General features: G+C 69.9%; 50 protein-coding genes and 2 tRNA genes. 27 read left to right on the top strand and 25 right to left on the bottom strand.

The genetic code is table 11. The features are described 5' to 3' along the window. Positions 1-50: 50 nt before the first annotated feature. The 5 genes from clpX to ACFT7S_RS09740 form a co-directional block, all read right to left on the bottom strand. A complete protein-coding gene (gene clpX / locus ACFT7S_RS09720; RefSeq protein ID WP_382729242.1) occupies positions 51-1,349 on the bottom strand; it encodes an ATP-dependent Clp protease ATP-binding subunit ClpX in 1,299 nt (432 codons plus the stop codon). Positions 1,350-1,504: 155 nt separating this feature from the next. Then, positions 1,505-2,188 (bottom strand): ATP-dependent Clp protease proteolytic subunit, encoded by a 684-nt coding sequence (locus tag ACFT7S_RS09725; RefSeq protein WP_382729244.1) that lies wholly within the window; start codon positions 2,186-2,188, stop codon positions 1,505-1,507. Between the two features lie 76 nt (positions 2,189-2,264). Beyond that, positions 2,265-2,870 carry an ATP-dependent Clp protease proteolytic subunit gene (locus ACFT7S_RS09730; protein WP_382729705.1) on the bottom strand — a complete coding sequence of 202 codons (606 nt, stop codon included), beginning with the start codon at positions 2,868-2,870 and terminating at the stop codon, positions 2,265-2,267. Positions 2,871-3,131: 261 nt separating this feature from the next. Continuing rightward, positions 3,132-4,520, bottom strand: coding sequence for a trigger factor (gene tig, locus ACFT7S_RS09735; RefSeq protein ID WP_382729246.1), 1,389 nt, complete (start codon positions 4,518-4,520; stop codon positions 3,132-3,134). 149 nt (positions 4,521-4,669) lie between these two features. Further along, positions 4,670-4,746: transfer RNA gene (locus tag ACFT7S_RS09740), tRNA-Pro, on the bottom strand. A 192-nt stretch (positions 4,747-4,938) separates the two neighbouring features. Here ACFT7S_RS09740 and ACFT7S_RS09745 point away from each other — a divergent pair. Continuing rightward, positions 4,939-5,012, top strand: a tRNA-Gly gene (locus tag ACFT7S_RS09745). An 88-nt stretch (positions 5,013-5,100) separates the two neighbouring features. Here the strand turns inward: ACFT7S_RS09745 and ACFT7S_RS09750 are convergent. Further along, positions 5,101-5,295, bottom strand: a complete 195-nt coding sequence (locus tag ACFT7S_RS09750; RefSeq protein ID WP_173313276.1) for a hypothetical protein — start codon at positions 5,293-5,295, stop codon at positions 5,101-5,103. 500 nt (positions 5,296-5,795) lie between these two features. Between ACFT7S_RS09750 and ACFT7S_RS09755 the strand changes: the two genes are divergently transcribed. Further along, positions 5,796-6,950, top strand: a complete 1,155-nt coding sequence (locus tag ACFT7S_RS09755) for an acyltransferase family protein (protein WP_382729248.1) — start codon at positions 5,796-5,798, stop codon at positions 6,948-6,950. A 43-nt stretch (positions 6,951-6,993) separates the two neighbouring features. On the opposite strand, the gene ACFT7S_RS09760 is transcribed toward ACFT7S_RS09755, so the two are convergent. After that, on the bottom strand, positions 6,994-7,452 hold the full coding sequence (locus ACFT7S_RS09760; protein WP_382729250.1) for an HD domain-containing protein: 459 nt from the start codon (positions 7,450-7,452) through the stop codon (positions 6,994-6,996). A gap of 177 nt (positions 7,453-7,629) precedes the next feature. Here ACFT7S_RS09760 and ACFT7S_RS09765 point away from each other — a divergent pair, with 177 nt between their 5' ends. Further along, positions 7,630-8,796 (top strand): cation:proton antiporter, encoded by a 1,167-nt coding sequence (locus tag ACFT7S_RS09765; RefSeq protein WP_382729252.1) that lies wholly within the window; start codon positions 7,630-7,632, stop codon positions 8,794-8,796. Positions 8,797-8,840: 44 nt separating this feature from the next. Here ACFT7S_RS09765 and ACFT7S_RS09770 read toward each other — a convergent pair whose 3' ends face one another. After that, complete coding sequence (locus ACFT7S_RS09770; RefSeq protein ID WP_382729254.1) at positions 8,841-9,986, bottom strand: PP2C family protein-serine/threonine phosphatase; 1,146 nt, start codon at positions 9,984-9,986, stop codon at positions 8,841-8,843. A 105-nt stretch (positions 9,987-10,091) separates the two neighbouring features. On the opposite strand from ACFT7S_RS09770, the gene ACFT7S_RS09775 reads away from it, so the two are divergent. Further along, positions 10,092-11,324, top strand: coding sequence for a GNAT family N-acetyltransferase (locus ACFT7S_RS09775; protein WP_382729256.1), 1,233 nt, complete (start codon positions 10,092-10,094; stop codon positions 11,322-11,324). Between the two features lie 108 nt (positions 11,325-11,432). Here ACFT7S_RS09775 and ACFT7S_RS09780 read toward each other — a convergent pair whose 3' ends face one another. Continuing rightward, on the bottom strand, positions 11,433-12,242 hold the full coding sequence (locus tag ACFT7S_RS09780) for an Fpg/Nei family DNA glycosylase (protein ID WP_382729258.1): 810 nt from the start codon (positions 12,240-12,242) through the stop codon (positions 11,433-11,435). 99 nt (positions 12,243-12,341) lie between these two features. Further along, on the bottom strand, positions 12,342-12,830 hold the full coding sequence (locus ACFT7S_RS09785; protein WP_382729260.1) for a ribose-5-phosphate isomerase: 489 nt from the start codon (positions 12,828-12,830) through the stop codon (positions 12,342-12,344). A 240-nt stretch (positions 12,831-13,070) separates the two neighbouring features. Here ACFT7S_RS09785 and ACFT7S_RS09790 point away from each other — a divergent pair, with 240 nt between their 5' ends. Continuing rightward, positions 13,071-14,558, top strand: a complete 1,488-nt coding sequence (locus ACFT7S_RS09790; protein WP_382729262.1) for an amino acid permease — start codon at positions 13,071-13,073, stop codon at positions 14,556-14,558. An 81-nt stretch (positions 14,559-14,639) separates the two neighbouring features. Continuing rightward, on the top strand, positions 14,640-15,977 hold the full coding sequence (locus ACFT7S_RS09795) for an FAD-binding oxidoreductase (protein ID WP_382729264.1): 1,338 nt from the start codon (positions 14,640-14,642) through the stop codon (positions 15,975-15,977). Here the strand turns inward: ACFT7S_RS09795 and ACFT7S_RS09800 are convergent. Next, positions 15,958-16,545: a biotin transporter BioY gene (locus ACFT7S_RS09800; RefSeq protein ID WP_382729266.1), complete on the bottom strand. Its 588-nt coding sequence runs from the start codon at positions 16,543-16,545 to the stop codon at positions 15,958-15,960. The two genes, ACFT7S_RS09795 and ACFT7S_RS09800, sit on opposite strands and share 20 nt — an antisense overlap. 259 nt (positions 16,546-16,804) lie before the next feature. Here ACFT7S_RS09800 and ACFT7S_RS09805 point away from each other — a divergent pair, with 259 nt between their 5' ends. Together ACFT7S_RS09805 and ACFT7S_RS09810 are read left to right on the top strand one after the other, a co-directional pair. Further along, entirely contained in the window at positions 16,805-18,256 is a 1,452-nt protein-coding gene (locus tag ACFT7S_RS09805) for an amino acid permease (protein ID WP_382729268.1), read from the top strand. A gap of 117 nt (positions 18,257-18,373) precedes the next feature. Then, positions 18,374-19,789, top strand: coding sequence for an amino acid permease (locus ACFT7S_RS09810; RefSeq protein WP_382729270.1), 1,416 nt, complete (start codon positions 18,374-18,376; stop codon positions 19,787-19,789). A 12-nt stretch (positions 19,790-19,801) separates the two neighbouring features. Here the strand turns inward: ACFT7S_RS09810 and ACFT7S_RS09815 are convergent, their stop codons facing one another. Beyond that, positions 19,802-20,470, bottom strand: coding sequence for a histidine phosphatase family protein (locus tag ACFT7S_RS09815; protein ID WP_382729271.1), 669 nt, complete (start codon positions 20,468-20,470; stop codon positions 19,802-19,804). Then, positions 20,467-21,891 (bottom strand): FGGY-family carbohydrate kinase, encoded by a 1,425-nt coding sequence (locus ACFT7S_RS09820; protein WP_382729273.1) that lies wholly within the window; start codon positions 21,889-21,891, stop codon positions 20,467-20,469. Before ACFT7S_RS09820 ends, ACFT7S_RS09815 begins: the two co-directional genes overlap by 4 nt. A 149-nt stretch (positions 21,892-22,040) precedes the next feature. On the opposite strand from ACFT7S_RS09820, the gene ACFT7S_RS09825 reads away from it, so the two are divergent. The 12 genes from ACFT7S_RS09825 (at position 22,041) to ACFT7S_RS09880 (ending at position 32,881) form a co-directional block, all read left to right on the top strand. Continuing rightward, complete coding sequence (locus ACFT7S_RS09825) at positions 22,041-23,471, top strand: ABC transporter substrate-binding protein (RefSeq protein ID WP_382729275.1); 1,431 nt, start codon at positions 22,041-22,043, stop codon at positions 23,469-23,471. Between the two features lie 15 nt (positions 23,472-23,486). Next, entirely contained in the window at positions 23,487-24,446 is a 960-nt protein-coding gene (locus ACFT7S_RS09830; protein ID WP_382729277.1) for a carbohydrate ABC transporter permease, read from the top strand. Beyond that, a complete protein-coding gene (locus tag ACFT7S_RS09835) occupies positions 24,443-25,273 on the top strand; it encodes a carbohydrate ABC transporter permease (protein WP_382729279.1) in 831 nt (276 codons plus the stop codon). The genes ACFT7S_RS09830 and ACFT7S_RS09835 overlap by 4 nt, the downstream gene beginning before the upstream one ends. Further along, a complete protein-coding gene (locus ACFT7S_RS09840; RefSeq protein WP_382729281.1) occupies positions 25,270-26,370 on the top strand; it encodes an ABC transporter ATP-binding protein in 1,101 nt (366 codons plus the stop codon). Before ACFT7S_RS09835 ends, ACFT7S_RS09840 begins: the two co-directional genes overlap by 4 nt. Beyond that, complete coding sequence (locus tag ACFT7S_RS09845; protein ID WP_382729283.1) at positions 26,367-27,179, top strand: DeoR/GlpR family DNA-binding transcription regulator; 813 nt, start codon at positions 26,367-26,369, stop codon at positions 27,177-27,179. Before ACFT7S_RS09840 ends, ACFT7S_RS09845 begins: the two co-directional genes overlap by 4 nt. Next, positions 27,176-28,249 (top strand): ABC transporter ATP-binding protein, encoded by a 1,074-nt coding sequence (locus tag ACFT7S_RS09850; protein ID WP_382729285.1) that lies wholly within the window; start codon positions 27,176-27,178, stop codon positions 28,247-28,249. Before ACFT7S_RS09845 ends, ACFT7S_RS09850 begins: the two co-directional genes overlap by 4 nt. Next, positions 28,246-29,253, top strand: a complete 1,008-nt coding sequence (locus ACFT7S_RS09855) for a 2-hydroxyacid dehydrogenase (protein ID WP_382729287.1) — start codon at positions 28,246-28,248, stop codon at positions 29,251-29,253. Before ACFT7S_RS09850 ends, ACFT7S_RS09855 begins: the two co-directional genes overlap by 4 nt. Positions 29,254-29,269: 16 nt before the next feature. Beyond that, complete coding sequence (locus ACFT7S_RS09860) at positions 29,270-30,673, top strand: FGGY family carbohydrate kinase (RefSeq protein ID WP_382729289.1); 1,404 nt, start codon at positions 29,270-29,272, stop codon at positions 30,671-30,673. A gap of 77 nt (positions 30,674-30,750) precedes the next feature. After that, the gene (locus tag ACFT7S_RS09865) at positions 30,751-31,818 is read left to right on the top strand and encodes a glycerophosphodiester phosphodiesterase family protein (protein WP_382729291.1); all 1,068 of its coding nucleotides are present in this window, start codon (positions 30,751-30,753) and stop codon (positions 31,816-31,818) included. Between the two features lie 102 nt (positions 31,819-31,920). Beyond that, the gene (locus ACFT7S_RS09870) at positions 31,921-32,577 is read left to right on the top strand and encodes a CatB-related O-acetyltransferase (protein ID WP_382729293.1); all 657 of its coding nucleotides are present in this window, start codon (positions 31,921-31,923) and stop codon (positions 32,575-32,577) included. After that, positions 32,574-32,723 (top strand): hypothetical protein, encoded by a 150-nt coding sequence (locus ACFT7S_RS09875; RefSeq protein ID WP_382729295.1) that lies wholly within the window; start codon positions 32,574-32,576, stop codon positions 32,721-32,723. The genes ACFT7S_RS09870 and ACFT7S_RS09875 overlap by 4 nt, the downstream gene beginning before the upstream one ends. Then, positions 32,717-32,881 (top strand): hypothetical protein, encoded by a 165-nt coding sequence (locus tag ACFT7S_RS09880; protein ID WP_382729297.1) that lies wholly within the window; start codon positions 32,717-32,719, stop codon positions 32,879-32,881. The genes ACFT7S_RS09875 and ACFT7S_RS09880 overlap by 7 nt, the downstream gene beginning before the upstream one ends. Here the strand turns inward: ACFT7S_RS09880 and ACFT7S_RS09885 are convergent. After that, on the bottom strand, positions 32,866-33,525 hold the full coding sequence (locus ACFT7S_RS09885) for a TetR/AcrR family transcriptional regulator (RefSeq protein WP_382729299.1): 660 nt from the start codon (positions 33,523-33,525) through the stop codon (positions 32,866-32,868). The two genes, ACFT7S_RS09880 and ACFT7S_RS09885, sit on opposite strands and share 16 nt — an antisense overlap. 102 nt (positions 33,526-33,627) lie before the next feature. Here ACFT7S_RS09885 and ACFT7S_RS09890 point away from each other — a divergent pair, with 102 nt between their 5' ends. Next, on the top strand, positions 33,628-34,017 hold the full coding sequence (locus tag ACFT7S_RS09890; RefSeq protein ID WP_382729301.1) for a VOC family protein: 390 nt from the start codon (positions 33,628-33,630) through the stop codon (positions 34,015-34,017). A gap of 31 nt (positions 34,018-34,048) precedes the next feature. Here ACFT7S_RS09890 and ACFT7S_RS09895 read toward each other — a convergent pair whose 3' ends face one another. Next, positions 34,049-35,023, bottom strand: coding sequence for an ArsR/SmtB family transcription factor (locus tag ACFT7S_RS09895; protein WP_382729303.1), 975 nt, complete (start codon positions 35,021-35,023; stop codon positions 34,049-34,051). A gap of 59 nt (positions 35,024-35,082) precedes the next feature. On the opposite strand from ACFT7S_RS09895, the gene ACFT7S_RS09900 reads away from it, so the two are divergent. Further along, positions 35,083-36,273, top strand: a complete 1,191-nt coding sequence (locus tag ACFT7S_RS09900) for an MFS transporter (protein ID WP_382729305.1) — start codon at positions 35,083-35,085, stop codon at positions 36,271-36,273. Positions 36,274-36,327: 54 nt separating this feature from the next. Here ACFT7S_RS09900 and ACFT7S_RS09905 read toward each other — a convergent pair whose 3' ends face one another. Beyond that, positions 36,328-36,978 carry a DsbA family protein gene (locus tag ACFT7S_RS09905; protein WP_382729306.1) on the bottom strand — a complete coding sequence of 217 codons (651 nt, stop codon included), beginning with the start codon at positions 36,976-36,978 and terminating at the stop codon, positions 36,328-36,330. Positions 36,979-37,108: 130 nt separating this feature from the next. On the opposite strand from ACFT7S_RS09905, the gene pepN (ACFT7S_RS09910) reads away from it, so the two are divergent. The 3 genes from pepN (ACFT7S_RS09910) (at position 37,109) to ACFT7S_RS09920 (ending at position 44,835) form a co-directional block, all read left to right on the top strand. Further along, positions 37,109-39,688, top strand: a complete 2,580-nt coding sequence (gene pepN / locus ACFT7S_RS09910) for an aminopeptidase N (protein ID WP_382729308.1) — start codon at positions 37,109-37,111, stop codon at positions 39,686-39,688. Between the two features lie 646 nt (positions 39,689-40,334). Further along, positions 40,335-41,366, top strand: coding sequence for a hypothetical protein (locus ACFT7S_RS09915; protein ID WP_382729310.1), 1,032 nt, complete (start codon positions 40,335-40,337; stop codon positions 41,364-41,366). Between the two features lie 166 nt (positions 41,367-41,532). Further along, a complete protein-coding gene (locus ACFT7S_RS09920) occupies positions 41,533-44,835 on the top strand; it encodes a S8 family serine peptidase (RefSeq protein WP_382729312.1) in 3,303 nt (1,100 codons plus the stop codon). A gap of 62 nt (positions 44,836-44,897) precedes the next feature. On the opposite strand, the gene ACFT7S_RS09925 is transcribed toward ACFT7S_RS09920, so the two are convergent. Together ACFT7S_RS09925 and ACFT7S_RS09930 are read right to left on the bottom strand one after the other, a co-directional pair. Then, positions 44,898-45,545 carry a hypothetical protein gene (locus ACFT7S_RS09925; RefSeq protein ID WP_382729314.1) on the bottom strand — a complete coding sequence of 216 codons (648 nt, stop codon included), beginning with the start codon at positions 45,543-45,545 and terminating at the stop codon, positions 44,898-44,900. A 2-nt stretch (positions 45,546-45,547) separates the two neighbouring features. Beyond that, positions 45,548-46,078 carry an RNA polymerase sigma factor gene (locus ACFT7S_RS09930; RefSeq protein WP_382729316.1) on the bottom strand — a complete coding sequence of 177 codons (531 nt, stop codon included), beginning with the start codon at positions 46,076-46,078 and terminating at the stop codon, positions 45,548-45,550. Between the two features lie 169 nt (positions 46,079-46,247). Here ACFT7S_RS09930 and ACFT7S_RS09935 point away from each other — a divergent pair, with 169 nt between their 5' ends. Next, positions 46,248-47,276 carry an aspartate-semialdehyde dehydrogenase gene (locus tag ACFT7S_RS09935; protein ID WP_382729318.1) on the top strand — a complete coding sequence of 343 codons (1,029 nt, stop codon included), beginning with the start codon at positions 46,248-46,250 and terminating at the stop codon, positions 47,274-47,276. A gap of 100 nt (positions 47,277-47,376) precedes the next feature. On the opposite strand, the gene ACFT7S_RS09940 is transcribed toward ACFT7S_RS09935, so the two are convergent. After that, entirely contained in the window at positions 47,377-47,877 is a 501-nt protein-coding gene (locus ACFT7S_RS09940) for a DUF1203 domain-containing protein (RefSeq protein WP_382729320.1), read from the bottom strand. Positions 47,878-47,989: 112 nt separating this feature from the next. Here ACFT7S_RS09940 and pepN (ACFT7S_RS09945) point away from each other — a divergent pair, with 112 nt between their 5' ends. Then, positions 47,990-50,566 (top strand): aminopeptidase N, encoded by a 2,577-nt coding sequence (pepN, locus tag ACFT7S_RS09945; protein WP_382729322.1) that lies wholly within the window; start codon positions 47,990-47,992, stop codon positions 50,564-50,566. 65 nt (positions 50,567-50,631) lie between these two features. On the opposite strand, the gene ACFT7S_RS09950 is transcribed toward pepN (ACFT7S_RS09945), so the two are convergent. From ACFT7S_RS09950 to ACFT7S_RS09975, 6 genes are all read right to left on the bottom strand, one after another. Next, positions 50,632-51,021 (bottom strand): VOC family protein, encoded by a 390-nt coding sequence (locus tag ACFT7S_RS09950; RefSeq protein ID WP_382729324.1) that lies wholly within the window; start codon positions 51,019-51,021, stop codon positions 50,632-50,634. A 159-nt stretch (positions 51,022-51,180) separates the two neighbouring features. Beyond that, positions 51,181-52,329, bottom strand: coding sequence for an allantoicase (gene alc, locus ACFT7S_RS09955; RefSeq protein ID WP_382729326.1), 1,149 nt, complete (start codon positions 52,327-52,329; stop codon positions 51,181-51,183). 65 nt (positions 52,330-52,394) lie between these two features. Next, complete coding sequence (locus tag ACFT7S_RS09960) at positions 52,395-53,315, bottom strand: LysR substrate-binding domain-containing protein (RefSeq protein WP_382729328.1); 921 nt, start codon at positions 53,313-53,315, stop codon at positions 52,395-52,397. A 91-nt stretch (positions 53,316-53,406) separates the two neighbouring features. Further along, entirely contained in the window at positions 53,407-53,637 is a 231-nt protein-coding gene (locus ACFT7S_RS09965) for a hypothetical protein (RefSeq protein WP_185300855.1), read from the bottom strand. A 20-nt stretch (positions 53,638-53,657) separates the two neighbouring features. Then, positions 53,658-55,838: a 4-alpha-glucanotransferase gene (gene malQ, locus ACFT7S_RS09970; protein ID WP_382729330.1), complete on the bottom strand. Its 2,181-nt coding sequence runs from the start codon at positions 55,836-55,838 to the stop codon at positions 53,658-53,660. Further along, positions 55,839-56,153 carry a hypothetical protein gene (locus tag ACFT7S_RS09975; protein ID WP_382729332.1) on the bottom strand — a complete coding sequence of 105 codons (315 nt, stop codon included), beginning with the start codon at positions 56,151-56,153 and terminating at the stop codon, positions 55,839-55,841. Between the last annotated feature and the right edge of the window lie 166 nt (positions 56,154-56,319).

A 56,319-nucleotide genomic window follows, 5' to 3' on the forward strand; every position in this document is an offset into this window, starting at 1 on the left:
GCCGTTCAACCCGGCTGGGCGCCCCTTCGGCGTATCTGGAATGCGTGCCGCTACGCGGACTTCTCGTGCCGGCCGCCGTCGTTCTTGCCGATCGTGCGCGGCTCGCGCGGGACCAGCGTCGGGTTGACGTTGTTGCGGACGACGTCCGGTGTGATGACGACGCGGGCGACGTCCTTGCGGGACGGCACCTCGTACATCACGGACTGGAGGACTTCCTCCATGATGGCGCGCAGACCGCGCGCGCCCGTCTGGCGCAGGATCGCCTGGTCGGCGATGGCCTCCAGTGCCTCGCGCTCGAACTCCAGCTCCACACCGTCGAGTTCGAACAGCTTCTGGTACTGCTTCACCAGCGCGTTGCGCGGCTCGACCAGGATCTGGAGCAGTGCCTCGCGGTCCAGGTTGTGGACCGAGGTCAGCACGGGGAGGCGGCCGATGAACTCGGGGATCATCCCGAACTTCACCAGGTCCTCCGGCATGACCTCCTGGAACTGGTCGCTCGCCTGGATCTCCAGCTTGGACCGGATCGTCGCGCCGAAGCCGATGCCCTTGGCGCCGGCCCGCGACTCGATGATCTTCTCCAGACCGGAGAAGGCACCGCCCACGATGAACAGCACGTTCGTCGTGTCGATCTGGATGAACTCCTGGTGCGGGTGCTTCCGGCCGCCCTGCGGCGGTACGGAGGCGGTGGTGCCCTCCAGGATCTTCAGCAGGGCCTGCTGGACGCCCTCGCCCGAGACATCGCGGGTGATCGACGGGTTTTCGCTCTTACGGGCGACCTTGTCGATCTCGTCGATGTAGATGATCCCCGTCTCGGCCTTCTTGACGTCGTAGTCAGCGGCCTGGATCAGCTTCAGCAGGATGTTCTCGACGTCCTCGCCGACATAGCCGGCCTCCGTCAGCGCCGTCGCGTCTGCGATGGCGAACGGGACGTTGAGCATGCGGGCCAGCGTCTGCGCCAGCAGCGTCTTGCCCGAGCCCGTGGGGCCCAGCAGCAAAATGTTGGACTTGGCGAGCTCGATCGCGTCGTCGCGGCTGGCCCCGCTGCTGTTCTCGCCCGCCTGGACCCGCTTGTAGTGGTTGTACACAGCGACCGAGAGGGCCTTCTTCGCGGGCTCCTGCCCTACGACGTACCCCTCGAGGAACTCGTAGATCTCGCGCGGTTTGGGAAGCTCCTCCCACCGCACCTCGGAGGTCTCCGCGAGCTCCTCCTCGATGATCTCGTTGCAGAGATCGATGCACTCATCGCAGATGTACACACCGGGTCCCGCGATGAGCTTCTTCACCTGCTTCTGGCTCTTTCCGCAGAACGAGCACTTGAGCAAGTCGCCGCCATCACCGATGCGTGCCACGAGGTGCTTCCCCTTCGCCTGGGAGACGCCTGGTTCAGCGGCTCCTGGTGCCTCTATCCGACGGTACCTTGCCTGACCCCCCGTACGGGCCCCCCTTGGCACGGTTCACATGGCCGAGACCGTGCAAACGGAATGTGCCAAGGGGAAAGACCGGCTCAGACGGAAGCGCCTGCGGTGGTCTTACGGGTGGAGACGATCTGGTCCACCAGACCGTACGCGAGGGCGTCCTCCGCGGTAAGGATCTTGTCGCGCTCGATGTCCTCGCTGATCTTCTCCAGCGGGGTGGTGGAGTGCCTGGCCAGCATCTCCTCGAGCTGGGTGCGCATCCGGAGGATCTCGTTGGCCGCGATCTCCAGGTCGGAGAGCTGCTCACGGCCGGTCTGCGAGGACGGCTGGTGGATCAGCACACGGGCGTGGGGGAGCGCCATGCGCTTGCCCGGCGTGCCCGCCGCCAGCAGGACGGCGGCGGCGGAGGCCGCCTGGCCCATGCAGACCGTCTGGATGTCCGGCTTCACGAACTGCATCGTGTCGTAGATCGCGGTGAGCGCGGTGAACGAGCCGCCGGGGCTGTTGATGTAGATCGAGATGTCGCGGTCCGGGTCCATCGACTCCAGGCACAGGAGCTGCGCCATGACGTCGTTGGCCGAGGCGTCGTCGATCTGGACGCCGAGGAAGATCACGCGCTCCTCGAAGAGCTTCGCGTACGGGTCGTACTCACGCACACCCTGCGAGGTGCGCTCCACGAAGCGCGGGATGACGTAGCGGTTGTCCACCTGCGGGCCGGTGTAGAGGCCGCTCGCGGAGGCGCCGGGGAAGTTGTTCATGTGGGTCTTCACCATCCTGGTGGCGTTCTGTGGGCTGGGTTCTCGGCGTACGAGAGGTGCGGAAGGTGGTGCCGGTCCGGTGGAAGCCGGATCAGGCGCCGGTACCGCCGCCGCCCGGGATGCCCGACGCGACCGTGATGATCTCGTCGATGAGGCCGTACTCCTTGGCCTCTTCCGCCGTGTACCAACGGTCACGGTCGCCGTCGCGGATGATCGTTTCCACGGTCTGGCCGGAGTGCTGGGCGGTGATCTCCGCCATCCGCCGCTTCGTCCGGAGCAGGTACTGGGCCTGGATCTTGATGTCCGAGGCGGTACCGCCGATGCCGGCCGAACCCTGGTGCATGAGGATGTCGGTGTTCGGGAGCGCGAAGCGCTTGCCGGCCGCACCACCGGTCAGCAGGAACTGGCCCATCGAGGCCGCCATGCCCATACCGATGGTGACGACGTCGTTCGGGATGTACTGCATGGTGTCGTAGACCGCCATACCTGCGGTCACCGAGCCACCGGGGCTGTTGATGTAGAGGTAGATGTCCTTGTCCGGATCGGCGGCAAGGAGCAGCAGCTGTGCGGTGATCTTGTTGGCGATGTCATCGTCGACCTGCTGACCGAGGAAGATGATGCGCTCACCGAGCAGTCGGCTGTAGACCTGGTCGCCGAGGCCACCACCGAGGGACGGCTCTCCGGCGGCGTAGGGCATCAGATTCGTCACGTATCCACCTGCTCGTCTCTGACGGCTCCGGCCGTCTCAGCGTCTTCGTACCGGGTGGGCGGGGACTCCTCCACCCTTCCTTCATGGACCCTAACGCGCAGGTAGGACAACGCCATCCCGGTTCCTCAACTGTTCGCTGGGAGCGCAAGGTAAGCAGTCCGCACAAGGTTCCGACAGTCGCACGCCGATACGACGACGGGCCCCGGACGCACACGCGTCCGGGGCCCGTCGAACGGATCGTTACGAGGCTCAGGCCTCGGGCTTCTCCTCGGCAACAGCCTCGGTGTCACCCTCGGCGGCCTCGACGGCCTCCGTGGTCTCTTCCTCGTCGTCCTCGAGGTCGACGATCTCACCGTTGGTGTCGACGACCTTGGCGGCCTCGACGACAACGGCGAGCGCCTTGCCGCGGGCGACCTCGCCGACGAGCATCGGCACCTGGCCACCCTCGACGACGGCCTGGGCGAACTGGTCGGGGCTCATGCCGGAGGAAGCAGCGCGCCGCATGAGGTGCTCGGTGAGCTCCTCCTGGTTGACGTTCAGCTTCTCCTTGTTGACGAGCTCGTCGAGGATGAACTGGGTCTTGATGCCCTTGATCGCCTGCTCGGCGGTCTCGGCCTCGAACTCCTCGAGCGTCTTGCCCTGGATCTCCAGGTACTTCTCGAGGTCGATGCCCATCTGGCCGAGCTGGTGGTGCTCGAGGTTGTGCTTGCGGGTCTGGACCTCGTCCGCGAGAAGCTTCTCGGGGATCGGGACCTCGGCCAGCTTCAGCAGCTCGTCGAGGACGCGCTCCTGGGCCTGGGTGGCCTGGTCGTACTGCTTGGTGTTCTCGAGGCGCTTGCGGCTGTCCGCCTTCAGCTCGTCGAGCGTGTCGAACTCGCTCGCCATCTGGGCGAACTCGTCGTCCAGCTCGGGAAGCTCACGGGCGGCGACGGTGGTGACCTTGACGGTGACCTCCGCATCCTTGCCCTCGGCGGAGCCGCCCTTCAGCTGAGAGGTGAAGGTGGCCTCGCCACCGGCCTCCAGGCCGGTCACGGCCTCGTCGATGCCTTCGAGGAGCTCGCCGGAACCGATGGTGTACGAGACACCGGCGGCCACGCCGTCCTCAAGGACCTCTCCCTCGACCTTGGCCTCCAGGTCGATCGTGACGACGTCGCCTTCGGCGGCGGCACGCTCGACCGGGTTGGTGGAGGCGAAGCGCTCGCGGAGCTGCTCCACGGCCTTCTCGACGTCCTCGTCGGTGACCTCGAGGGCGTCCACGGTGACCTCGATGCCGGAGTAGTCCGGAATCACGATCTCGGGGCGCACGTCAACCTCGGCAGTGAAGGACAGCAGCTCGCCGTCCTTCAGCTCGGTGATGTCGACCTCGGGCTGGCCCAGAACGTTGAGCTCACCCTCGTTGACAGCCTCGGTGTAGAACTTCGGGAGGGCGTCGTTGACGGCCTCCTCCAGCACAGCACCACGGCCGAACCGCTGGTCGATGACCCGGTTGGGGATCTTGCCCTTACGGAAGCCCTTCACCGTGACCTGCTGGTTGATCTTCTTGTACGCCGCGTCGAGGCTGTCCTTGAGCTCCTCGAAGGGCACCTCAATGCTGAGCCGAACCCGGGTCGGGTTCAGGGTCTCCACGGCGCTCTTCACGGTTCGGTCTCCTTGGGGGCTGACTTCTTGGGGTTCTGCTGGACCGCCGGGGGCGGCTTCGCGGATCGGGCCCGGTTCATGGGACACACGGGCACGCAATTTGCATAGTAACGGCAAGGGGGAGGACTACCCCAATGCGATCTTGCCTGTGGTCGGGGTGGCCGGATTCGAACCGACGACCTTCCGCTCCCAAAGCGGACGCGCTACCAAGCTGCGCCACACCCCGTCGGTGCGACACGTAGGGTACATGCCGTCGGGCGGTGCAGCGCACGCTTTGCACCAGGCGCCTCACAGGGCGTGTCCGGCAGCGGGTGCCGGGCAGCCGGCCGGCCGGTCCCGCAACGGGTGTGCGGAGCACACCGCGGACCCGCTACGATGCTGTTCGTGCCGAGGTCCACGGACCTGCGGTGCGGTGCATGCGGGCGTAGCTCAATGGTAGAGCCCTAGTCTTCCAAACTAGCTACGCGGGTTCGATTCCCGTCGCCCGCTCCACGCCTGGGCCCGGTTCGGCAGTCACTGCCGAACCGGGCCCTTTGCGTTTTCAGCCTGTGCAGGTCTGTACAGAGCAGAGCCGTACAGGTCAGAAGCTGATCTGGTTGATGGTGTCCGCGAGCGAGTTCATGAACCTGTTGATCGACGGCGCCATGCCGGTCGATGCCAGGAAGAAGCCGAAGAGCACTGCGACGATCGCGGGCCCGGCCTTGATGGACCCACCGCGGATCAGCACCACCAGGATGATCGCCAACAGAAGCACCACAGACAGTGAAATGGCCACGACTGATCACACCCTTGGTCGGTCCGCCTTGCCGGCCCGGCAGCGTGCGCTCCAGCACGCCCCGTCGCGTCCATCGTGCCACCAACTCCCGTGCAGTTGCTGCCAGGTGACGAATCGACCTGTCCGAATCGCGCCATACTCGCGCCCGCGCACACCCCGGGGCGGACGACTCCGGGCGGGCGCCCCGACAGCCCCGGCCGTGCGGCGTACGGGCTGCGGGCCGAGCTGTGAGGCAGCTGTGAAGTAACTGTGCGCCGGGTAAGGGGAATTTAAATGAATGTGACCGTTTCCATATCCCCACACTTCGTTCACAGCCCATTCCCTGGGGCCAGTGGGATGAAATTCACATCCCCCAACCACCCTCCGCTATGCACCATTTAAGGGGGATTAAATGGTGCATAGCGGGCGGATGTCGGTGGTTTCGCTTCCGAATGAGCGGGAACACGCGATATCCGTCGAGGGTTTTACGAATTGCAATCGGCGGGTCTAGGGTGCCTTAGATGTTCCAAGCTCCGAGCGTATTTCAGAGGGCCCCACTCCCCCCTGCGACCCGGGAGTCGGAGCCCAGACACGAGCAGACCCTGACGGCCCCCGGCACTCCCCCCACCACCGTGCCGACCGGTCCCGCCGCCTCCACACCGGCCAAAAAGCGTGATGCCTACTTCGACAACGTGAAGTTCCTCGCGATCGTGCTCGTCGCGGTCGCGCACGCCTGGGAACCGGTGATGGACGGCAGCCGGGCCGCCCGGGCGCTGTACATGGTCGTGTACGCGTTCCACATGCCCGCGTTCATCCTCATCTCGGGCTACTTCTCGCGCTCGTTCGAGATGACCCCGGGCAAGGTGAAGCGCCTGCTCACCAGTGTCGCCGTGCCCTACGTGCTGTTCGAGACCGCGTATTCGCTGTTCAAGCGGTACGCCGGCGGGGATCCCGAGCAGGAGATCAGCCTGCTCGACCCGTGGTACCTCACCTGGTTCCTGATCGCGCTGTGCGTCTGGCGGGTCACCACTCCGGTGTGGAAGGCCCTGCGCCACCCGATGCCAGTGGCACTCGGGATCGCTGTGCTCGCCTCGGTGACACCGGCGATCGGCGACGACCTCGATCTCCAGCGCGTGCTGCAGTTCCTGCCCTTCTTCGTGCTCGGCCTGGTCCTGAAGCCCGAGCACTTCCAGCTGGTGCGGCGGCGCGAAGTCAGGCTGCTGAGCCTGCCGTTGCTCGCCGGGACCCTGCTGTTCGCCTACTGGGCCGCGCCGCGGATGCAGCTCGGCTGGTTCTACCGCAGCAACAGTGCGCAGGAGATGGGCGCGCCCTGGTGGTCCGGGGCCGTGATGTCGCTTGCGATGTTCGGCTGCGCGCTGGTCCTGACCGCCGTATTCCTGGCCTGGGTGCCGCGTCGGCACATGTGGTTCACGGTGCTGGGCGCCGGGACGATCTGCGGCTATCTGCTGCACGGCTTCCTGGTGAAGGGCGCCGGGTTCGCCGGGGTGTTCGACCGGTTCGAGTGGCTGGGTTCGCCCGGCGGGCTCGTGTTCGTCTCGCTGGCCGCGGCGGCCGCGGTGACCCTGTTCTGCACTCCGCCGGTCCGTCGCGTCCTGCGGTTCGCCACGGAGCCGGACATGAACTGGGCGTTCCGGCGGGACGCCACCAAGCTCTGAGTCAGCGCGACGACGGGTTGGCTTGAACCCGTCGTTCGGTGGGCTATTCGCCCTCCGTGAGCCCCAAAAGCCTTCGTACCTGCGCATATTTCGCGGTCAGACGGGTACGCGTGGCCAGTTCCAGCACCGCGAGCCGCGCCGGATCGGCGTTGTGGGCGAGATCCGACTCCTTGACGAGCAGGGCGCCGGGGGTCGCGAGAATCCGCGCGGTGTACGAGGAGAGGTCCTCGCCGTCCCGTTTGGTGACGGCGAGGACCATGTCTTTGACGGGCTGCGGCAGGGCCGCCCCGTCCAGCCACTGCCGGGTGAGCGCGTCGTCCTCGACGGCGTCGTGCAGCCAGGCCGCGGCGATCTGTTCATCGCTCCCGCCCCGCTTCCGTACGCCATCGGCGACCGCCGCCAGATGTTCCGCGTAGGGGCGTCCCGCCTTGTCGGTCTGGTCCGCATGGGCCTCGCGGGCGATCGCCTCTACTTCGGCCAGGGTCAGTCGGGGAGTCGTCACGGTGCCGACTCTATGGGCGGGCACGCGGGTACGGCAGGGCGCGGCAGGGGTCCGAACCGGGTCGAAGAGTTGCAGCGTCAATCGTTCGGTAAACTAATTACTGACGATTCCTTGACGCTCTCTTGACCGACCGACCGGAGGATCAGGCCCATCGGACACGCAGACACCCTCATCGCCATGGGCGGCGCCTTCCTCGCCGCCGCAGTCCTCGCCCGCGTCGGCGGCCGGATCGGGCTGCCGACCATCCCCCTGTTCATCCTCGCCGGGATTCTGCTCGGCCCCCACACCCCCGGCATCGTCCTCGTCGCCGACCCGCACGACCTGGAGATGCTCTCCGCGCTAGGTCTGGTGCTGCTGCTCTTCTATCTGGGGCTCGAGTTCCACCTCGACGACCTCAAGAAGGGCGGGCGCAAGATGGCGCTCGCCGGGGGCGCGTATCTCGCCCTGAATGTCGGTGCCGGGCTCGGCTTCGGCTTCGCGCTGGGCTGGGGGACCTCGGAGGCGCTGGTGCTCGCCGGTGTCCTCGGCATCTCGTCGTCGGCCATCGTCACGAAGGTCCTGGTCGACCTGGGACGCATCGGCAATCCGGAGACCAAGCCGATCCTCGGCATCATCGTCGTCGAGGACGTCTTCCTCGCCCTCTACCTCGCCGCGCTCCAGCCGATCCTGTCCGGTGCGGACAGCCTCGCCGCGGCGGTCCTGGACGGGGGCAAGGCGTTCGGCTTCCTGCTGCTGCTCGCGCTGGTCGCACGCTTCGGTACCAAGGTCGTCTCCCGGCTGATCGACACCAAGGACGACGAACTCCTCGTCATCTCTTTTCTCGGCGCCGCGGTCTTCGTCGCCGGTGTCTCGGAGTGGTTCGGTGTCGCCGACGCGATCGGTGCCTTCATGGTCGGTCTGATGCTCGGGAGCACGGCCTCGGGTGCGCGCATCCTCAAGCTGGTCCACCCACTGCGGGACGCCTTCGGTGCGATCTTCTTCTTCGCCTTCGGCCTCTCGATCAACCCGGGCGACCTGCCGAGCGTGGTGTGGCCGGTGCTGGCAGCGGTCGCGGTGACCATGGCGATGAACTTGTTCGCGGGACTGGCCGCCGCCAAGGTGTATGCCTTCGGGCCGAAGGCCACGGCGAACATCTCCACGACGTTGCTGGCGCGCGGTGAGTTCGCCCTGATCCTCGCCACGATGGCGGCGGGCGCGGGGCTGGACGAACGGCTTTCCCCGTTCATCGCCGGATATGTGCTCGTACTTGCGGTTCTCGCACCGCTGGCCGCCGGGCGCTCGCACGTACTGGCCAGGATTCTGCCCGGCGGACGTGAGAAGGAGTACGGGGCCCTGCCCGGTTGACGGGTGGGGGTGTTTCGACCGCTTACATACGGTTCAGGTGCGGTTCAGGTGCGGCGGGACAGCAGGAGCAGCGCGCGGTCGTCGTTGACGTCCTTCGCGCATGCCTCGATCAGATGCCAGGCGGCGCCCTCGAAACCCGTGGCGACATAACGGTCGGCCTCGCCCGTCAGCCGGTCGATGCCCTCGGCGATGTCCCGGTCCGAGGTCTCCACGAGGCCGTCGGTGAAGAGCATCAGGACGTCGCCGGGTGCGAGGTGGCCCTTGACCGCGTCGAACTGCGCCCCGTCGTAGACCCCGAGCAGGGGGCCCTCCGCCGCCATCTCCTCCCACAGGCCGCTGCCCGAGTGGAGTTGGAGGGCCGGCGGGTGGCCCGCGGAGAGGAGCTCGTAGTCGCCCGACTCCAGGTCCAGGACCAGATGGATCGACGTGGCAAAGCCCTCGTCCCAATCCTGGCGCAGCAGATAGCCGTTGGCGGCGGGCAGGAAGCCGTGCGGGGGCAGCGAGCCGAGGAGGCCGCCGAAGGCGCCGGACAGCAGCAGGGCGCGGGAGCCCGCGTCCATGCCCTTGCCGGAGACATCGGTGAGCACGGCTTCCAGGGTGCGGCCGCCGTTGGTGCGGGCCGCGACGACGAAGTCGCCGGAGAAGGACTGGCCACCCGCGGGCCGCAGGGCCATCTCGCGGTGCCAGCCCTGGGGCAGCCTCGGCAGGGCGCTCTGGACGCGGATGCGTTCGCGCAGGTCGAAGAGCATGGTGCCGCCGCGGCGCCACGGGACGCCGACGCGTGCCCTGAACTGGGCGAGGACCAGGCCGAAGAAGCCGCAGGCCGCGACCACCAGCACAGTGCCGGGGGTGACGCGGGCCGGCTCCTCGCCGTACGGGCCGAGCGCGATGGATTCGACGATCAGCGCGGCGGCGGCGGTCGCGTACAGGCCGAGCAGACTGGCCGGTCGCAGCAGCAGACCGCCCGCGACGATCGGGAGGACGAGGGCGGCGGGGGCGGACCACACCGGGTTGAGGAGGGTGGTGCAGGTGATGGCCGGAATGGTGAGCAGCAGACCGACGAGGGCGATCCAGTCGGAGCCGTCACCGCGGAAGTAGTCCACGCCGGACTTGCGCAGGGCGATGCGGGCCCGGTGCGCCGATCTTCGCCACCGGGCCGCGTACGAGTCTGGTCCTCCGCGACGTGCCATTGCGGGGACCCTATCCACCCGGACGGCTTCGGTGCAGGGGGACCCCGGTGACAATGTGTTCGAAATCGGGTCGCTCGACCGGCGTACCCCTGGTAGTGATGGCATATGACGACACAACTTCGCGTGCTGCGGCCTTCCGAATGGAACGACTGGTTCGGGAGTCTGGAGCGGGCCTTCGGCGCGGTGCCGACCTCACCGGAGGCCCGTGAGCTCTGGGCCGCGCTGACCGAGCACGAGCGGTCCCTCGGGGTCTGGGACGGCGCGGAGTGCGTAGGTACGGCAGGGGCGTTCAGCTTCCGGGTGACCGTGCCGGGCGGTGCTGCCGTGCCCGCCGCCGGGGTGACGATGGTGAGCGTGGCCGCGACGCACAGGAGGCGTGGGCTGCTGACGTCGATGATGCGGCGCCAGCTGGACGATGTGCTGGCCCTTGGTGAGCCGCTGGCCGTCCTGACGGCTTCGGAGCCCGCGATCTACGGGCGCTTCGGCTACGGGGTGGCCAGCCGGGAGATGGGTCTTGAGATCGACACCGCGCGGGTGCGGCTCCAGGCGCCTGCCGGGTCCGGCGAGGTCCGGCTGCGGTTCGCGAATCCGGTGGAGGCGCTCGATGCCTGCGAGGCGGTCTACGGGCAGTTGGCCGCGGGCCGGCCGGGGACGCCGGTGCGCAGGCCGGGGTGGGAGCGGAACGCGGTGCTCGATCCCGAGCAGGTCCGGCACGGCGGTTCTCCGTTGCAGTGCGTGCTCGCGGAGCGGGACGGGGAGGTCGTCGGGTATGCGACGTTCCACATCAGGCCCGAGTGGGACCGGTCCGGGCCCAAGGGCACGATCGCGGTACGTGATCTGGGGGCGCTGGACCCTGCCTCGTACGCGGCGTTGTGGCAGTTCCTGTTCGACATCGACCTGACGTCCACAGTCGCGTGCGACAACCGGCCGACGGACGACGCGCTGCTGCACCTCGTCTCGGACGTACGGCGCTGCGGTGTCCGGCTGCGGGACGGGCTGTACGTACGCCTGGTGGACGTGGGGGCGGCGCTGGAGGCGCGCACGTACCGGACGCCTGTGGATGTGGTGCTGGAGGTGGAGGACGCCTTCTGCCCGTGGAACACGGGGCGTTGGCGGCTCCAGGCCGACGCGAAGGGCGGCGCGAGCTGTCGGCGGACCGAGGACGAGGCGGATCTGGCGCTTTCGGTACGGGAGTTGGGGTCCGCGTACCTGGGGGGCGTGTCGCTCGTCCCGCTGGCGGCGGCGGGGCGGGTGCGGGAGCTTCGGTCGGGGGCGGTGGGTGAGGCGGCGTCGGCGTTCTCCTCGGACGTCGAGCCGTGGCTGCCGCACGGGTTCTAGGGCGGTGCGCGTTGCCCGGGGGCGCCCGGAATCGTTTGTCCTCAAACGCCGGACGGGCTGGATGTTGGCGATTGAGGACACAGTGCGGCCGGAGGTCGCGCACCACGGTCAGTGGTGCTGGCAGGTGGGGCACCAGAAGAGGTTGCGGGCGGCCAGGTCCGCCGTGCGGATCTCCGTCGTGCAGATGTGGCACGGCTGGTGCGTGCGGCGGTAGACGTAGACCTCGCCGCCGTGGTCGTCGACGCGCGGGGCGCGACCCATGGCCTCGGGCAGGTGCTCGGGGCGGACCGTGTCGATGCGGTTGTTGCGGACGCCCTCGCGCATCAGCAGCGCGAGGTCGGCCCAGATCGCGTCCCACTCGGTGCGCGTGAGGTTCCTGCCGGGGCGGTACGGGTCGATGCCGTGCCGGAACAGGACCTCGGCCCGGTAGACGTTGCCGACGCCCGCGACGACTTTCTGGTCCATCAGGAGCGCCGCGACCGTGACGCGGCTGCTGGAGATGCGCCGCCAGGCCCGCTCGCCGTCCTCGTCCGTCCGCAGCGGGTCCGGGCCGAGGCGGTCGTGTATCGCCTGCTTCTCGGCCGGGGTGATCAGGGCGCAGGTGGTGGGGCCGCGCAGATCCGCGTGGTGGCCCGCGTTCACCAGGCGCAGCCGGACCGTGTCCGTGGGCGGCGGGGCCGGGGTCGTACCGAAACCGAGCTTGCCGAAGAGGCCCAGGTGGATGTGGACCCAGCCGAGGTCCCCGAAGCCGAGGAAGAGGTGCTTGCCGTGGGCGTCCACGCCCGTGAAGGTGCGGCCGTCGAGCAGGGCGGCGCTGCCGGAGAACTTGCCCTGCGGGCTGCTGACCCGTACCGGGGCGCCCGCGAACCGCTCGCGGTGGTCCGCGGCGAGGCGGTGGATCGTGTGTCCCTCGGGCACGACGGCTCCCGTACGAGTGCGGAGTGTGGAGTGCTGCGGTGACATGACCGTGCCGCCGGGGGAAGCCCGGCGGCACGGATGGGTCGGGTGCCGGCTTGTTCAGCCCTGCTGCGGGTGGTGCGCCGGGATCGGGGGGAGCTCGCCGGTCGCCTCGTACGCCGCGAGCATCTCGATGCGCCGGGTGTGACGCTCCTCACCCGAGTACGGGGTGCTGAGGAAGATCTCGACGAACTTGGTGGACTCCTCCACCGAGTGCATCCGGCCACCGATGGCGACCACGTTGGCGTCGTTGTGCTCGCGGCCGAGCGCGGCGGTCTGCTCGCTCCAGGCGAGCGCGGCGCGGACGCCCTTGACCTTGTTCGCGGCGATCTGCTCGCCGTTGCCGGAACCGCCGATGACGATGCCCAGGCTGTCCGGGTCCGCTGCCGTCTTCTCGGCGGCGCGGAGGCAGAACGGCGGGTAGTCGTCCTGGGCGTCATAGATGTGGGGACCACAGTCGACGGCCTCGTGGCCATGGGCCGTCAGCCACTCGACGAGGTGGTTCTTGAGTTCGTAGCCGGCATGGTCGGAGCCGAGGTACACGCGCATGTTCTGAGTGTGGCACGAACATCACGGGGTATCCGTCAGCGGGGTCGGGGCGGCCTGGGCCGCTTCCGGGGTCCGTGTGCGCAACGCCACACGGACAACGATCCGGTGAACGAAACGGAATAGGGGGTTCCCATTCCGGCAACTCTCGGGCTTGAATGCGTGACTTGCCGCCGCATCACCCCCCACCCCCACACCGCGGCAACGCCCACAAGGCGATCCGAACACGTAAGGACTCGATCCATGACGTCGCAGACGACTCTGGTGGAGCCGGGCGAGAAGCCGGGCACGCCGGACCAGCCTGGCTCCCCCGACGGGCTTCAGGCCGGACTCAAGAACCGTCATCTCTCGATGATCGCGATCGGCGGTGTCATCGGCGCCGGCCTCTTCGTGGGTTCGAGTGCCGGTATCGCCGCCGCGGGGCCTGCCATCCTCCTGTCGTACGCGCTGGTCGGCCTCATGGTCGTCTTCGTCATGCGGATGCTGGGCGAGATGGCCGTCGCCCGCCCGAGCTCCGGCTCCTTCTCGGCCTATGCCGACCGGGCCCTGGGCCGCTGGGCCGGTTTCTCGATCGGCTGGCTGTACTGGTTCTTCTGGGTCGTGGTGCTCGCCGTTGAGGCGACCGCCGGTGCGAAGATCCTGGAGGGCTGGATTCCCGGCGTACCGCAGTGGGCCTGGGCGCTCATCGTGATGGTGGTGCTGACGGCGACGAACCTGGTCTCGGTCGGCTCGTACGGCGAGTTCGAGTTCTGGTTCGCCGGGATCAAGGTCGTGGCGATCGGCGCCTTCGTCGTCATCGGCTTCCTCGCCGTCTTCGGCTTCCTGCCGGGATCGGACAACCCCGGTTCGGGAATCGCTCATCTCACGGACAGCGGCGGGTTCTTCCCCGAAGGTCCCGGGGCCATCCTCACCGGTGTGCTGATGGTCGTCTTCTCCTTCATGGGCAGCGAGATCGTCACCCTGGCGGCCGGTGAGTCCGAGGACCCGCAGCGCGCCGTCTCCAAGGCCACCAACAGCGTGATCTGGCGTATCGCCATCTTCTACCTCGGCTCGATCTTCGTCGTCCTGACGCTGCTGCCGTGGAACGACCCGTCGATCGTCAAGGACGGCTCGTACGTCGCCGCGCTCAACTCCATCGGCATCCCGCATGCCGGCCAGGTCATGGACGTCATCGTGCTGACCGCGGTGCTTTCCTGCCTCAACTCGGGCCTCTACACGGCCTCGCGGATGGGGTTCTCGCTCGGACAGCGCGGTGACGCGCCGAAGGCGTTCGCCAAGGTGAACAAGCGTGGGGTGCCGACGGCGGCCATCCTGTCCTCGGTGGTCTTCGGCTTCGTCGCCGTGTTCTTCAACTACCAGTGGCCCGACACCGTCTTCGCGTTCCTGCTGAACTCCTCCGGTGCGATCGCGCTGTTCGTCTGGCTCGTCATCTGCTTCACCCAGCTGCGGATGCGCGGCATCATCCTGCGCGAGACGCCGGAGAAGCTGGTCGTACGGATGTGGCTCTTCCCGTATCTGACCTGGGCGACGATCGCGATGATCTCGTTCGTGCTGGTCTACATGCTGACCGATGACGCCGGGCGCGAGCAGGTCATCCTCTCGCTGCTGGTCGCGGCGCTGGTGGTGGCGATCTCGCTGGTACGTGAGTTCCGCGGCCGGAAGGCGGGCGCCGGGCAGGGTGTCGAGGACACCCTGAACGTCGAGGACACCCTGAACTCCGGGAAGCAGTAGTCGATACCTGACAGACGATGTCGGGTATTCCCGAGAGGCTCTCCTTCGCAAGCACTCAGCGAGCGAACGGAGAGCCTTTCCATGTCTGCCACCACCTTCCGCCCCGGTGACGACGGCTACGCGAGCGGGACGGCCGGTTTCCAGACCGGCTTCGCGCTCGCACCCGAGCGCGTCGTGGGCGCCACGGACGACGGCGATGTGCGGGCCGCCGTGGCGTACGCCGCCGCGCGCGGGCTGTCCGTGGGCGTCGAGGCGACCGGGCACGGCCGGCCCGGGACGGCCGACGGCGGGGTGCTGATCAGTACGCGCCGGATGGACTCCGTCCACGTCGATCCGGAGCGGCGCACCGCGCGCATCGGGGCGGGTGCGACCTGGGGGCAGGTGATCGAGGCCGCCGCCCCGCACGGCCTCGCCCCGCTCAACGGTTCGTCACCGGGCGTCGGCGCCGTCTCGTACACCCTGGGCGGTGGACTGGGCGTACTGGCCAGGGAGTTCGGGTACGCGGCCGACCATGTCCGCTCCCTCGACCTGGTGACCGCCGACGGCGTCCTGCGCCATGTCGCCGCGGACAGCGAGCCCGAGCTCTTCTGGGCACTGCGGGGCGGCGGCCACCGCCTCGGTGTCGTCACGGCGCTGGAGACCGGTCTGGTGGCCGTGCAGCGGCTGTACGGGGGTTCGATCGCCTTCGACGGCGGGAGCGGCGACACCGCCGCCGACGTACTGCGCCGCTATCTGGAATGGACGCGGACCGTGCCGGACGCGCTGACGTCCTCGCTCTCCGCGCTGACACTCCCCGACATCCCGCAGGTGCCGGGGCCGATGCGCGGCCGGTACGTCGTCTCGGTGCGGGTCGCGTACACGGGGAGCGCGGCGGAGGGCGAGCGGCTGGTCGCGCCGCTGCGGGAGGTGGCGCCCGCCCTCGCGGATTCGCTGCGGGAGATGCCGTACACCGACAGCCACACGATCCACAGCGATCCACCGTTCCCGCACGCCTATTACGGGGACAGTGCCGTGCTCGGCGAGCTGGGCGCGGAGGTGGCCGTACGGATGCTGGAGCTGACGGGGCCGAAGGCACCGATGATGACGGTTGTCCAGCTCAACCACCTCGGCGGGGCGCTGGCCCGGCAGCCCGCCGTTCCGAACGCGGTGCCGTACCGGGACGCCGGGTTCCTCCTGCGGCTGCTGTCGCCGCTGGACGGGACGGACGTGGCGGCGGTACGGGCGCTGTACGCGGAGGTGGCGGGCGTCCTGGAGGGTACGGCCCTGGGGCGTTTGCTGAACTTCTCGTTCGGCGGCGGGGACCGTACCGAGGGATTCCACGGACCCCGGACGCGCGAGAGGCTCGCCGGTCTGGTGTCGCGTCACGACCCGGCGAGCCTCTTCGGTGGGGCGTACGGCGTCAGCCGCGACGCCCGATGAGCTTCCAGGAGGCCGGCAGCGCGCCCATGGCCAGGGCCGCCTTCAGGGCGTCTCCGATCAGGAAGGGCGTCAGACCCGCCGCGACGGCCGCGCTCATCGACATCCCGGTGGAGAGCGCCAGGTAGGGCACGCCGACCGCGTAGATGATGAGGGAGCCGACCACCATCGTGCCCGCGGTGCGCAGCACGGAACGGTCGCCGCCGCGGCGGGCCAGGCCGCCGACCACGGTGGCGGCGAGCAGCATGCCCAGGACGTAGCCGAAGGACGGCATCGCGGCACCGGAGGAAGCCTCGGCGAACCACGGCACCCCGGCCACACCCGCGACGGCGTACAGCGCGAGCGCGAGGAAGGCGCGACGGGCGCCGAGCGCGGTGCCGACGAGCAGCGCGGCGAAGGTCTGGCCGGTGACGGGGACCGGGTAGAGCGGGATCGCGATCTGCGCCGCGAGACCGGTGAGGGCGGCGCCGCCCATGACCAGGGCCGTGTCGACGGCGTAGCGGTGCCGGGCCACGGGCAGCAGGTCGGCGAGGACCGCTCCGGAGCGGATGGGGGTGGCGGCGAGACTCATCGGGACTCCGCGGGTGAGGGCAGCAGGACAGGTGACTCCGGCCGACGTTAGCCCACGAGTTAACGCTCGATCACCATCAGCCGCCCACAAAGCGGGGGTTGGGGAATTGGTTGGGTTCACACAAAGCGCGGAACACAATCACACCTGGGCGTGATGCTCGTCACTGAGGTGGGGGCGGGGTGGGGCCCCTCACCGGGCCGGGGCGCACGGCGTGAGACTGTAGGTTCCCCATAAATGATCCGAGAGTGACCCGCACCCCATGCACGACTCACCTCCCCCCACGCAGTCCGAGCCGTTGTCCCACGGTCTGAAGCAGCGCCATCTGACGATGCTCGGACTGGGCGGGGTGATCGGCGCCGGTCTGTTCGTCGGCTCCGGCGCCGGGATCGCGGTCGCGGGTCCCGCCATCGTCCTCTCGTATCTGATCGCGGGCGCGCTCGCGATGCTGGTGATGCGGATGCTCGGCGAGATGTCCTCGGCGATGCCGGCCTCCGGCTCCTTCTCCGTCCACGCGGAGCGGGCGCTGGGCCGCTGGGCCGGTTTCAGCGCGGGCTGGCTCTACTGGTTCCTGCTGGTGGTCGTGCTCGCCGTGGAGGCGACGGCCGCCGCGCAGATCGCCCATGGCTGGGTGCCCGGTGTGGAGCCGTGGGCCTGGGTGCTGGTCTTCATGGTGGTGTTCACCGCGGCCAATCTGACGGCGGTGAAGAACTTCGGCGAGTTCGAGTTCTGGTTCGCCGCACTGAAGGTCACCGCGATCGTCGTCTTCCTGGTGCTCGGGCTGCTGGCGATCTTCGGAGTGCTTCCCGACACAGATCCGGTCGGGCTGACCAACCTCACCGGGCAGGGCGGCTTCCTGCCGAACGGCTGGGACGGGGTGGTCTCCGGCGTACTGACAGTGGTGTTCGCCTTCGGCGGCCTGGAGGTCGTCACCATCGCGGCGGCCGAGACCGACGATCCGGCGCGGGCGGTGGGGCGGGCGGTGCGCAGCGCGGTGGTGCGCATCCTCTTCTTCTACGTCGGTTCGATGCTGGTGATCGTGACCGTGCTGCCGTGGACCGCGCAACAGGCGGGGCTCAGCCCGTACGTGAAGGTCCTGGACGCGGTCGGGGTGCCGTCCGCCGGGCAGATCATGAACATCGTGGTCTTCGTGGCGCTGCTCTCCGCGCTCAACGCCAATCTCTACGGCTCGTCCCGGATGATCTTCTCGCTGGCCGAGCGCGGTGAGGCGCCGCGCGCGCTGCTGAAGGTGTCCGGCGGCGGAGGGGACGGCGGCAGCGGGCAGGGCAGCGAAGGCCGGGACGGGGGCGTGCCTCGGCGGGCGGTGCTGGCCTCGGTGGCCTTCGGTTTCATCTCCGTACTGCTGAATCTGAAGTGGCCCGAATCGGTCTTCCTCTACATGCTCAACTCGGTCGGTGCGGTGCTGCTGTTCGTCTGGGGCCTGATCGCGGCGTCCCAGTTGCGGCTGCGCGGCCGGATCGAACGCGAGGCGCCCGAGGCGCTGACCCTGAAGATGTGGTGCTTCCCGTATCTGACCTGGCTGACGCTGGCCGGACTGCTCGGTGTGCTGGTGCTGATGCTGACCGATGACACGGCACGCCCTCAGGTGCTGTGGTCGGCCGGGGCGACAGGACTGGTGCTGCTGGTCGCGGTGGGACGGGAGTTCAGGGGCCGTCGGGGCAGCGCCTCATCAGAGGTATCGCCTCATAAGTAGTCGAGTGCGCACCTTGTGTGAGCCTCGTGACCGTATAGCGGACAGGCGTTCCCTGTCGCCGGGCGCGTGCACAGACTGTGGGCTTCCCCTGTCTCGGCTACTGAACAGAGCTTGTCCATGCCCCGGACCTCCGCGCCCCCCACTGCCGGACCGAACTCCCCCGGCACCGTCACGGTCGACTCCGCCCTCACCCACGGACTCAAGCAGCGCCATCTGTCGATGATCGCCCTCGGCGGTGTCATCGGCGCCGGACTGTTCGTCGGCTCCGGCGCCGGTATCGCGGCGGCCGGTCCCTCGATCGTCATCGCCTACGGCATTTCCGGACTGCTCGTCATGTTCGTGATGCGCATGCTCGGCGAGATGTCGGCGGCGAACCCGGCGTCCGGTTCCTTCTCCGTGCACGCCGAGCGTGCGATCGGCCCCTGGGCGGGCTTCACCGCCGGGTGGGCGTTCTGGGTACTGCTCTGCGTCGCGGTGGGTCTTGAGGGCATCGGCGCGGCGAAGATCGTCACCGGCTGGCTGCCCGGGACTCCGGAGTGGGCCTGGGTCGCGCTGTTCATGGTGATGTTCCTCGGTACGAACCTGGCCGCCGTGAAGAACTTCGGCGAGTTCGAGTTCTGGTTCGCCTCGCTCAAGGTCGTCGCCATCACGCTCTTCCTGGTGCTCGGCGTTCTGGCGATCCTCGGCGTCCTGCCGGGCACGGACGCGCCCGGCACGTCCAACCTCTCGGGGGACGGCGGCTTCCTGCCCCACGGCTCCAACGGATTCATCATCGGGCTGCTCGCCTCCGTCTTCGCATACGGCGGTCTGGAGACCGTCACCATCGCGGCGGCCGAGTCGGAGAACCCGGTGCAGGGTGTCGCGAAGGCCGTGCGGACGGCCATGTGGCGGATCGCGCTGTTCTACGTCGGCTCGATGGCGGTCATCGTGACCCTCGTCCCGTGGGACGACCCGAAGGTCGCCGAAGTCGGCCCGTTCTACGCGGCCCTGGACCACCTCGGCATCAGCGGCGCCGCGGAGATCATGAACGTGGTCATCCTGGTCGCGCTGCTCTCCGCGATGAACGCCAACATCTACGGCGCTTCGCGCATGGCCTGCTCGCTGGTGTCCCGCGGCCAGGGGCCGGCGCGGCTCGGCAAGGTCACATCCGGCGTACCGCGCACGGCGGTTCTCGTCTCCTCCGTCTTCGGTTTCCTGTGCGTGCTGCTCAGCTACTGGCGGCCCGACGACGTCTTCCCCTGGCTGCTCAACATGATCGGGGCGGTGATCCTGGTGGTGTGGATCTTCATCGCGGTCTCGCAGCTGCTCCTGCGCGGGCGGATGGAGCGGGAGGCTCCGGAGAAGCTGGTCGTGCGGATGTGGCTGTTCCCGGTGGGGACGATTGTGGCGCTGGCCGCCATGGCCGGGATCTTCCTGCTGATGCTGCGGCAGCCGGAGACGCGGGATCAGTTGCTTGCGACGGGTCTGCTGACCGTGGTGCTGGCCGGGATCGGGCTGGTGCGGCAGCGGAGGGGCGCCGGAGCCGTCCGGTAGCCGCTCTTGTCCTCAATCGCCGGACGGGCTTGAGTCGGTGCGGACCGGGCTTGGGGTGCACGGGACGTTCAGTGACAGCAGGGCGGCGCCCTTGCCGTCCTCGCCCTCCAGGTTCAGTTCGGTCACCGCTGCGTTGCGTAGTTGGGGCAAGACCCGGCGGTAGGTGCCCAGGGGGATGGCGAGCAGTTCGCACAGCACCAGGCGGAGCAGGGTGTTGTGCGCGACCACCAGGACCCGTTGCCCCGGGTGGCCGTCCGCGATGCGGCGCAGTGCTGCCGTTCCCCTGGCCGCCGCCGCCCGGGGGTCCTCCGCACCGGGGAACGGGTTGGCCACCGGGTCGGCCCGGTAGGCCTCTGCGCGTTCCGGGTTCTCGGCGGCGAATTCGGCCAGGGTGCGGCCTTCCATTGTCCCGAAGTCGCATTCGCGCAGGCCGTGTTCGCGCAGCGGTACGAGGCCGAGGGCCCGGCAGGCCGGGTCGGCGGTCTCCATGGCGCGGGACATCGTCGAGGTCCAGATCGCGTCGACCGGGTTCCGGCCCGCCCACTCCCCCAGCCGCTCGGCCTGGCGTCGTCCTTCGTCGGTGAGCGCGATGTCGCTGACCCCGGCGTAGCGGTTCTCGGCGTGCCAGACCGTCTGGCCGTGGCGGGCGAGCAGCAGGGTGGCGCTCGGGCTCGTGGTCATGGGTGCTCCGTTCGCGTGCGGGCGTGCGCGGCGACCCGGGCGGGGAGCCAGCCGCGCCGTTCCAGTTCGTCCACCAGCTTGAGGTACGGCTCCGTGTGGCGGGCGGTGCGCGCCGGGTCCGGGCGCAGGACGTGCCGGATCCGGACCATCCGGGCCGCCGCTTCCTGCACGGTGGCCGTGGCCCGTGCCCCGTAAGCGGCGAGTACGGCCATGCCGAGGGCCGGTTCGCTGTGCTGCGGGATGTGGACGGGGCGGCCGAGGATGTCGGCGCGCAGCCGGTTCCAGTGGTCGCTGCGCACGGCGCCGCCGGTCAGGGTCAGCGGGCCGTGCAGGGGGGCGCCGAGCAGGTCCAGGTAGTCGAGGCAGAGCCGTTCGACCAGGCCGACGCCGGTCAGGAGTGCCGCCCAGTGCTCGGCGTCGGAAGCGGGTTCGCCGATCAGGAACCCGGTGGCGTCGGGGGCGAGGAAGGGGAAGCGTTCTCCGCGCGCGGCCAGCGGGTACGCGAGTACGGCCGTCGGCTCGTGGTCCGGGGCCAGCGTGTCCAGGCGGGCCGGGTCCGCCCCCGGGAAGGCCGCGGTCAGCGCCCCGCCGCCGACGCCCGACGCCCCGCCGGGCAGCCAGCTCCCGTCCGGGGCACGGTGGTTGTAGACCACTCCGGTACGGTCCACCAGCGGCGACGCGGTGACCCCCTTGAGGACCAGCGTCGTACCGAGCACGGAGTTCCATGAGCCGACGGCGAGCGACCCCGAGGCGAGCTGCGCCGCGCATCCGTCCGTCATCCCGGCGACCACGAGCGTCCCCGCGGGGATCCCGGTCTCCTCGGCCGCCGCCCGACCCACCTCCCCGATCCTGCGTCCGGGCCGCACCACCTCGGGGAACAGCCCGTCGGGCAGGCCCAGTTGCTCGAACCTCTGGTGCGGCCAGGCGTCCCGCTCCAGGTCGTAGCCGGTCTTCAGGGCATGGCTGGAGTCGGTGGCCAGGGGGTGCCCGGCGAGTCGCGCCACGATCAGGTCGGCCTGGTGCATGACGCGTACGCCGTCGCCCCCGGCCCCGTACTCCCGCAGCAGCCACATCACCTTGGGCAGTGCCCAGGCCGGAGGGGTCCGCGCCCTGACCGCCTCCGTCCGGGCGCGCCCGTCGTCGTACATCAGGCCGGGGGTCAGCGGCCGTCCTGTGCGGTCCGCGAGCAACACCGTGCCGGAGGTGGAGCAGATGGCGAGCGCACGGGGCGCAGGAGCGTCGCGCAGCGCCTGGCGCGTGGCCGCGCAGACGGCGGTCCACCAGTCCGGGGGCTGCTGCTCGTGGCGTACGCCGTCCCGTCTGCCGGCGAGCGGAGCCGAGCCGCTGCCGAGGATCTCCCCGCGGTCGGATGCGACGACCGCGCGGACGCTCTGTGTGCCGAGATCGATACCCATCCACATACCGGCTCCCTCTGTGAACTTCCCACTCTGCACCGAGAAATTCCGTTGCGCGAGGGATTGACGCCCAACTTGCGTTGTTCCAAGCTCTGTTAACCAATCGACAGAACGCGTTGACAACATCTCCGGCCGGCTGACCGTGGAGGTCACGGATGGACATGCACGCGCACGACCGGCGGCGGTTCCTCGCCCTCACCGCGGCTGCGGCCGCGTCCGCCGCCCCACTGCTCACCGCCTGCGGAGCGGGCTTCGGCGACGAAGAGAACAAGGGCAACGGCGGCTCCGCGGCCGACGACGTCACCGGCTCCTTCGACTGGAAGCGCGCCGAGGGCAAGACAGTCAAAGCACTGCTCAACAAGCATCCGTACACCGACGCCCTGATCGCCGATCTGAAGTCGTTCACCGAGAAGACCGGCATCAAGGTCGAGTACGACGTCTTCCCCGAGGACAACTACTTCGACAAGCTCACCGTCGACCTGTCCAGCGGCCGCGCCTCGTACGACGTCTTCATGCTGGGCGCGTACATGGTGTGGCAGTACGGTCCGCCCGGCTGGCTGGAGGACCTCGGCCCCTGGATGCGCAACTCCTCGGCGACCGGCGCCGATTGGGACCAGGCCGACTTCTTCCCGAATCTGCTCCAGGCCGACCAGTGGTCGCTGAAGGCGGGCGCCCCGCTCGGACAGGGCGGGCAGTACGCGCTGCCGTGGGGCTGGGAGACCAATGTCGTCGCGTACAACACCGAGGTGTTCAAGAAGCTCGGCCTGAAGCCCGCGGAGTCCTTCGACGAGCTGCGCGAGCTGGCCGGGACCATCACCCGTAAGGCGCCGGGCGCGGGCTTCGACGGGATGTACGGGGTCGCGGTGCGCGGTTCGCGCAGCTGGGCCACTATCCATCCCGGCTTCATGACGATGTACGCACGCAACGGGCTGAAGGACTTCACCGTCGAGGGCGGCAAGGTGAAACCTGCGATGAACTCCCCGGAGGCCATCGCGTTCACCAAGGACTGGGCCGAGATGGTCAAGAAGGGCGGGCCGCCGTCCTGGACCTCGTACACCTGGTACCAGTGCTCGAGCGACCTCGGTGCGAAGAAGGCGGGGATGCTCTTCGACGCGGACACCGCCGCCTACTTCCAGGCGGTGAAGGGGGCCTCCCCGGCCTCCGGGAAGATCGCCTTCCACCCCGGCCCGAAGGGTCCCGGCGGCTCGCTCGCCACGAACATGTGGATCTGGTCGCTGGGCATGAACGCCAGGAGCCGCAACAAGCCGGCGGCCTGGCTGTTCCTCCAGTGGGCGACCGGCAAGGAGCATCTGCTCAAGGGCGCGGTCGAGTACAACCACATCGATCCGGTACGCAGGTCCGTCAGCCAGGACGCCGCGTACCGGAACAAGATGCAGGCGATCCCGGGCTTCATCGAGACGTTCGAGACGGTGGTCGACCAGACGAAGATCCAGTTCACCCCGCAGGAGCAGTTCTTCGACGCGACGACGAGCTGGGCGTCCGCGCTACAGGAGATCTACGGCGGCAAGAACGCGTCATCCGTACTGAACTCACTGGCGGGCGATCTGGCGTCCAAGGTCGGCTGACGCATGCCCGCACGGATGGTTTCCCTGTTTGAGACCGGCCACGGGGCGGCCTCGGACGAGGAACAAAAGGAGCGGGCGGCGCGATCCGTGCCGGGGTGGCGCCGCTCGCTACGGCCGTATCTGCTGATCGTGCCCGCCCTGTTGCTGACGGGCGGCATCCTCTATCCGTTCGGCCTCGGCCTCTACTACACGGTGTTCGACTTCGCGGCGAGCAAGCCGCAGCCGGACATGGTGGGGATCGAGAACTACCGGCGGATCTTCAGCCAGTCCTCGTTCTGGGACTCGGCGTGGGTGACGGTCCTGTACGCGGTCGGCGCGGCGGCCGTCGAGACGGTGCTCGGGGTCTCGGTGGCACTGCTGCTGCACCGGGCGAGCATGGTCGGGCGGGTGCTGGAGAAGATCCTGATCCTGCCGCTGATGATCGCGCCCGTGATCGCCGCGATCATGTGGAAGCTGATGCTCCAGCCCTCGGTCGGTGTGATCAACCATCTGCTGGAGCCGTTCGGGCTCGGCGGCGTGCAGTGGACGGACACCCCGACGGGTGCGCTGCTGTCCTCGATCGCCGTCGATGTGTGGGTGTACACACCGTTCGTCGCGATCCTCGCGCTGGCGGGGCTGCGTTCGCTGCCCACCTCGCCCTTCGAGGCGGCGGCGGTGGACGGGGCGGGCTGGTGGTTCACCTTCCGGCGTCTCACGCTGCCGATGCTGTGGCCGTACGTCCTGGTCGCGGTGATCTTCCGGTTCATGGACTCGCTGAAGGTCTTCGACATCATCTACGCGCTGACGGAGGGCGGCCCGGGCGACTCGACGGTGGTGCTCCAGATCCGGGCGTATCTGGAGGCGATCCGCTTCCAGCGCTACTCGTTCGGCATCAGCTACATGATCGTGCTCTGGGCCGTGGTCTACCTGGTCACGATGGTGCTGGTGCGCTATCTGGGCCGGATCCAGAACCGGGCGGCGGAGGTGCCCAAGTGAAGCGAAAACTGCTGTCCGTGGCTGCCGACGGGGCCCTGATCCTCTATTTCGTCTTCGCGCTGTTCCCCATCGCGTGGATGGTGATCCTGTCGCTGAAGCCGACGAACGAGCTGTTCAGTACGTACTTCTCGTTCACCCCGACCTTCGACTCGTACCGCACGGTCCTCGGCGCCGGGGACGACCAGGGCGTGCCGTTCCTGCGGTTCTTCGTCAACAGTCTCGTCGTGTCGCTGGGCGCGGTCGGCCTCTCGCTGGTGATCGGGCTGCCCGCCGCGTACGCCGCGGCCCGCTGGCGGTTCCGCGGCTCGGAGAACCTGATGTTCACCCTGCTCTCGTTCCGCTTCGCCCCCGAACTCACCGTGATCATCCCGCTGTTCGTGCTCTACCAGAAGCTGGGGCTCTTCGACACGTACGTCGGCATGGTGTGGGTGCTCCAGCTGGTGACGCTGCCGCTCATCGTCTGGATCATGCGCTCGTACTTCTCCGACCTCTCCCCCGAGCTGGAACAGGCGGCTCTCCTGGACGGCTACACCCGTAAGCAGGCGTTCTTCAAGGTCGCGCTCCCCCTGGTCAAGCCGGGTATAGCGGCCGTCTCCCTGCTGGCGTTCATCTTCGCGTGGAACAACTTCGTCTTCCCGCTCATCCTGACGTCGTCGGACGCCCAGACCGTGACGGTGGGCGCCCTGTCCTTCCTCGGCGGCGACCGGCCCAAGTACAACCTGACGGCGGCCGCGGCTCTGGTGTCGGTGGTCCCGCCGCTGCTCCTAGCGCTGACCATTCAGCGGTATCTGGTGCGGGGCCTGTCGTTCGGGGCGGTGAAGTCATGACCGGTCCTGCGGCCATCACCCTGCGTTCCGTACACAAGAGGTACGGGAGGAACACCGCGCTCGACGGGCTGGAACTCGACGTGGCGGAGGGCGAGTTCTTCTGTCTGCTCGGCCCGTCCGGCGCCGGCAAGACCACCACGCTCAAGACGATCGCCGGTCTGGAGGAGCCACAGTCCGGCACGGTCGAACTGGGCGGCCGGGACATGTCGGGCATCGAGCCGTACGACCGGGGGGTGGCGATGTGTTTCGAGTCGTACGCCCTCTATCCGCATCGCACGGCATACGACAATCTGGCCTCCCCGCTCCGCTCGCCGCGCCACCGCCTCCCCGCGAACCAGGTGCACGAGCGGGTCGGGGCGACCGCCGAACTCCTGGGGATCGGCGGGCTGCTGGACCGTCCCGTGGGCCGGCTCTCCAACGGGCAGCGCCAACGGGTCGCGCTCGGCCGGGTGCTGGTACGTCCGGCACGGGCCTTCCTGCTCGACGAACCGCTGTCCCATCTGGACGCCAAACTGCGGCAGGCGATGCGCGCCGAACTGCGGGCGATCGCCTCCGTCCGGCGGACGACCACGCTCTATGTCACCCATGACTCGGTCGAGGCACTGGCGCTCGGCGACCGGATCGGGGTGATCAGGGACGGCCGCATGGTGCAGACCGGCACCCGAGAGGAGCTGTGGCACCGCCCGTACGACACCTTCGTCGCCCAGTCCTTCGGCCGGCCGCGGATCAATCTGCTGCCGGGGACGGTGACGGGCGAGGGGCACTTCCGGGCGGCGGACGGGGCGTACGAAGCGCCACTGGCCGTGCCCGCGCCGCCGGGCACGGCCGTCCAACTGGGCATACGGCCCCGGGACATCAGGCTCCACGAGGGTCCGGGCACCCGGTTCAACGGCTCCGTCTACATCACCGAAGTGCTGGGCCGGGCCACCGAGGTCACCGTCCGGATCGGCGAACAGCAGCTGTCCCTCGTCGTACCGCGCGCCGAGGCGGCAGGGCTGCGCCCCGACGATCCGGTCCGGCTCTCCGTACCACCTGAGAACCTGCTGCTGTTCGAGGCCGACCGGCCGGAGAGACCAGGACGAAGGATCAGCCCATGAGCAGCCTCCCGCAGCGCGGCCCCGCCCCCCGCCAGGCATCCATAGCCGAGTACGTCCTCGCCGAGGGTGAGGTGAGCGCGGCCGAGCTGGCCGAGCGGTTCGACGTCAGCGTGATGACCATCCACCGGGACCTCGACGAGCTGGAACGGCAGGGCATCGTCCGCAAGTTCCGCGGCGGCGTCACCGCACAGCCGTCGGGTGTCTTCGAGTCGAACGTCGCCTACCGTCTGAAGACGATGCGTGCCGAGAAGGCCGCGGTCGCCGAGCGGGCGCTGAAGCTCATCGAGCCGGGCATGGCGGTGATGCTCGACGATTCGACGTCGACGCTGGAGATCGCGCGCAGGCTGCGCTCCATCACCCCACTGACCGTCGTCACCAACTTCCTCGAAGCGATCACCCTGTTGTCGCAGGAGCGCGGCATCCACCTGATGGCCCTCGGCGGCGACTACGACCCCCTGCACTCCTCCTTCCTGGGGGTCTCGTGCGTGGAGGCCGTGCAGTCCCTTCAGGTCGATGTCTGCTTCACCTCGACGTCCGCCGTGTCGGGCGGATTCGCGTATCACCAGGAGCAGCACATCGTGTCCGTGAAGCGGGCCATGCTCGACTCGGCCGCCCGGAACGTACTGCTGCTGGACCACTCCAAACTGGGCCGCGTCGCCCTGCACCGGCTCGCGCCGCTGTCCCGGTTCGATCTGGTGCTGGTGGACGACGGGGCGTCCGCGGAGGCGCTGCGCGATCTGGACGAGCACAAGGTTCCGTACGAGGTCTGCGGGACCGGAGACGAACCCGGAGGCGGCGATGAAGGGTGACTGAACTGGCCCTGCGCGCACTGCGCAAGACGTATACGGGGCGGGGCCGTACCCCGGTCGAAGCGGTGCGCGCGATCGATATCGAGCTGCGGTCCGGTGAGTTACTGGGCCTGCTCGGCCCGTCGGGGTGCGGGAAGTCCACGACACTGCGGATGATCGCCGGCCTGGAGACCGTCACGGGCGGGGACATCCTGATCGGCGGTTCTTCGGTCGTCCCGCTCCCGGCCCAGCAGCGCAACATCGGGGTCGCGTTCGAGAACTACGCGCTCTACCCGCCGCTCACCGTCGCCGAGAACCTCGCCTTCGGGCTGTCGGCGCGACGGCGGTACGGGCGGGCCGAGATCCGGGACCGAGTTGCCGCGATGGCGCAGCGCATGGGGATCTCCGCCCTCCTGGGAGCCCGCCCGGCCGGTCTCTCCAGCGGACAGAAGCAGCGCGTGGCACTGGCCCGCGCACTGATCCGCGAGCCGGACGTCCTCCTGCTCGACGAACCGCTCTCCCATCTGGACGCCGGTCAACGGGACACCACACGCCGCGAACTCAAGCGCATCCAGCGGGACTCGGGGCACACCACCATCCTCGTCACGCACGACCAGGAGGAGGCGCTGTCGCTCGCCGACCGGATCGCGGTGATGCGGGACGGCGAGATCCAGCAGCTGGGCACACCGGAAGAGATCTACGACGCTCCGGCCAATCTGTTCGTCGCCGACTTCGTCGGGGAGCCCGCGATGAACCTCCTTCCTGGGGTCGCGCTGGGCGGGGGCGTACGGCTCTCGGACACCGTGACCATCCCCGTACCGCACCGGCCGGCCGATGGCCGCGATGTGGTGCTGGGCATCCGCCCCGAGGACCTCACCCTCGGCGGTACGGGGGTACGCGCCCGGGTCGGCGCCCACGAACCCCTCCTCGAAACGGGTATCGCCACGCTCGCGCTCGACGGGGTGAGCGGTCCGCTCGTCGTGCAGACCGGTCCCGTGGTGCGACTCGACCGGGGCGACACCGTCCGGGTCACCGCCGACCCCCAGCACATCCATGTCTTCGACGCCGAGACAGGAGACGCCCTGCGATGAGGATTCTGGCTGCCGGTGACCATTTCGTCCGTAACTCGCTGATCGTCGAGGCACTGCGCCACGCCCTCGGCCCGGATCTGAATCTCACCGAACTCACCCTCCCCTGGCCCCTCGAACCCTTCGGCAAGGTCGCCGAGGTCGATGAGGCGAGCAACGCCGAGGACGCACTGATCGGCGCCCTCGACGGCGTCGAGGTGTGCGTGACGCAGATGGGCCCGTTCACCGAGCGGGTGCTGGCCGCGGCGCCCGCTCTGCGGCTCGTCGTCGTCTGCCGGGGCGGCCCGGTCAATGTGAACGCCGAGGCGGCCCGGGCCCGCGGTGTCCGCGTCTGCTTCGCACCCGGGCGCAATGCCGCGGCCACCGCCGAATTCACCGTCGGCCTCCTCCTCGGGGCCCTGCGCCGCATCCCGGAAGCACACCACTCGCTGCACGGGACGGGCCATTGGGACGCTTCCCACTACACGTACGAGAACTGCGGTCTGGAGCTGGAGGACGCCCCGGTCGGCCTGATCGGCTACGGCGCGGTCGGCAGCCGGGTCGCCCGTGCACTCACCGCCTTCGGCGCCGAGGTCGAGGTGTACGACCCGTATGTCCGGGGCGACGTCCACGGCATGCGCGCCCCGTCCCTGGACGCGCTGCTCGCCCGCTCCCGCGTCCTCACACTCCACGCCAGGCTCACCCCGGAGACCCGGCATCTGATCGGCGCCCGCGAACTGGCCCTGCTGCCCCGTGGCGCGGTGCTGGTGAACGCGGCACGGGGAGGCCTCCTGGACACCGACGCACTCTGCGACGCCCTGGAATCGGGGCAGTTGAGGGCAGCGGCGCTCGACACCTACGAGCAGGAGCCACCCCCCGCCGAATCCCGTCTCTTCCGTGCGCCTCATCTGCTGATGACCCCGCATGTGGCGGGCGCCAGCCGCGCCGTCGCCGAGAAGGCCACCCGGATCGCGGCGGCCGAGGTAGCCCGCTACGTGCGGGGCGAACCGCCCGCCCACTCCCTCTGACCGGAGGTCACCCACCATGACCAGATACGTCGGGATCGATGTCGGCACCTCCATGGTGAAAGCGGCCGCGTTCGACGAGCGGGGCCGCACGCTCGCCGTCGAGTCGCGCCCCGTCCGGCTGGACATCCGCGACGGGTTCGTCGAGCAGGACATGGACGAGGTGTACGGGGCCGTCTGCGAGGTCCTGGCCGCACTGGGGTCCGAAGGGGTGGCGTTCACCGGGCTCACCGGCCAGGGCGACGGTGTGTGGCTGGTGGACGCGCAGGGCCGCCCGGTCCGTACAGCGATCTCCTGGATGGACGGGCGGGCCCACGAACTCGTGGACACCTGGCTGGCGTCGGGGGCCTTCGAGGACGTCTACCGGCGCACCGGGAGCGCGATGTTCCCGGGCTGCCCCGGCCCCGTACTGGCCTGGCTGGAGCGCCACGACCCTGCCTCCCTGGACCGGGCGGCCACGGCCCTGTACTGCAAGGACATGGTGTTCCAGCGCCTGACGGGGGTCCGGGCCACCGATGTGTCCGATGCGTCGATGCCGTTCCTGGACCCGGTGACCCGTACGTACTCCCCCGAGGTCGTCGCCGCACTCGGCCTGACCCACCGCTCCGCGCTCCTGCCCCCGGTCAGCGACCCGGTCGCCATCGGTGAACTCCCCTCCGGGGTACGGATCTCCAACGGCCCGTACGACCTTCCGGCCTCCGCCCTCGGCGCGGGCGTCACCCGCCCCGGCGACGGACTGTTGATCGTCGGCACCTGCCTGGCCGCGCTCGTCGCCACGGAACACCTCGATCTGACCGGCGAACCGGCCGGGCTGCACATCTCCACCGACCACCCGGGCCACTGGCTGCGCGCCATGCCCGCGATGGTCGGCACGGCCGCACTGGACTGGGTCCTGGCCACGACCGGCGTACGGCACACGGAGGTCGACGCCCTGCTCGCCGCGACCGAGCCCGGCGCGCACGGTGTCCGCGTCCTCCCCTACTTCGCGCCCTCCGGCGAACGCGCCCCGTTCGTCGAACCGCGTCTGCGCGCCGAATTCAGCGGCATTTCCCTCGAAACCACCCCGGGCGACCTGATCCGCGCCGTCTGCGAGGGCATCGGCTTCGCCGCCCGCCACTGTCTGGAGGCCGCGGGCCTCACCGGCACGCTCGCCCTGTGCGGGGGCGGCACCCGCTCCCCCGCCTGGATGCGCCTGTTCGCCGATGTGCTGGGCAGGCCGGTGCGGATCGTGGAGGGCGAGGTGGGTGCGCGCGGTGCGGTGCTCGCGGGGGCGCAGCGCTTCGGGGTGGAGCTGGACACGGCGGCGTGGACGGCCCCGACCTCGGTCGTCGTGCCGGATCCGGCACGGGCGGCCTTCTACGCGAAGGCGTACGAAGACCACCTGGTGCGCCTGGCCAACGCCCGTGCACACACCCGTACATGAAGCAGCCGGGCGCCGTACTTCGAGCCGTAACCCCCCATCGCTTTGGTGGTCCTTCCGCTCACCCCGAGGAGCTCCGCATGAACCACACCCCGAGACGACGCTCGATACTCCTGGCCACGGCCGCGGTGACGGCCGCGGCGGCGACCCCCGCCGTCGCTTCCGTCACTTCCGTCGCTTCCGAGAAGGGCCACGGCCCGCTGGTCATCGGTCATCGGGGTGCGGCCGGCTGGCGTCCCGAGCACACCGCCGCCGCGTACACCTTCGGGGTGCGGGCCGGGGCCGACTGGATCGAGCCCGACCTCGTCCCGACGAAGGACCACGTCCTGGTCGTGCGCCACGAGAACGAGATATCGGGCACCACCGATGTCGCCGCGCACCCGGAGTTCGCCGGCCGCCGCACCACGAAGACCGTCGACGGCAAGGCGGTCACCGGCTGGTTCACGGAGGACTTCACGCTCGCCGAGCTGAAGACCCTGCGGGCGGTGGAGCGGCTGCCGCTGGTCCGCAACCGCAACACGGTCTTCGACGGCCGCGAGCAGGTCATGACGTTCCAGGAGGTCATCGATCTGGCCCGCGCCCTGTCCAAGGAGCACGGCCGCCGGATCGCGGTCTTCCCGGAGACGAAGCACCCCACGTACTTCCGGTCGATCGGGCTGCCCCTGGAGCCGGAACTGATCCGTGTCATCCGCCGCAACCGGCTGAGCGCCCGCGAATGCGTCGTCCAGTCCTTCGAACCGTCCAGCCTGCACCGGGTGGCCGAGGCCCGGCTCGGGCTGCCGCTCTGGCAGGCGCTCGGCACGAGCGGCGGTCCGTACGGCCACACGCTCACGTACAAGGAGATGATGACGCCCGCCGGGCTGCGCGAGATCGCCCGTTACGCGGACTGGATCGGCCCGGACAAGTCCTCGCTCGTCCCGCCGCTCACGCTGCTGGCGGACGCGCACGCGGCGGGCCTGAAGGTCGGTGCGTACACCTTCCGTGCGGAGAACCAGTACCTGCCGGCCCCGTACCGTCGGGGCACCGCGCCGACCGAGTTCGGTGACGCGTTCGCCGAGTACGCCTTCCACTACGAGCAGGGTGTGGACGCCGTCGTGACGGACTTCCCGGACATCGCCGCGAGCGCGCGGGACGGCCTGCGGGCCTGAGCCGGGACGTGGCGGCCGCACGGAAATGGGCGTGCGGCCGTCCGGAGCCGGCTGCCATCATGAGTGCTCGTCCGCAGTACAGACCCGTCGGAAGCAGCGCGCATGAGCCTCGTACCCGCCGATCCCACGGTGCTGCACCCCATGCCGGGGCAGCCACGGGTGGTGCAGCTGAAGCCGCTCGTGACCTCGCCGCTGATCGAGGTCGGGGAGTTCTCGTACTACGACGACCCGGACGACGCGACCGGGTTCGAGACGCGCAATGTGCTGTACCACTACGGGCCGGAGAAGCTCGTCATCGGGAAGTTCTGCGCGATCGGCACCGGGGTGCGGTTCATCATGAACGGCGCCAACCACCGTATGGACGGCCCGTCCACGTTCCCGTTCCCCACGATGGGCGGCTCCTGGGCCGACCACTTCGACCTGCTGACCGGGCTGCCCGGCCGGGGCGACACCGTCGTCGGCAACGACGTGTGGTTCGGCTACCGCACGACGGTGATGCCCGGCGTACGGATCGGGCACGGCGCGATCATCGGTTCCGGCTCGGTGGTCGTCTCCGACGTACCGGACTACGGCATCGTCGGCGGCAACCCCGCCAAGCTGATCCGGACCCGGTACGAGGACGGGGACATCGCCCGCCTCCTCGCCGTCGCCTGGTGGGACTGGACCGCCGAGCACATCACGGAGCACGTACGCACGATCATGTCCGGCAGCATCGACGAACTGGAAGCGGCTGCGCCCGGCGAGCGGGGCGGCCGGTGAGCTTCGATCCCCGCAGCGGGAAGTCCACGGTGGCCGCCGCGCTGGCCGCGCGGCTGCGGAGGTCGGCGCACATCGACGTGGACGCACTCCAGGACCTGATCGTCAGCGGGAACGAGTGGCCCACTGGACCCGGGACAAGGTGCTGACCACCAACTGGGCGCCCCTGGACCATGCGCTGCGCGCGGAGCTCGGTGACTCGGGAACGTGGATCGACGCCTCGGGGCAGTCGGTGGAGGAGACGGTCGAGGCGGTTCTGTCCGCGACCGGTCCGGGGCATCTCCGGCAGGATCAGGCCACGGCGTAGTCGGCGAGTGCCGGTTCGAGCAGGCCGAAGGCGCGGGTGGTCTCGTCCCCGAGGACGGCCGCGATCTCGGGGTTGGTGCGGCCGGCGAGGGTGAGGTCCTGAATGCGCTGGAACAGCGTGCGGTGGACGGCCCCGAGCAGGGCCGCGGCCGTACGCGGGGTGATGCCGCCGACGGCGGCGCCGGTCGCCTCGGCCAGGACGGCGGCCAGCGCGTCCTCGCGCCGGTCGTGCAACCCGCGCAGGCAGGCCGAGAGGGTGGGGCTGTCGGCGATCATCCGGGAGAACTCGGGGCCCGCGAAACCGGCTACCGGATCCTGGGCGGCGACGGCGGCCTGAAAGGCGTCGCGGAGCGCGGCGATGACGGATTCACCGGTCGGCCGGGCGGCGGCGGTGCGCGCCAGGCCCGCGACGAACTCGTCCTGGTGGTCCAGTGCCAGATCCTCCTTGCGCGGGAAGTAGTTGGTGACCGTCTTCTTGGCCACGCGAGCGGCGGCGGCGATCTCCGCGATGGTCGTCCGCTCGAAGCCCTGCTCGATGAAGAGCCTGGTCGCATGGTCGGAGATCAGCTGTCGCGTCTCCCGCTTCTTGGACTCCCGCAGGCCCATCACCTCGGTGCCCGACTCGACGCTCGTTTCGATACCCATGAGGGAATCTTACATCCGTAGCACATTTACATTGACACCCAAGCCACTCCCGCCCTAAAGTTACGTCCATCGTAAGTTTGCCTCGAACGAAAGAAGTCGGCCTTGCATATCTCCACCTCCACCCTCTCGCTCACCGTCGACGACGTCGCCGCGTCCCAGGCGTTCTTCACCGCACACCTCGGTTACAAGGAAACGGCCGCAGCCGACGGGTTCGCCTCGCTCACCCGCGAGGACGCCGCGGTCGACATCGTCCTGCTGCGCCGGGGCATCGAGATCCTGCCGACCGAGCAGCGCGATCAGCACGCCTCCGGCCTGATCCTCGCCTTCACGCTCACCGGCCTCGATGCCGAGGAGAAGCGACTGCGGGCCGAGGGCGTGGCGATCACCATGCCGCTGCGGGAGGAGCCCTGGGGCGAGCGCCTCTTCCAGATCACCGACCCGAACGGCGTGATCATCCAGTTCGTCGAATGGGTCACCCCGGCCGACGCCTGACACCGGGCGGCCGGTGCAACGAGCCTGCTGCTCAACCCTGTTGCTGGGCCTCCACGAGCACGTCGCCCGCGCCCGTACGGAAATAGAGCACCGAGCGTCCGGACCGTCGGCGCCCTGCCAGGCCCGCGTCGAGCAGGACCTTCAGGTGGCGGCCCACCGAGCCCAGCGCCTGGCCGGTCAGGGCCACCAGCTGAGTCGTGCTCTTGGGGGTGTCGAGGAGGACCAGGACACCCGCCCGGCCCGCCCCGAGCAGCCGTCCGAGACTGTCGGGCACCAGGGCCCGGCCCGCATCCGACAGCACGCCCGAGCAGGGATGGACGACGGCGTACCGCCGCGCCTCCTCGTCCCAGGAGAGCCAGCCCTGCCGGTGCGTGACGGGCACGAACAGCAGCTGTACGCCGGTGAGTTCACGCGGTGGGTAGTCGCGTGCGTTGACCTGGAGCCGATTCTCCCCCAGCCAGCGCATGCCCGGCTTCATGTCCTCCAGCGCGGCGGCCCAGCCGCGCTGGCTCAGCTGCCCGGCCCGCGCCACGATGTCCGCCTCGATGATCCGGCGGCGGCGCGGCCAGTCTGGCAGCACGGCACGCTGCCAGACCCACTCCAGTACAGCGGCCGCCCTCTCCGGCAGATCCGGACGGTGCAGGAGCTCCGGGAGCGGGCCGCCCCACGACACCTCCAGATCCGCCCGGGCGGCCTCGGACGGGGTCTCGCGGACCCGCGCCAGTTCCCGCCCGAAATCGGGGTCGCCCTCGCCGGTGGGGGTGGGCGTGACGAAGTCCGCGTTCCAATGGCCGCCCAGCGCGACCCGCACGAGAAGCGCGGTGACCGGGTCCTGTGCCATGCGCTGCCGGTAGGCGGGCCGGTGTGCGTCGAACCAGGCGCGTTCGCTCGGGTTCGCGGCCGTTCCGCCCTCCAGGGCCTGAAGAGTCGCGGTGGCCTCGGCCAGCGGCGATACGACAAATCTGCTGCTCGCCAAGGTGTCCGCGTTGACCTGCCACCAGCCCATGGTTTCGCCTCCGGGCGAAACAGTAACGTCCGTGCGGAAGCGGCGCCGAGACTCCCGGCATGCTCACCTACCGGGAACTGTTCCGGGTGCCGCAGTTCGGACCTCTCTTCGCGACCGGCGCGCTGCAGGCCGCCGGTTCGACCATGAGCGGTCTGGCTCTCGCCACCCTCGTCTACGCCGCGACCGGCTCTCCCCTTTTGTCCGCGCTCTCCATGTTCGGCTCCTCGCTCGCCCAGGTGCTCGGGGCGACCGTGCTGATGTCGGCGGCCGACCGGCTGCCGCCGCGCGCCGCGCTGAGCGGGATGGCGCTCGCCTTCGGCCTCGGGACCGCCGCCCTGGCCGCCCCCGGGCTCCCGCTCCCCGCACTCTTCGCCATCATCCTGAGCCAGGGGGCTGTCGCCGCCGTGGGCGGCGGGGTGCGGTACGGCCTGCTCAACGAGATCCTGCCCAAGGACGGCTATCTGCTGGGGCGTTCCGTGCTGAACATGTGCACCGGGCTGATGCAGGTCGGCGGCTTCGCGGTCGGCGGCGTCCTGCTGACCGCGCTGTCGCCGCGCGGCACGCTGCTCGTCGCCGCCGCCCTGTATCTGGCGGGCGCCGCCGTCGCCCGCTTCGGCCTCGCCCGCCGCCCGCCGCGCGCCACCGGACGGGCGTCCGCGAAGGAGACCTGGCGGATCAACGCGGAGCTGTGGTCCGCGAGGCCCCGCCGGTACATCTACCTCGCCCTCTGGGTGCCCAACGGGCTGATCGTCGGCTGCGAGTCGCTCTTCGTGCCGTACTCCCCCGGGCACGCGGGCCTGCTCTTCGCCTTCGCGGCGCTCGGGATGCTCGTCGGGGACACCGTGGCCGGCCGGCTCCTCCCGCAACGGTGGCGTGGCCGGCTGACCACCCCGGCGCAGCTGCTCCTCGCCGTGCCCTACCTGCTCTTCGTCCTGCGGCCCGGCCTGCCCTTCGCGGTGTTCCTGGTCATGCTCGCCTCCGTCGGCTTCGCGGCGAGTCTGCTGCTCCAGGAACGGCTGATGGCCCTGACCCCGAGCACGATGACCGGGCAGGCCCTCGGTCTGCACTCGTCGGGGATGCTCACCATGCAGGGCGTCGCCGCCGCCCTCGCGGGCGCGATAGCCCAGCTGACCTCCACGGCCACGGCGATGACCGTGATGGCGGCGGCCTCCGTCGCGGTCTCGCTCGTACTCGCGCCCGGACTGCGCCAGCGGCCTGCGCCGGTGGCGGCCGAGGCCGGCCTCACATGAAAAAGGGCGGGCTCCGGACCACGTCCGGAACCCGCCCCGTACCCACACCCACGGTCAGTCGAAGATCGGGCCCTGGGTCCGGGTCCGCTTGATCTCGTAGAAGCCGGGGATCGACGCCACGAGCAGCGTGCCGTCCCACAGCTTCGCCGCGTCCTCGCCCTTCGGGGCGGGGGTCACGACCGGGCCGAAGAAGGCGATCTGCTCGCCGTCGGCGCCCGGGACCGCGATGACCGGCGTACCGACCTCCTGGCCGACCTTGTCGATGCCCTCCTTGTGGGAGGCGCGGAGCTCGGTGTCGTACGCGTCGGAGTCCGCGTACGCCGCGAGCTCGACCGGGAGGCCGACCTCTTCCAGGGCCGTCACGATGGCCGCGGGCGTGGGGCCCTCGCCCTTGTTGTGGAAACGGGTGCCGAGCGCCGTGTACAGAGGGCCGACGACCTCGTCGCCGTGCTTCTGCTGGGCGGCGACAACGACCCGGACCGGGCCCCAGGCCTTGTTCTCCAGCATGTCGCGGTACTCCTCCGGCAGCTGGTCCAGCTTGTCCTCATTGAGAACGGCCAGGCTCATCACGTGCCATCGGACCTCGACATCGCGGACCTTCTCCACCTCAAGCATCCAGCGGGAGGTCATCCACGCCCAGGGACAGAGCGGGTCGAACCAGAAGTCGACCGGAGTCCTGCCGTTCGCCGTGCTGTTGTCAGACATGTCTCTCCTCAGAAGGGCGCGACCACTGACCGCCAGAACACCACCGGGCGCCCCCTCCATTCCCGGATACGTGCGCCGGACCCGGCATGCGAGGATCAAAGCTGTTCGAACGAGACACAAAGGAGTGCCCGTGCCCGGTGAAAACCTGTCCCGCGACGAGGCCCGTGAGCGGGCCGAGCTGCTGACCGTCGACGGTTACGAGGTCGCCCTCGACCTGCGTTCCGCCGTCGGTGAGCCCGACGGGGACGAAGGTGAGGCCGGTCCGCGCACCTTCCGCTCGCAGACCACCATCCGGTTCCGCGCCACGCGTGCGGGGGCCTCGACCTTCGCCGATCTGCTGGCGCCGAGCGTGAGCGCGGTGTCCCTGAACGGGAAGCCGCTGGACCCGGCGGTCGTCTTCGACGGGGCCCGCGTCGCGCTCGACGACCTCGCCGATGGCGACAACGTCCTGGTGGTCGACGCGCAGTGCGCGTACAGCCGGACCGGCGAAGGTCTGCACCGCTTCGTCGACCCGGAGGACGGCGAGGTCTACCTGTACACGCAGTACGAGCCGGCCGATGCCCGGCGCGTCTTCGCGAACTTCGAGCAGCCCGACCTGAAGGCACCCTTCCGCTTCGAGGTGACGGCTCCCGACGGCTGGACGGTCTGGAGCAACGGCGCCGAGGAGTCCCGCGACGGCGAGGTGCGGCGCTTCGCCGGGACGAAGCCGATCTCCACGTACATCACGGCGGTCGTCGCCGGTCCGTACCACTACGAGACCGACCTCTACACCCGGGTGTTCGACGACGGCTCGACCCTGGAGATCCCGCTCGGCGCGATGTGCCGCAAGGGCCTCGCCCGTCACTTCGACGCGGACGACATCTTCCTCGTCACCAAGCAGGGCCTGGACTTCTTCCACGACAACTTCGACTACCCGTACCCGTTCGGGAAGTACGACCAGGCGTTCGTGCCCGAGTACAACATCGGCGCGATGGAGAACCCGGGCTGTGTCACGTTCCGCGAGGAGTACATCTACCGCGGCAAGGTGACATCGGCGTCGTACGAGCGCCGGGCCAACGTCATCCTGCACGAGATGGCGCACATGTGGTTCGGCGACCTGGTCACCATGCAGTGGTGGGACGACCTGTGGCTGAAGGAGTCCTTCGCCGACTTCATGGGCACGTTCTCCCAGGTGGAGGCGACCCGCTTCACCAACGGCTGGGTCACCTTCGCCAACAACCGCAAGGCGTGGGCCTACCGCGCCGACCAGCTGCCGTCCACCCACCCCGTCACGGCCGACATCCGTGACCTGGAGGACGCCAAGCTCAACTTCGACGGCATCACGTACGCCAAGGGCGCGTCGGTGCTGAAGCAGCTGGTGGCGTACGTCGGACGGGACGCGTTCCTCGAAGGCGCCCGGCGCTACTTCAAGCGGCACGCGTACGGCAACACCCAGCTGGGCGACCTGCTCTCCGCGCTCGCCGAGACGTCCGGGCGCGATATGACGGTCTGGTCGCAGGCATGGCTGCAGACGGCCGGCGTCAACGTACTCACGCCGGACGTGACGTACGACGCGGCCGGCCGGATCACGGAGCTGGCCGTCCTCCAGGACGCCGCCGCCTCCCACCCCGAGCTGCGCCCGCACCGGATCGCGGTCGGCCTCTACCGGCACGACCCCGAGGGCGCGCTGGTCCGTTACGCCCGCGCCGAGGTGGACGTCGCCGGGTCGCGCACGGTCGTCGGGGAGCTCGCCGGGGCGGAGAAGCCCGAGCTGATCCTCGTCAACGACGACGACCTCACATACTGCAAGGTCCGCTTCGACGCGGGCTCCCTCGCCACCCTGGGCGCCCACCTCGGTGACATCACCGACCCGCTGGCGCGGGCGGTCTGCTGGTCGGCCCTGTGGAACCTGACGCGGGACGCGCTGTTGCCGGCCCGCGACTTCATCTCCCTCGTGCTGGCGTTCTCCGGCCGCGAGTCGGACATCGGCGTACTCCAGATGCTGCACAACTGGACTCAGTCGGCGCTCGTGCACTACGCCGCGCCCGGCTGGCGCGAACAGGGCGGCCGGCTGCTGGCCGAGGGCGCACTGCGTGAGCTGCGCGGCGCTGAGCCGGGCAGCCAGCACCAGCTGACCTGGGCGCGGTTCTTCGCGGCCGTCGCCTCGTCGGACGCGGACTTCCAGCTCCTGACCGGGCTGCTCGACGGCTCGGCGCTCATCGACGGCCTGGACATCGACCAGGAGCTGCGCTGGGCGTTGCTGTCGCCGCTGGCCTCGCACGGGCGGGCCGACGAGTCGGTCATCGACGCCGAGCTGGCGCGCGACGACACGGCGTCGGGCAAGCGGCACCAGGTGCGGTGCCTGGCCTCGCGTCCGTCCGCGGCCGTCAAGGCGCAGGCGTGGGCTGCGGTCGTGGAGTCGGACAAGCTGTCCAACGCGCTGGCCACGGCGACGATTTCGGGCTTCGTGCAGTCGTCGCAGCGGGAGCTGCTGGCGCCGTACGCGGACGCGTACTTCTCCGCGATCGAGCGGGTGTGGGCCGAGCGGTCGATCCAGATCGGCATGGACGTGGTGTCGGGGCTGTTCCCGGGACTCCAGGACAGTCCGGCGACGCTGGCGGCGACGGACGCGTGGCTGAGCTCGCACGCGGATGCGGCGCCGGCGCTGCGGCGGCTGGTCCTGGAGGCGCGGGACGATCTGGCGCGGGCGTTGCGGGGGCAGGCGGTGTGACCCGGGTCGTCTGTGAGGGTTCCGTCCTCAAACGCCGGACGGGCTGAAGTTGTTGCCCCGGTCCCCGGTTGCCCGTTCGGGGTGGCCCGGGGCCCCTCCGGAATGTCTCCTCGGGCAACGAACGTTCGGCGGAGACGTATAGCTGCCCGGGTATCCGTTCGTCACCCTGCGGGGACCCTCCTGCACGGCCCCGGACCGGCCGGAGGGTCACTGCGGGCCGTGCCGCCTGGGCAATCCGGGGGGCGCCGGGTACGTGTCCGCGTCCCGTGCCACCGGGTCGCAGTGACCGCGATACGTGGGTGGGGCCGTGCAGGAGGGTCCCCGCAGGGGCGGGCGTAGGAGCCGGGCTCGCTTACGGACCCGGGTGCCGCGCCCGTCCCGAGGAGACACTCCGGAGGGGCCCCACCCAACCCACCACCGGCCAGGTGACGACCAGGCGGCCCCACCCAACCACCCACCAGGTCAGGCGGACGGGCCCGTACGCGCTAAGTCCGTACACGCACGCGGACGGCCGCAGGCACGATATCCGGCGGGACGGGTCTTTTCGGCAGTCGAACTCCCGTACTTTAGGGCGGCGTTGTCCTCAATTGTCGACGGGTGTGTAACAGAGGTTAGGGCCCCCTGAGTGAGCGGGAACCTCGGAGTCATGACGCAGAACACCCCTCTCTTCCCCCACCCCCACAAGGTTCGGCACCGCGTGCAGTCCGCCGCCCAATTGCGGGCACGGGGCGTGTCCGCCGCGCAGACCGCCGCACAGTGCCTGCCCGGTGGCCCCTGGCAGCAACTGCTGCCCGGCGTATACCTCTTGCACCCGGGTCCGCCCACCGGCGAGGAACGGCTGCACGGCGCCCTGCTGTACGCCGGGCGCCCACCCGTGTCGGCGCGGCGCCCGGTGCCCGCGCAGGGCGGACGCCTGTACGGGGAGGCCATGGTGACGGGCCTGGCCGCGCTCACCCTGTACGGGTTCTCCTCCGCGCCACCGATGGCCTCGCTCCACCGGATCGACGTACTGGTGCCCCGTACGCGGCGGTTGCGCTCGACCCGGTACGTACAGGTGCTGCGCGGCACCGGGCTGCCCAGGCCCGTACGGGTGGACGGGGTGCCCGCGGCCCCCGTGGAGCGGGCCCTCGCGGATGCGGTCGCCGGAATCACGGACGGCTCCGTGGCGCGCCGTCTGCTGACGGAGGCCGTCCGGGGCGTGTACTGCGAACCGGCTGCGGTGGTCCGGGAGTTGAGTGCGGCGAAGCTGTTGGGGCGAGCCCATGTGAAGGAAGCCGTCGACTCCTTGCTGGCCGAGGGCCGGGCGATCGCGGAGAGCCGGCTGTACGAGATGGTCCGTACACAGGGGCTGCCGGATCCGCTGTGGAACGTGGACCTGCGACTGCCGGGTGGCCCCCATCTGGGCGGGGTCGACGCGTACTGGCCCGACCAGGCCTTGGCCGTCGAGATCGACTGCCGTACCCCCGGAGGCAGCGGGCGCCAGGAGGAGGACGAGCAGCACTGGTCCGCGTACGCCGCCAAGCGGGACCATCTGGAGCGGCTCGGGGTCACCGTCGTCCACGTCACACCGAAGAAGCTGCGCGAGACCTTGGCACAGCAGGCGACCGTGGTGCGCACGGCGCTGATGGCGGCGAACGACCGCGAACCGGCCGCGTACGTGGTGATCCTGCCTCGATGAAGGCACCTATGGGCCCATTCGTCCCACGTGACGCTTTGACCTCACTGGCGGATCTACGCCATGTCCCATACTCGCCCCCGTCAACTCTCCACAAACCCCTGTCATTTACGACAGGGTGAGCGGTCATCGGGTACCGAATTCCGGACTCTCTCTTTCACATACAGGGATGCTGATGACCAAGGAATCCCCCAGTTTCATACCCGGGACGAGACGCGCGGCCCGAATCGCCGCCGCCGCCGGTCTGGTGGCCGCGCTGGCCGCCTCCGGCGCCGCCCCGGTCTTCGCCGCCGACGACCCCGCCACCGCACCGGTCAAGCCCTCTGCCGCCAGCGCCAACGGCGACAAGCTCGGCAGCGCCGACGCCGACGTGCTGGCGCAGGCCGAGGCCAAGGGCGAGAAGAACATCACGCTGATGGTCGCCACCGCCCCCGGTGCGACCGAGCAGGTCGCCCAGCAGCTGGACGCCGTCAAGGGGTCCGTGCTCGGGCAGACGTACGACAAGCTCGGCTACGTCCGTGCGACCGTGCCGACCGCCACCGCCGAGGCCACGCTCAAGGCGGCGCAGAAGCTGTCGTCGGTGTACGGCATCGATCTCAAGCAGGAGATCAAGCTCGACGACCCGACTCCGGCGGGCGACCGGGCGGCCGGTGCGTCGACCCAGGCCACGGGCTCCTACCCGGCGCCCGGCAAGCAGACCCCGGCGAAAAACCCGTACAACCCGTCCTTCGAGACGGGCGCGGTCGACTTCGTCGAGCAGCACCCGAAGGCCGACGGCCGCGGTATCACCATCGGTGTCCTGGACTCCGGTGTCGACCTCGGTCACCCCGCGCTGCAGAAGACCACCACCGGCGAGCGCAAGATCGTCGACTGGGTGACGGCCACCGACCCGGTGAGCGACGGCGACGGTACGTGGCTGCGGATGACGGCCTCCGTGGCCGGTCCCACCTTCACCATCGGCGGACGCACGTACTCGGCGCCCGAGGGCGCGTACAAGATCCAGCTCTTCTCCGAGGCCGCCACCCGCGGTGGCGACATGGCGGGAGACCTGAACCGGGACGGCGACACCACCGATGTGTGGGCGGTCCTCTACGACGCGGTCGCCGGCACCGCGCGCGTCGACCTGAACAACGACGCCGACTTCACCAACGACGCCGTCATGAAGCCGTACAAGGACGGCCACCAGGTCGGCTACTTCGGTACGGACAACCCGGCGACCGAGGTCGTCGAGCGGATTCCGTTCGTCGTCGAGACCCGCAAGGACGTCGTCTACAACGCGGCCGGCGCCAAGGCCGACTTCGTCAGCATCGGTGTCATCGAGTCCGAGCACGGCACGCACGTCGCGGGCATCACCGCGGCCAACGGCCTGTTCGGCGGCAAGATGAACGGCGCGGCGCCCGGCGCCAAGGTCGTCTCCTCGCGTGCCTGCACCTGGTCCGGCGGCTGCACCAACATCGCGCTGACCGAGGGCATGATCGACCTCGTCGTGAACCGCGGTGTGGACATCGTCAACATGTCGATCGGTGGCCTGCCGCCGCTGAACGACGGCAACAACGCCCGCGCCGAGCTCTACAAGCGGCTCATCGACACCTACGGCGTGCAACTGGTCATCTCGGCCGGCAACGAGGGTCCCGGTGTGAACACCATCGGTGACCCCGGTCTCGCCGACCACGTCATCTCGGTGGGTGCGGCGATCTCCAAGGAGACGTGGGCCGCCAACTACGGCTCGAACGTCACCAAGACGTACAACATGCTGCCCTTCTCCTCGCGCGGTCCGCGTGAGGACGGCGGCTTCGCGCCGATCCTGACGGCCCCGGGTGCGTCCATCAACACCACCCAGACCTGGCTGCCCGGCGGCCCGGTCAAGGAGGCGGGCTACCGCCTGCCGGCCGGTTACTCCATGCTGCAGGGCACCTCGATGTCCTCGCCGCAGGCCGCCGGTGCCGCCGCGCTGCTGCTCTCGGCCGCGAAGCAGAAGAACATCGAGCTGCCCCCGGCCGACCTGCGCACCGCGCTGACCAGCACCGCCACCCACATCAAGGGTGTGCCCGCGCACGCCCAGGGTGCCGGTCTGATGAACATCGTCGGTGCCTGGAACTCCATCAAGGCGGGCGCCACGGCGCACGAGTACTCGGTGAAGGCCCCGGTCGACACCGCGATCGACTTCGCGCTGAAGACCCCGGGCTTCGGTACCGGTCTGTACGACCGTGAGGGCGGCCTGAAGGCCGGCCAGAGCAAGACGTACGACGTCACGGTCACCCGCACCACGGGCCCCGACCGCAATGTCGCGCACTCGCTGTCCTGGAAGAACAACGACGGCACCTTCTCGCTGGCCGGTTCGAGCACCGTCTCGCTGCCGCTCGCCAAGCCGGTGACCGTCAAGGTCAAGGCGCGCCCCGGCAGCGCCGGTGTGCACAGCGCGATCCTCAAGGTGAACGACTCGAAGACCGTCGGCGTGGACCACCAGATCCTCGCCACCGTCGTCGTCGCCAAGCAGCTGGTGGCGCCGGGTTACGCGTACACGGCGTCCGGCTCGGTGCAGCGCAACGACCACAAGTCGTACTTCGTGAACGTGCCGGAGGGCGCGGAGACCCTTGAGGTCGCCCTCAGCGCGCTCCGTTCGGGCAGCCAGACGCGGTTCATCTCCATCCACCCCTACGGGGTCGGGGTGGAGGACAGCTCCACGATCTTCTGCTACCCGAACTACGAAAGCCCGACCAACACCTGCCGCCCGGACGTGCGTTCCTACAAGGACCCGCAGCCCGGCGTCTGGGAGATCGAGGTCGAGTCGCGGCGTACGTCGTCGCTGCTGGACAACCCGTACAAGCTGGATGTCTCGCTGCTCGGCGCCTCGTTCGACCCGGCGGTGCAGACCATCGCCGAGGCGAAGGTCGGCACCCCGGCCGCGGTGAACTGGACGGTCACGAACAACGCGGGTGACCTGGAGGGCACGCTCAAGGGCGGCTCGCTGGGTTCGGCCAAGGTCGAGCGTCCGTCGATCTCCAAGGGGCAGAAGTACGAGACCACGGTCACCATCGGTGAGGGCGTCGAGAAGCTCGACTTCGCCATCGGTGGCACCTCGGACACCAACGCCGACATCGACCTGTACGTCTACAACGGTGACACGGAGGTCGGTTCGTCCACCTCTGCCGGTTCCGAGGAGTCGGTCAGCCTGGTGAAGCCTGCCGCCGGTACGTACACCGTCGTCGTCGACGGCTACGCAGTTCCGGCAGGGACCACCGAGTACGACTACCGCGACGTGTACTACGCGCCGTCGCTCGGCGCGATCACGGTCGACGAGTCGAAGACGGTGACCCTGGCCAACGGCGCCTCGGCCCAGCTCGGCGCCGAGGTCCTGGTCGCCGGAACGGTCCCCGAGGGACGTCAGTTCTTCGGTGAGGTCCAGCTGGTGAACGCCCGCGGCACCGCGGCGGGCACCGGCAGCGTCGTGATCGAGAAGGTCACGCCGTAACGGCCTGCGGTATCTGAGCAGCGGGGCGGGCGCCCTTCCGGGAGCTCCCGCCCCGCTGTGCGTCATCCGGGGTCCGTGCATTCCAGGGTGCGCGAGGCGGGTAGCGCGGCCGACATCCACTGCCAGGCGGTGGCCCGGTCCTCACCGGTGAAGGACTCGACGCCCTCACCGGGGAAGCTCGAGACGATCACGGCCATGGGCCTGCCGGGCCGGAAGTAGTCCGCCTCCGCGCTCGGGACCACGAACGCGGTCTCCCGCGGTCCCCGGTCGGGTTTGAGGTACCGGTCGACCGTCAGCACGACCCGTACGAGGCCGCCGACCCGTTCCGTCCGGCTGACCGTGCCGTCCGCGACGACCCGGGCGCAGGCCATCAGCCCTTCCTCGGTCAGTTTGGCGTCGCCGTGCTCCCCGGACGGCTGGGCGACCGACCAGAGGATTCCCGTCCCGGCCAGGCAGGCGGCGATCACCACCGACGCCGCGAGCGCCAGCGGTCCCTTCCGGGTCCACCGGGAGCGGGCGGGCGATTGGACCCCCGGCAGCGCTTCCGGTGCGGCCAGCCGGTCCCCGATGAGGTGCAGCTGCTCGCCCAGCACCGTCATGTCACGCGCCGCGGCGGCATACCGGGCCGCGGCGGCCGCGTCATCGTCTTCGTCGGGCGCCGGCTGCCCCAGCAGTACGGCCATCAGCTCGTCCGGTTCGTCCGTGTTCACCGTCACACCACCTCGTCCGCGTGAATCCGCGCCAGCCGCTCGCGCATCGCTCCGGCCGCCGTGTGCAGGCGGCTCTTCACCGTGCCCTCGGGAATGCCCAGCTCAGCCGCGATCTGCGGTACGGAGAGATCGGCGTAGAAGCGCAGCACCAGGGCCTGGCGCTGGGCCGCGGGCAGCTCGTCCAGCCCCTCCGCGACGGTGAGGGCGAGCAGCCGCGCCTCCTGGCCGCCCTCGGTCCCGGAATCCGCCGGGCTCAGCGCGGCGAGCCGGGCGCCGATCCGCTCCTGCCTGTTACGGCCCCGGTGCCAGTCGGCGGCCAGGTTGGAGGCGACCACGGCCGCCCAGGCGCCGATCTCGCGGGGTGCCTCCCGGCCGCTCGCCGAGCGCTCCAGGAGGCGCAGCCGTACCTGCTGCACCCCGTCCTGGAGATCGGAATACGGCACTCCGCCCAGTGAAAGAACCGCCCGTACCCGGTTCACCTGTGCCGGGCCGAGGGGATCTTCCCCCGCGCCGGCCGCCTTCCTTCCCAGCAAGGACTGCCTCCCCCTGAATGTGTTTCCCCTGTGACGCGCAAGGACGGCGGAACGTTCACCCGGACGGCGTTCGCCGTCCGAGGAACGGACAATGGATTGGACAAGGCGGGCAGGGACATACGCATCATGGAGCGGCAAGCGGGTCGCACACACGTACAGAGGAGTCTTCGTGAAGGTCGGAATCGTCGGCGCCACCGGTCAGGTCGGCACAGTCATGCGCAGCATCCTGGCCGAGCGGAAGTTCCCCGTCGCCGAGCTGCGGCTCTTCGCCTCCGCCCGCTCCGCGGGCTCCACCATCGCGTGGGAGGGCAGGGACATCACCGTCGAGGACGCCTCCACGGCCGACTACACGGGCCTGGACATCGTGCTGTTCTCGGCGGGTGGCGCGACGTCGCGGGCGCTCGCCGAGAAGGTCGCCTCGCAGGGCGCCGTCGTGATCGACAACTCCTCCGCCTTCCGGATGGACCCCGAGGTGCCGCTCGTCGTCTCCGAGGTCAACCCGCACGCGGCGAAGGTCCGCCCCAAGGGCATCATCGCCAACCCGAACTGCACCACGATGGCGGCCATGCCCGTGCTGCGCCCGCTGCACACCGAGGCCGGTCTTGAGACGCTGACGGTCGCCTCGTACCAGGCGGTGTCGGGCTCCGGTGTCGCCGGTGTCGCCGAGCTGCACGGCCAGGCGCTGAAGGTCGTCGCCGAGGCCGACAAGCTGGCCCATGACGGCGAGTCCGTCGACTTCCCCGCGCCCACCATCTACAAGCGCCCGATCGCGTTCAACGTGGTGCCGCTGGCCGGTTCGATCGTGGACGACGGTTCGTTCGAGACGGACGAGGAGCAGAAGCTCCGTAACGAGTCCCGCAAGATCCTGGAGATCCCGGAGCTCAAGGTGTCCGGCACCTGTGTCCGCGTTCCGGTCTTCTCGGGCCACTCGCTCCAGATCAACGCCCGGTTCGCCCGTCCGGTCAGCGTCGCGCGCGCCTACGAGCTGCTGAAGGACGCCGAAGGCGTCGAGCTCTCCGAGATCCCGACCCCGCTCCAGGCGGCCGGCAAGGACGCCTCGTACGTGGGCCGCATCCGGGTCGACGAGACGGTCGAGCACGGTCTGGCGCTGTTCGTCTCCAACGACAACCTCCGCAAGGGCGCGGCGCTCAACGCCGTGCAGATCGCGGAGCTGGTGGCGGCGGAGCTGCAGGGCTGAGCCGGCTCTGTTTTTGTCCTCAATCGCCGGACGGGCTTGATAGGCAATATTTAGCCCGTCCGGCGATTGAGGAGCGGGGTCCGGGGCAGAGCCCCGGCGGTCAGTCCCGCCGTACCTCGAACTGGAAGCACCCGTACTCCACGGCCCTGACATGCACCAGGGCCACCTCGGGATGGGCGAACGCCTCCGCGAACGCCGAGTCGAAGCCGCGCTCCTCGTCGGCAGGGATCTCCAGCAGCCGCCCGCCGACGATCCGGCCCTCCGCGCTGTAACGCCGCAGGACCCGCAGCGCACCGGCCCGCGAGAACGGATACCCCTCCCGCTCCGCCGCTGGTCCCTCGCACTCCTCGGCGTGGATGAAGACCGGCCCCTGCTCGTCGTACGCCCCGGGCTTCGCCCAGTTCGCGGTCGCCCAGCGGCGCAGCGGCGCGTACGAGACAAGTGCGATGCGCTCCCCCGGCTCCGCGCCCCGCAGGCAGCAGCGGAGCGGACCGCCCCCTTCCGTGGCCGTGTACGGGACGCACGGGCGGCCCGCGTCGTCGGTCTCCCTGAGTTCCTTGAGTGCGGTCGGTTCAATGGGACGTGCCTCGTAGCCGGTCATGGTTCGAGGGTCGCGCCGCCTTCCCCGGGAGTCCGGCGGAAAACGGACATCGCGCTGTGTGCATGTCCCATGGAAGGATGACCAAAAACTCGCATATCAAGGAGATGACCCCGTGCCTGGCACGAATCTGACCCGCGAAGAGGCACAGGAGCGGGCGCGCCTGCTGACCGTGGACGCGTACGAGATCGATCTCGACCTCTCCGGAGCGCAGGAGGGTGGCACCTACCGGTCCGTCACCACCGTGCGCTTCGACTCCGCCGAAGACGGTGCGGAGACCTTCATCGACCTGGTCGCCCCGGCCGTACACGAGGTCGAACTGAACGGCAAGGCGCAGGATGTCGCCGCCGTCTTCCGTGACTCGCGCATCGCGCTGAAGCACCTGCGCGCGGGCACCAACGAGCTGAAGGTCGTCGCCGACTGCGCGTACACCAACACCGGTGAGGGGCTTCACCGCTTCGTCGACCCGGTCGACGAGCAGGCGTACCTCTACACCCAGTTCGAGGTCCCGGACGCCCGCCGGGTGTTCGCGAGCTTCGAGCAGCCCGACCTGAAGGCGACCTTCCGCTTCAGTGTGAAGGCCCCGGCCGGCTGGACCGTGATCTCCAACTCGCCGACGCCGGAGCCCAAGGACGACCTCTGGGTCTTCGAGCCGACGCCCCGCATCTCGACGTACATCACGGCCCTGATCGCCGGTCCGTACCACGCGGTGCACAGCAGTTACGAGAAGGACGGCCAGTCCGTTCCGCTCGGTATCTACTGCCGCCCCTCGCTCGCCGAGTACCTCGACGCGGACGAGATCTTCGCGGTCACGCGGCAGGGCTTCGACTGGTTCCAGGAGAAGTTCGACTACGCGTACCCCTTCGCCAAGTACGACCAGCTCTTCGTCCCGGAGTTCAACGCGGGCGCGATGGAGAACGCGGGCGCGGTCACGATCCGCGACCAGTACGTGTTCCGTTCGAAGGTGACGGACGCGGCGTACGAGGTCCGTGCGGAGACCATCCTGCACGAGCTGGCCCACATGTGGTTCGGCGACCTCGTCACCATGGAGTGGTGGAACGACCTGTGGCTGAACGAGTCGTTCGCCACGTACACCTCGATCGCCTGCCAGGCGTACGCCGAGGGCTCCAAGTGGCCGCACTCCTGGACCACGTTCGCCAACTCCATGAAGACGTGGGCGTACCGCCAGGACCAGCTGCCGTCCACGCACCCGATCATGGCGGACATCAGCGACCTCGACGACGTCCTCGTCAACTTCGACGGGATCACGTACGCGAAGGGCGCATCGGTCCTGAAGCAGCTCGTGGCATACGTCGGCATGGACGCGTTCTTCCAGGGCGTCCAGGCGTACTTCAAGGCGCACGCCTACGGGAACACCCGCCTGTCGGACCTGCTGGGCGCGCTGGAGAAGACCTCCGGCCGTGACCTGAAGACCTGGTCGAAGCTGTGGCTGGAGACCGCGGGGATCAACATCCTGCGCCCGGAGATCGAGACGGACGAGAACGGTCACGTCACGTCCTTCACGGTCCTCCAGGAGGCCCCGGCGCTCCCCGCGGGCGCGAAGGGCGAGCCCACGCTGCGTCCGCACCGGATCGCGGTCGGCTGCTACGACCTCGACGAGGCCGGCAAGCTGGTCCGTACGAGCCGGATCGAGTTGGACGTCGACGGCGAGCGCACGGCTGTGCCGTTCCCGGCGAACACTGCCCGCCCGGCGGTCATCCTCCTCAACGACGACGACCTCTCGTACGCGAAGGTCCGCCTCGACGAGGAGTCGCTGCGGGTCGTCACCGCTCACCTCGGCGACTTCGCCGAGTCCCTGCCGCGTGCCCTGAGCTGGGCCTCGGCCTGGGACATGACCCGCGACGGCGAGCTGGCGACGCGCGACTACCTCTCCCTCGTCCTGTCGGGCATCGGCAAGGAGTCGGACATCGGCGTCGTCCAGTCGCTGCACCGTCAGGTGAAGCTGGCCCTGGACCTGTACGCGGCGCCGGAGGCCCGTGAGGCGGCTCTGACGCAGTGGACGGACGCCACGCTGGCCCATCTGCGTGCGGCGGAGCCGGGCAGCGACCACCAGCTGGCCTGGGCCCGCGCCTTCGCGACGACGGCCCGCACCCCGCTCCAGCTGGACCTGCTCCAGGCCCTGCTGGACGGCACGGAGACGATCGAGGGCCTGGCCGTCGACACCGAGCTGCGCTGGGCATTCGTGGAGCGGCTGGCCGCGACCGGACTGCTCGACGAGGAGGAGATCGCCGCCGAGTACGAGCGCGACAAGACGGCGGCCGGCGAGCGCCACGCGGCGTCCGCGCGTGCGGCGCAGCCGAGGGCGGAGGCGAAGGCCGCGGCCTGGGCCTCGGTCGTCGAGTCCGACAAGCTGCCGAACTCCCTCCAGGAGGCGGTCATCAGCGGCTTCGTCCAGACGGACCAGCGCGAGCTGCTGGCCCCTTACACGGAGAAGTTCTTCGGGGCGGTCAAGGACGTCTGGGACTCGCGGAGCCACGAGATGGCCCAGCAGATCGCGGTCGGCCTGTACCCGTCGCTCCAGGTCTCGCACGCCACGCTGGACGCGACGGACGCCTGGCTCGCGTCGGCGGAGCCGAACGCGGCCCTGCGCCGGCTGATGTCGGAGTCCCGCGCGGGCGTCGAGCGTGCGCTGAAGGCCCAGGCGGCCGACGCGGCGGCGGCGACTGCCTGACGGCTTGACTGAACAGTGAGGGGGCGCCACCGACGGTGGCGCCCCCTCATCACGTCCGTGGCCGCTTACTCCGTCACGTCCTGCGGATACCAGCGCAGCTCCACCGTGTTGCCGTCCGGATCCTGTACGTATACCGACAGCGCCTCGCCCCGGGCGCCGAATCGCCCGGCGGGGCCCTCCAGCACGGTCAACGTGCCCGAGTCGATGACCTGCTGCCAGTCCAGCGGCTCGACGACCAGACAGATGTGGTCCACGTTGGAAGCACCGCGGGGGCTGTCGAGCAGATCGATGATGGTCGTCGGACTGACCCGCACCGACGGGAACGGGACCTTCCCGGCCCGCCACTCCTCCACCCGGACCGGCTCCAGACCGAGCGGCCCGCAGTAGAACTCCAGGGCCCGCTCGACGTCCTGCACATTGAGCACCAGGTGATCGAAGGCCTTGACTCGCAGCATGGGGCACCTTTCAGGGGTTCGCATGTCGACTCGCGTCGCTTCCTTGCATCCCCCAACGTCCGTACTCCCCAGGGATACTCCCAGCGGATTGGAAACCGCCCGTCGGGCGGGCGCCGTTGCGCAGCCGTCCGACGGGCGGGAGTTGTGGTGAGCGGAGCGTCAGGCGCCCGACTCCTCGTAGCGGCGGGTCAGTTCGGCCGTGCCCGTTTCCGTCAGGGAGCCGTGCAGGCGCATGCGGGCCACTCCGCCGTCGGGGAACGTGTCGAGGCGGACATGGGTGACCACGGCCTGGGCGCGCAGGACGAAGCGGTGCGGGGTGTCGGGCTGGAGCTTCGTGCGGGGGATGATCTCGAACCATTCGCCCGTCTCGCCGTTGCGGCCCTGGAGTGCGATCCAGCCGGCCGCGTTGCCCTTGAGGTAGGCGGTGTCGATCTCGACCGCGCGTACCGCGCCCTGGGCGGGCAGGCGGAAGCGGACCCAGTCGTTCGTGTCGCGGACCCGGCGGCGGCGGTTCTCCCAGCCGTCGTCCATCTTGCGGGAGGTGCCGGGCAGGATGATCTGCGCCGGTGAGGAGTAGAAGCGGTCCGAGGCGTCCTCGTACGTGCCGCCGTTCAGGATCGAGATCAGGTCGATCGTGCCGAGGGCCGCGAGCCAGGCCGGGTCGGGGACGACGTCGCCGTGGACGCGGAGGCGGGCGATGCCTCCGTCGGGGTGCTGGCAGAGGCGGATGTGGGTGTAGCGGCGTCCGCCGGTGATCTCGAAGGCGTTGGCGGCGTGGCCGCGCACGGGAGTCGGCGGGACGATCTCCTCCCACTTCACGTCGTCGGCGAGGAGGTCGGCCGGGCTGGGCGAGCCTTCGACGGCCGTCGCCTGGACCGAGACGCGCTGCGGGTAGTTGCCGCGGAAGTGGGCGGTGTCCACGATGAGGCCGCGGATGACGCCGGGAGCGCCGAGCCGGACGATGGCCCAGTCGTGCTCCCCGGGGGCCGGGAAGGGGTGGGCGGCGTCGGCACCGCGTCGGCGGCGGGTCTCCCAGCCGTCCATGATCTTGCCCTTGTGGCCGAAGCGCTCGGGGTCGAAGACGGCGCGCTCACGGATGAGCAGATTCTCGCGCTCGGCGAAGAACTCGTCGTTGGCGGCGATCACGCCCGCGCCGAGGCGGCGGTCCGCGAGGTCGACGAGCTCGGTGAAGGGGAGGTCGGTGGCGGTGCGGTAGTCGGCGTAGGGGTCGCCGCCGCCGTAGGGGGCCGCGTCATTGGCGTGGGGGTCGTTGTCCTGGAATGTGGTCTCGCTCGCGTCGAAGGTCATGCGATGACTGTCGTACAGACCGACCCATCAGGTCCATCGAAAGTTTTTGTAGAGTCTGTTCAGTTCTACTGAATGGTTGAGTGGCGGGACTCGGCCACTGCCCTCAGAGCCCCCAGGACTCGGGCCACCGCCGGGCCGCGTTCCGCGCCCTGCCGTACCGCCGCCACCACGTGGCGGCGCGGCTGGTCCGCGTCCAGGACCCGCATCACCACGCCGTCGCTGCGTTCCCTCGACGCCATCCGGGGGATCAGCGCGATCCCCAAGCCCGCCTCGACCATGGCGAGGATCGCGGTCCAGCCGGAGGCGCTGTGGGCCTGCTCGGGTACGAAGCCCGCCGCCTCGCACACGGCCGTCGTGATCTCCGACCAGGGGCCCGAACCGCCGAAGATCCAGGGTTCGGAGGACAGGTCCGCGAGGCGCAGACCGGGGGTCTCGGCGAGCCGGTGACCGGCGGGCAGGGCCACGTCCAGGGGGTCGGCGAGGAGCGGGACGAGGGCGAAGCGGGGGTCGCGGGCCGTGGGCGCGTGGGCCGCGAGGGACAGGGCCAGGTCCACGTCGCCGGACGAGAGGAGTTCGTACGCCTCCGCCGCCTCCGCCTCCCGTACGCGTACCTCCGGGCCAGGCCGGTCCTCGGAGCGGAGAAGCCGGATCGCAGGTACGACCAGGGCGGGTACGGCCGTCGAGAAGGCGCCGACCCGCACCTCGCCCGCCTCGCCGCGCAGATAGCCGGTCAGTTCGGCGTCGGCGCGCTCCAACTGGGCGAAGACCACCTCGGCGTGACGCAGGACGAGGTGGGCGGCGTCGGTGAGACGGACGCGTCTGCCCTGGGCTTCGAGAAGGGGTACGCCGAGCTGTCTGGCCAGGTTGGTGAGCTGCTGGGAGACCGCCGACGGGGTCATCAGCAGCGCCTCGGCTGTTGCGGTCACGGTGCCCCGGTCGCGCAGAGTGCGCAGGATGCGGAGCTTCTTGACGTCCCACTCGGTCATGGGCGCAACCTACCCGGGGTCACGGAGCGGGCCCGGACATGCAGGTGCACCGCGCGGCACCGGGTGCCGGCGGTGCACTCGGGAAGAGCTTCTAGACCGTCTTCTTGGACTTGTCGAGGACCATGACCAGGCCCGCGATCACCACGAAGAGGGCGATGGGTGCCACGACATACAGCCCGATCGTATCCATCGCGCTCAGACCCGGGCCCGGGTCGTCACCGTCGTCGCGGGTGAGAGCGAGCGCGGGCGACGACATGAGCAGCATCATCAGCGTCGTACCGGCCGCGACGGCGCCGGCGCGCATAGCGTTCTTCTTGTCCACGGTGCAAACGTAGCGAACGGCTAGGGGCGGCGCGCGCCCGGGGGTGCCGTACGGGACCCGGGATGCTCCGGGCGGGGGCTCAGCACCTCCATCAGGCGGTGCAGCCGGGGCGACGAGGCGAGCTCCTCCAGGGTGACCGGGTGGCCCTCCGCGTCGGCAATGGGCAGGCGCCAGTTGGGGTACTGGTCCCAGGTGCCCGGCAGATTCTGCGGGCGGCGGTCGCCCACCGTGTCGGGGAGCCAGACGCCGGTCATCCGGGCGGGGGTGAGCAGCAGGAAGCGGTGCACGGCCCGGATCGCGGCCTCCTCGTCGCCCTCGCCCTCGGGCAGGAGACAGAGCCGGGCGAGGTAGGCCAGCCACTCGGCGGTCTCGGTGGCGTCCTCGGCCAGCTCCTGCTCCAGCGGGCGGGTGAGCAGCCCCAGGCGGTGGCGCAGCCACACGTGGTCACCCGTCAGCCGGGCGGCTGTGGAGGGCAGGTCGTGGGTGGTGGCCGTGGCCACGCAGTCCTGGCGCCACCGCTCGGGGGGCAGGGGCTCGCCCGTGCCGTCCCAGTCGCGCTCGAACCAGAGCACGGAGGTGCCGAGCACACCGCGCCGGGCGAGCGCCTCGCGGACGCCGGGCTCGACGGTGCCGAGGTCCTCCCCTATGACGACGGCACCGGCCCGGTGCGCCTCCAGGACGAGGACGGCGAGCATCGCCTCGGCGTCCTGGCCCACGTACGTGCCCTCGGTGGGCGGACGCCCCTCGGGCACCCACCAGAGCCGGAACAGCCCCATCACGTGGTCGATGCGCAGGGCGCCCGCGTGGGCGAGGAGGCCGCGCAGGAGGCCGCGGTACGGGGCGTAGCCCGAGGCGGCGAGCGCGTCGGGGCGCCACGGCGGCAGCCCCCAGTCCTGGCCGCGCGCGTTGAAGGCGTCCGGGGGTGCGCCGACCGACATCCCGCGCGCGAAGGCGTCCTGCTGGGACCAGGTGTCGGCACCGGCCGGGTGCACGCCCACGGCAAGGTCGTGGACGATCCCGACGGCCATCCCGGCGTCCCGTGCGGCCTGCTGGGCGGCGTCGAGCTGAGTGGCGGTCAGCCAGGCGAGCCAGCAGTGGAAGTCGACCCGGTCCAGCAGTTCGGCGCGGGCTCTGGCGGTGTGCGGGGAGCGCGGGTCGCGCAGCCCCTCGGGCCAGGAGTGCCAGTCGGAACCGTGCACCTCGGCCAGGGCGCACCACAGGGCGTGGTCCTCCAGGGCCTGCCCCTGCCCGGCCAGGAAGTCGCAGTAGGCGGCCCGGCGGCCGGGGGTCAGCGGCACCTCGTGGATGAGTTCCAGAGCCTGCCGTTTGAGTTCCCAGACGGCGTCCCGGTCGATCAGGGCGCCCTTGTTGAGCACGGCTTCGGAGAGCGCGGCGGCGTCCTGGCGGAGGTCGTCCAGGGCCGCACGGTCCCGGACGTGCCCGTACTCGGGCACCGACTCGATGTGCAGATGGACGGGGTCCGGGAAGCGGCGCGAGGAGGGGCGGTACGGGGAGGGGTCGGTTGGCCTGCCGGGTACGCTGGCGTGGAGCGGGTTGACCTGGACGAACCCCGAGCCGAGGCTCCGGCCGGACCAGGCGGCGAGGTCGGCCAGGTCGCCGAGGTCGCCCATGCCCCAGGACCGGGCGGAGAGCAGGGAGTACAGCTGTACGAGGAAGCCGTGGACGCGGGCGGGCGGCTGCGGGACGCGGGCCGGGGCGACGACAAGTGTGACGGCGGCGTGCCGGTTGTCGGGGGTGCGCGCGGCCAGCCGGTGGACCCCCAAGGGCGGCTCGCTCCACCAGCCGGGTGCCTGACCGGCGGGCTCAACGGCGGCTCCCGAGGCAGGGGCTTCCGAGGCCGTCGGGTTCGCGACCTGGGTCAGGCGCTCCGGGGGCGTGGCGGTCGCCCCCGGGGCGGGCTCCGGCTCGATCGTCAGCGTCGTGTCAGGTGGCAGCGCCGTCAGGGCGGCCGGCAGGGGCTCCCCCGACCAGACCACCACCGTCGGTGGAAGCAGGCGTGAAACCGCCGCCGATTCCGCGGCGTCCAGCGCCTTCCGTACCGCCGCGGGAGTGCCGGCGTCGACGCCCAGCGCGGCGAGCACGGCCGTGACCGTGTCGTCGGGGACGGACACCGTGACATCCGCGGACGGGGAGTAGGAGGTGGCGACACCGTGCAGTGCGGCGAGCCGGGACAAGCCCATTCAGACTCCTGGGGACTCCATGCCCCCTGCGGTGCCGGGGGCGGTCGGCTCGCTGGTCAGAGGGGCGACGGCGGCGAGCGGTGGCTCGCTCGTGAGAGGGGTGGCATCGGCGAGCGGCGGCTCGCTGGTCAGCGGTGCGGCGTCGGCGAACGCGGCCTCACCGCTCAGGTGGGAGACGTCGGCGAGCGGCAGCTCGCTGATCATCGGCGGCGCGAGGTCGGTCAGGGGCGGTTCGGTGGTCGGTGCGGCAGGACCCGCGGGGCTCGGTACCTGTTTGGAGAGGGCGGAGAGCAGAAGCTGCGCGGCAGCGGGCATGGTGGCCTCCTGGCCGTTGGGAACAGGACATCGCCAGACCTACCCAGCCGGTGCGACCGCAGACGTGGACGTGACATAGGCGTTATGACAACGAGCCCAACGTGCCGTAGGTCACATTCCGTTCCCCCGTACGGCAGTCATAGCCCGTTTCCGGCCACCCGGCGCC

This window comes from Streptomyces sp. NPDC057136 (assembly GCF_042670885.1).
Classification (GTDB): Bacteria; Actinomycetota; Actinomycetes; order Streptomycetales; family Streptomycetaceae; genus Streptomyces.

Coding starts and splice junctions, on each gene's coding strand:
- ACFT7S_RS09810 (WP_382729270.1), top strand. CDS start 18,374: ATGCCCCGGACCTCCGCGCCCCCCACTGCCGGACCGAACTCCCCCGGC.
- ACFT7S_RS09820 (WP_382729273.1), bottom strand. CDS start 21,891: ATGTGGATGGGTATCGATCTCGGCACACAGAGCGTCCGCGCGGTCGTC.
- ACFT7S_RS09755 (WP_382729248.1), top strand. CDS start 5,796: ATGTTCCAAGCTCCGAGCGTATTTCAGAGGGCCCCACTCCCCCCTGCG.
- ACFT7S_RS09845 (WP_382729283.1), top strand. CDS start 26,367: ATGAGCAGCCTCCCGCAGCGCGGCCCCGCCCCCCGCCAGGCATCCATA.
- ACFT7S_RS09770 (WP_382729254.1), bottom strand. CDS start 9,986: ATGGCACGTCGCGGAGGACCAGACTCGTACGCGGCCCGGTGGCGAAGA.
- ACFT7S_RS09870 (WP_382729293.1), top strand. CDS start 31,921: ATGAGCCTCGTACCCGCCGATCCCACGGTGCTGCACCCCATGCCGGGG.
- ACFT7S_RS09900 (WP_382729305.1), top strand. CDS start 35,083: ATGCTCACCTACCGGGAACTGTTCCGGGTGCCGCAGTTCGGACCTCTC.
- ACFT7S_RS09950 (WP_382729324.1), bottom strand. CDS start 51,021: ATGCTGCGAGTCAAGGCCTTCGATCACCTGGTGCTCAATGTGCAGGAC.
- ACFT7S_RS09765 (WP_382729252.1), top strand. CDS start 7,630: ATGGGCGGCGCCTTCCTCGCCGCCGCAGTCCTCGCCCGCGTCGGCGGC.
- ACFT7S_RS09920 (WP_382729312.1), top strand. CDS start 41,533: ATGCTGATGACCAAGGAATCCCCCAGTTTCATACCCGGGACGAGACGC.
- ACFT7S_RS09885 (WP_382729299.1), bottom strand. CDS start 33,525: ATGGGTATCGAAACGAGCGTCGAGTCGGGCACCGAGGTGATGGGCCTG.
- ACFT7S_RS09795 (WP_382729264.1), top strand. CDS start 14,640: ATGTCTGCCACCACCTTCCGCCCCGGTGACGACGGCTACGCGAGCGGG.
- ACFT7S_RS09940 (WP_382729320.1), bottom strand. CDS start 47,877: ATGACCGGCTACGAGGCACGTCCCATTGAACCGACCGCACTCAAGGAA.
- ACFT7S_RS09805 (WP_382729268.1), top strand. CDS start 16,805: ATGCACGACTCACCTCCCCCCACGCAGTCCGAGCCGTTGTCCCACGGT.
- malQ (WP_382729330.1), bottom strand. CDS start 55,838: ATGGGCTTGTCCCGGCTCGCCGCACTGCACGGTGTCGCCACCTCCTAC.
- ACFT7S_RS09895 (WP_382729303.1), bottom strand. CDS start 35,023: ATGGGCTGGTGGCAGGTCAACGCGGACACCTTGGCGAGCAGCAGATTT.
- ACFT7S_RS09975 (WP_382729332.1), bottom strand. CDS start 56,153: ATGCCCGCTGCCGCGCAGCTTCTGCTCTCCGCCCTCTCCAAACAGGTA.
- ACFT7S_RS09800 (WP_382729266.1), bottom strand. CDS start 16,545: ATGAGTCTCGCCGCCACCCCCATCCGCTCCGGAGCGGTCCTCGCCGAC.
- ACFT7S_RS09865 (WP_382729291.1), top strand. CDS start 30,751: ATGAACCACACCCCGAGACGACGCTCGATACTCCTGGCCACGGCCGCG.
- ACFT7S_RS09855 (WP_382729287.1), top strand. CDS start 28,246: ATGAGGATTCTGGCTGCCGGTGACCATTTCGTCCGTAACTCGCTGATC.
- ACFT7S_RS09725 (WP_382729244.1), bottom strand. CDS start 2,188: ATGGTGAAGACCCACATGAACAACTTCCCCGGCGCCTCCGCGAGCGGC.
- alc (WP_382729326.1), bottom strand. CDS start 52,329: ATGACCTTCGACGCGAGCGAGACCACATTCCAGGACAACGACCCCCAC.
- ACFT7S_RS09785 (WP_382729260.1), bottom strand. CDS start 12,830: ATGCGCGTGTACCTCGGCTCCGACCATGCCGGCTACGAACTCAAGAAC.
- ACFT7S_RS09775 (WP_382729256.1), top strand. CDS start 10,092: ATGACGACACAACTTCGCGTGCTGCGGCCTTCCGAATGGAACGACTGG.
- ACFT7S_RS09840 (WP_382729281.1), top strand. CDS start 25,270: ATGACCGGTCCTGCGGCCATCACCCTGCGTTCCGTACACAAGAGGTAC.
- ACFT7S_RS09830 (WP_382729277.1), top strand. CDS start 23,487: ATGGTTTCCCTGTTTGAGACCGGCCACGGGGCGGCCTCGGACGAGGAA.
- ACFT7S_RS09825 (WP_382729275.1), top strand. CDS start 22,041: ATGGACATGCACGCGCACGACCGGCGGCGGTTCCTCGCCCTCACCGCG.
- ACFT7S_RS09960 (WP_382729328.1), bottom strand. CDS start 53,315: ATGACCGAGTGGGACGTCAAGAAGCTCCGCATCCTGCGCACTCTGCGC.
- ACFT7S_RS09915 (WP_382729310.1), top strand. CDS start 40,335: ATGACGCAGAACACCCCTCTCTTCCCCCACCCCCACAAGGTTCGGCAC.
- ACFT7S_RS09860 (WP_382729289.1), top strand. CDS start 29,270: ATGACCAGATACGTCGGGATCGATGTCGGCACCTCCATGGTGAAAGCG.
- ACFT7S_RS09790 (WP_382729262.1), top strand. CDS start 13,071: ATGACGTCGCAGACGACTCTGGTGGAGCCGGGCGAGAAGCCGGGCACG.
- ACFT7S_RS09815 (WP_382729271.1), bottom strand. CDS start 20,470: ATGACCACGAGCCCGAGCGCCACCCTGCTGCTCGCCCGCCACGGCCAG.
- ACFT7S_RS09905 (WP_382729306.1), bottom strand. CDS start 36,978: ATGTCTGACAACAGCACGGCGAACGGCAGGACTCCGGTCGACTTCTGG.
- ACFT7S_RS09730 (WP_382729705.1), bottom strand. CDS start 2,870: ATGCCCTACGCCGCCGGAGAGCCGTCCCTCGGTGGTGGCCTCGGCGAC.